General features: G+C 72.2%; 54 protein-coding genes and 1 pseudogene (2 of these 55 only partly in view). 26 read left to right on the top strand and 29 right to left on the bottom strand.

The window, feature by feature from the left end; genetic code table 11:
• Both SM418_RS04995 and SM418_RS05000 read right to left on the bottom strand, forming a co-directional pair.
• Nucleotides 1–541: the start of a polynucleotide kinase-phosphatase gene (locus tag SM418_RS04995; protein WP_371939366.1), read on the bottom strand. Its footprint begins 2,003 nt before the window's first position; the window shows 541 of its 2,544 coding nt (coding positions 1–541); it begins with the start codon at nucleotides 539–541; its stop codon lies beyond the left edge, outside the window.
• Nucleotides 538–1,959 carry a 3' terminal RNA ribose 2'-O-methyltransferase Hen1 gene (locus tag SM418_RS05000; protein WP_371939367.1) on the bottom strand — a complete coding sequence of 474 codons (1,422 nt, stop codon included), beginning with the start codon at nucleotides 1,957–1,959 and terminating at the stop codon, nucleotides 538–540. Before SM418_RS05000 ends, SM418_RS04995 begins: the two co-directional genes overlap by 4 nt.
• Before the next feature lie 143 nt (nucleotides 1,960–2,102).
• On the opposite strand from SM418_RS05000, the gene SM418_RS05005 reads away from it, so the two are divergent.
• Nucleotides 2,103–2,909, top strand: a complete 807-nt coding sequence (locus tag SM418_RS05005; protein WP_371939368.1) for a TIGR02452 family protein — start codon at nucleotides 2,103–2,105, stop codon at nucleotides 2,907–2,909.
• On the opposite strand, the gene SM418_RS05010 is transcribed toward SM418_RS05005, so the two are convergent.
• Nucleotides 2,906–3,676, bottom strand: a complete 771-nt coding sequence (locus tag SM418_RS05010) for a TetR/AcrR family transcriptional regulator (RefSeq protein WP_371939369.1) — start codon at nucleotides 3,674–3,676, stop codon at nucleotides 2,906–2,908. The genes SM418_RS05005 and SM418_RS05010 overlap by 4 nt on opposite strands.
• 170 nt (nucleotides 3,677–3,846) lie before the next feature.
• On the opposite strand from SM418_RS05010, the gene SM418_RS05015 reads away from it, so the two are divergent.
• Complete coding sequence (locus SM418_RS05015) at nucleotides 3,847–5,553, top strand: MFS transporter (RefSeq protein WP_371939370.1); 1,707 nt, start codon at nucleotides 3,847–3,849, stop codon at nucleotides 5,551–5,553.
• Between the two features lie 86 nt (nucleotides 5,554–5,639).
• On the opposite strand, the gene SM418_RS05020 is transcribed toward SM418_RS05015, so the two are convergent.
• Complete coding sequence (locus SM418_RS05020; protein WP_371939371.1) at nucleotides 5,640–6,566, bottom strand: LLM class F420-dependent oxidoreductase; 927 nt, start codon at nucleotides 6,564–6,566, stop codon at nucleotides 5,640–5,642.
• Between the two features lie 43 nt (nucleotides 6,567–6,609).
• Nucleotides 6,610–7,383, bottom strand: coding sequence for a hypothetical protein (locus SM418_RS05025; protein ID WP_371939372.1), 774 nt, complete (start codon nucleotides 7,381–7,383; stop codon nucleotides 6,610–6,612).
• A gap of 205 nt (nucleotides 7,384–7,588) precedes the next feature.
• On the opposite strand from SM418_RS05025, the gene SM418_RS05030 reads away from it, so the two are divergent.
• Nucleotides 7,589–8,617 carry a glycoside hydrolase domain-containing protein gene (locus tag SM418_RS05030; protein WP_371939373.1) on the top strand — a complete coding sequence of 343 codons (1,029 nt, stop codon included), beginning with the start codon at nucleotides 7,589–7,591 and terminating at the stop codon, nucleotides 8,615–8,617.
• Nucleotides 8,618–8,647: 30 nt separating this feature from the next.
• On the opposite strand, the gene SM418_RS05035 is transcribed toward SM418_RS05030, so the two are convergent.
• Genes SM418_RS05035 through SM418_RS05045 form a run of 3 tightly spaced genes read right to left on the bottom strand, consistent with a single transcriptional unit; the run spans nucleotide 8,648 to nucleotide 13,223 of the window.
• On the bottom strand, nucleotides 8,648–9,826 hold the full coding sequence (locus SM418_RS05035) for a GNAT family N-acetyltransferase (protein WP_371939374.1): 1,179 nt from the start codon (nucleotides 9,824–9,826) through the stop codon (nucleotides 8,648–8,650).
• Between the two features lie 33 nt (nucleotides 9,827–9,859).
• On the bottom strand, nucleotides 9,860–11,197 hold the full coding sequence (locus tag SM418_RS05040) for a class I SAM-dependent RNA methyltransferase (protein WP_371939375.1): 1,338 nt from the start codon (nucleotides 11,195–11,197) through the stop codon (nucleotides 9,860–9,862).
• Entirely contained in the window at nucleotides 11,190–13,223 is a 2,034-nt protein-coding gene (locus SM418_RS05045) for an APC family permease (RefSeq protein ID WP_371939376.1), read from the bottom strand. The genes SM418_RS05040 and SM418_RS05045 overlap by 8 nt, the downstream gene beginning before the upstream one ends.
• A 343-nt stretch (nucleotides 13,224–13,566) precedes the next feature.
• On the opposite strand from SM418_RS05045, the gene SM418_RS05050 reads away from it, so the two are divergent.
• Complete coding sequence (locus SM418_RS05050) at nucleotides 13,567–14,232, top strand: potassium channel family protein (protein ID WP_371939377.1); 666 nt, start codon at nucleotides 13,567–13,569, stop codon at nucleotides 14,230–14,232.
• Entirely contained in the window at nucleotides 14,232–14,891 is a 660-nt protein-coding gene (locus SM418_RS05055) for a potassium channel family protein (protein ID WP_371939378.1), read from the top strand. The genes SM418_RS05050 and SM418_RS05055 overlap by 1 nt, the downstream gene beginning before the upstream one ends.
• A 46-nt stretch (nucleotides 14,892–14,937) precedes the next feature.
• Here SM418_RS05055 and SM418_RS05060 read toward each other — a convergent pair whose 3' ends face one another.
• From SM418_RS05060 to SM418_RS05075, 4 genes are all read right to left on the bottom strand, one after another.
• Nucleotides 14,938–15,615, bottom strand: a complete 678-nt coding sequence (locus SM418_RS05060) for a DUF3159 domain-containing protein (protein WP_371939379.1) — start codon at nucleotides 15,613–15,615, stop codon at nucleotides 14,938–14,940.
• A 44-nt stretch (nucleotides 15,616–15,659) separates the two neighbouring features.
• On the bottom strand, nucleotides 15,660–16,082 hold the full coding sequence (locus SM418_RS05065; RefSeq protein WP_443098357.1) for an OB-fold nucleic acid binding domain-containing protein: 423 nt from the start codon (nucleotides 16,080–16,082) through the stop codon (nucleotides 15,660–15,662).
• A 183-nt stretch (nucleotides 16,083–16,265) separates the two neighbouring features.
• Nucleotides 16,266–17,624, bottom strand: a complete 1,359-nt coding sequence (locus SM418_RS05070) for an FtsX-like permease family protein (RefSeq protein ID WP_371939380.1) — start codon at nucleotides 17,622–17,624, stop codon at nucleotides 16,266–16,268.
• Nucleotide 17,625: 1 nt separating this feature from the next.
• The gene (locus tag SM418_RS05075) at nucleotides 17,626–18,420 is read right to left on the bottom strand and encodes an ABC transporter ATP-binding protein (protein WP_371939381.1); all 795 of its coding nucleotides are present in this window, start codon (nucleotides 18,418–18,420) and stop codon (nucleotides 17,626–17,628) included.
• A gap of 221 nt (nucleotides 18,421–18,641) precedes the next feature.
• Here SM418_RS05075 and SM418_RS05080 point away from each other — a divergent pair, with 221 nt between their 5' ends.
• Nucleotides 18,642–19,340 carry a PIG-L deacetylase family protein gene (locus SM418_RS05080; RefSeq protein ID WP_371939382.1) on the top strand — a complete coding sequence of 233 codons (699 nt, stop codon included), beginning with the start codon at nucleotides 18,642–18,644 and terminating at the stop codon, nucleotides 19,338–19,340.
• 7 nt (nucleotides 19,341–19,347) lie between these two features.
• Here SM418_RS05080 and SM418_RS05085 read toward each other — a convergent pair whose 3' ends face one another.
• From SM418_RS05085 to dut, 3 genes are all read right to left on the bottom strand, one after another.
• Nucleotides 19,348–19,443: a 50S ribosomal protein L37 gene (locus SM418_RS05085; protein WP_371939383.1), complete on the bottom strand. Its 96-nt coding sequence runs from the start codon at nucleotides 19,441–19,443 to the stop codon at nucleotides 19,348–19,350.
• A 111-nt stretch (nucleotides 19,444–19,554) separates the two neighbouring features.
• A complete protein-coding gene (locus SM418_RS05090) occupies nucleotides 19,555–20,364 on the bottom strand; it encodes a DUF3710 domain-containing protein (protein ID WP_371939384.1) in 810 nt (269 codons plus the stop codon).
• A gap of 3 nt (nucleotides 20,365–20,367) precedes the next feature.
• Entirely contained in the window at nucleotides 20,368–20,859 is a 492-nt protein-coding gene (gene dut, locus SM418_RS05095) for a dUTP diphosphatase (RefSeq protein ID WP_371939385.1), read from the bottom strand.
• A gap of 229 nt (nucleotides 20,860–21,088) precedes the next feature.
• Here dut and SM418_RS05100 point away from each other — a divergent pair, with 229 nt between their 5' ends.
• The 9 genes from SM418_RS05100 to SM418_RS05140 all read left to right on the top strand — a co-directional run bounded on the left by SM418_RS05100 (nucleotide 21,089) and on the right by SM418_RS05140 (nucleotide 26,547).
• A complete protein-coding gene (locus tag SM418_RS05100; protein ID WP_371939386.1) occupies nucleotides 21,089–21,787 on the top strand; it encodes a hypothetical protein in 699 nt (232 codons plus the stop codon).
• Entirely contained in the window at nucleotides 21,784–22,314 is a 531-nt protein-coding gene (locus SM418_RS05105; protein ID WP_371939387.1) for a MauE/DoxX family redox-associated membrane protein, read from the top strand. The genes SM418_RS05100 and SM418_RS05105 overlap by 4 nt, the downstream gene beginning before the upstream one ends.
• Nucleotides 22,311–22,775: a hypothetical protein gene (locus SM418_RS05110; protein WP_371939388.1), complete on the top strand. Its 465-nt coding sequence runs from the start codon at nucleotides 22,311–22,313 to the stop codon at nucleotides 22,773–22,775. The genes SM418_RS05105 and SM418_RS05110 overlap by 4 nt, the downstream gene beginning before the upstream one ends.
• Nucleotides 22,772–23,323 (top strand): hypothetical protein, encoded by a 552-nt coding sequence (locus tag SM418_RS05115; protein WP_371939390.1) that lies wholly within the window; start codon nucleotides 22,772–22,774, stop codon nucleotides 23,321–23,323. Before SM418_RS05110 ends, SM418_RS05115 begins: the two co-directional genes overlap by 4 nt.
• Nucleotides 23,311–23,478, top strand: a complete 168-nt coding sequence (locus SM418_RS05120) for a hypothetical protein (protein ID WP_371939391.1) — start codon at nucleotides 23,311–23,313, stop codon at nucleotides 23,476–23,478. Before SM418_RS05115 ends, SM418_RS05120 begins: the two co-directional genes overlap by 13 nt.
• Before the next feature lie 18 nt (nucleotides 23,479–23,496).
• A complete protein-coding gene (locus tag SM418_RS05125; RefSeq protein ID WP_371939392.1) occupies nucleotides 23,497–24,051 on the top strand; it encodes a hypothetical protein in 555 nt (184 codons plus the stop codon).
• Nucleotides 24,052–24,326: 275 nt separating this feature from the next.
• Entirely contained in the window at nucleotides 24,327–24,443 is a 117-nt protein-coding gene (locus tag SM418_RS05130; protein ID WP_371966045.1) for a DUF6412 domain-containing protein, read from the top strand.
• 51 nt (nucleotides 24,444–24,494) lie between these two features.
• Nucleotides 24,495–25,184 (top strand): YidC/Oxa1 family membrane protein insertase, encoded by a 690-nt coding sequence (locus SM418_RS05135; protein ID WP_371939394.1) that lies wholly within the window; start codon nucleotides 24,495–24,497, stop codon nucleotides 25,182–25,184.
• 76 nt (nucleotides 25,185–25,260) lie between these two features.
• Nucleotides 25,261–26,547 (top strand): cytochrome P450, encoded by a 1,287-nt coding sequence (locus SM418_RS05140; protein WP_371939395.1) that lies wholly within the window; start codon nucleotides 25,261–25,263, stop codon nucleotides 26,545–26,547.
• Between the two features lie 34 nt (nucleotides 26,548–26,581).
• Here the strand turns inward: SM418_RS05140 and valS are convergent, their stop codons facing one another.
• Nucleotides 26,582–29,107 carry a valine--tRNA ligase gene (valS, locus tag SM418_RS05145; RefSeq protein ID WP_371939396.1) on the bottom strand — a complete coding sequence of 842 codons (2,526 nt, stop codon included), beginning with the start codon at nucleotides 29,105–29,107 and terminating at the stop codon, nucleotides 26,582–26,584.
• Nucleotides 29,108–29,234: 127 nt separating this feature from the next.
• Between valS and SM418_RS05150 the strand changes: the two genes are divergently transcribed.
• Both SM418_RS05150 and SM418_RS05155 read left to right on the top strand, forming a co-directional pair.
• Nucleotides 29,235–29,522, top strand: coding sequence for a DUF4235 domain-containing protein (locus SM418_RS05150; protein ID WP_371939397.1), 288 nt, complete (start codon nucleotides 29,235–29,237; stop codon nucleotides 29,520–29,522).
• A gap of 88 nt (nucleotides 29,523–29,610) precedes the next feature.
• The gene (locus SM418_RS05155; protein WP_371939398.1) at nucleotides 29,611–30,192 is read left to right on the top strand and encodes a maleylpyruvate isomerase family mycothiol-dependent enzyme; all 582 of its coding nucleotides are present in this window, start codon (nucleotides 29,611–29,613) and stop codon (nucleotides 30,190–30,192) included.
• Here SM418_RS05155 and SM418_RS05160 read toward each other — a convergent pair.
• A complete protein-coding gene (locus SM418_RS05160) occupies nucleotides 30,189–31,007 on the bottom strand; it encodes a hypothetical protein (protein WP_371939399.1) in 819 nt (272 codons plus the stop codon). The two genes, SM418_RS05155 and SM418_RS05160, sit on opposite strands and share 4 nt — an antisense overlap.
• A gap of 17 nt (nucleotides 31,008–31,024) precedes the next feature.
• Entirely contained in the window at nucleotides 31,025–31,321 is a 297-nt protein-coding gene (locus SM418_RS05165) for a DUF4193 domain-containing protein (protein ID WP_067488409.1), read from the bottom strand.
• Nucleotides 31,322–31,869: 548 nt separating this feature from the next.
• Between SM418_RS05165 and SM418_RS05170 the strand changes: the two genes are divergently transcribed.
• On the top strand, nucleotides 31,870–33,531 hold the full coding sequence (locus SM418_RS05170) for a serine/threonine-protein kinase (RefSeq protein WP_371939400.1): 1,662 nt from the start codon (nucleotides 31,870–31,872) through the stop codon (nucleotides 33,529–33,531).
• Nucleotides 33,532–33,615: 84 nt separating this feature from the next.
• Here the strand turns inward: SM418_RS05170 and SM418_RS05175 are convergent, their stop codons facing one another.
• On the bottom strand, nucleotides 33,616–34,926 hold the full coding sequence (locus SM418_RS05175; protein WP_371939402.1) for a sensor histidine kinase: 1,311 nt from the start codon (nucleotides 34,924–34,926) through the stop codon (nucleotides 33,616–33,618).
• 32 nt (nucleotides 34,927–34,958) lie between these two features.
• Nucleotides 34,959–35,612: a response regulator transcription factor gene (locus SM418_RS05180; protein WP_371939403.1), complete on the bottom strand. Its 654-nt coding sequence runs from the start codon at nucleotides 35,610–35,612 to the stop codon at nucleotides 34,959–34,961.
• Between the two features lie 210 nt (nucleotides 35,613–35,822).
• Here SM418_RS05180 and SM418_RS05185 point away from each other — a divergent pair, with 210 nt between their 5' ends.
• A complete protein-coding gene (locus SM418_RS05185; protein ID WP_371939404.1) occupies nucleotides 35,823–35,999 on the top strand; it encodes a hypothetical protein in 177 nt (58 codons plus the stop codon).
• A gap of 57 nt (nucleotides 36,000–36,056) precedes the next feature.
• Here the strand turns inward: SM418_RS05185 and SM418_RS05190 are convergent, their stop codons facing one another.
• Genes SM418_RS05190 through SM418_RS05200 form a run of 3 tightly spaced genes read right to left on the bottom strand, consistent with a single transcriptional unit; the run spans nucleotide 36,057 to nucleotide 39,081 of the window.
• The gene (locus SM418_RS05190) at nucleotides 36,057–36,866 is read right to left on the bottom strand and encodes an inositol monophosphatase family protein (RefSeq protein ID WP_371939405.1); all 810 of its coding nucleotides are present in this window, start codon (nucleotides 36,864–36,866) and stop codon (nucleotides 36,057–36,059) included.
• On the bottom strand, nucleotides 36,863–37,771 hold the full coding sequence (locus SM418_RS05195) for a ferrochelatase (protein WP_371939406.1): 909 nt from the start codon (nucleotides 37,769–37,771) through the stop codon (nucleotides 36,863–36,865). Before SM418_RS05195 ends, SM418_RS05190 begins: the two co-directional genes overlap by 4 nt.
• 41 nt (nucleotides 37,772–37,812) lie before the next feature.
• Nucleotides 37,813–39,081: a lytic transglycosylase domain-containing protein gene (locus SM418_RS05200; protein WP_371939407.1), complete on the bottom strand. Its 1,269-nt coding sequence runs from the start codon at nucleotides 39,079–39,081 to the stop codon at nucleotides 37,813–37,815.
• Between the two features lie 148 nt (nucleotides 39,082–39,229).
• On the opposite strand from SM418_RS05200, the gene SM418_RS05205 reads away from it, so the two are divergent.
• On the top strand, nucleotides 39,230–40,540 hold the full coding sequence (locus SM418_RS05205; RefSeq protein WP_371939408.1) for a D-arabinono-1,4-lactone oxidase: 1,311 nt from the start codon (nucleotides 39,230–39,232) through the stop codon (nucleotides 40,538–40,540).
• Nucleotides 40,541–40,573: 33 nt separating this feature from the next.
• On the opposite strand, the gene SM418_RS05210 is transcribed toward SM418_RS05205, so the two are convergent.
• Nucleotides 40,574–41,500: a hypothetical protein gene (locus tag SM418_RS05210; RefSeq protein WP_371939409.1), complete on the bottom strand. Its 927-nt coding sequence runs from the start codon at nucleotides 41,498–41,500 to the stop codon at nucleotides 40,574–40,576.
• Nucleotides 41,501–41,907: 407 nt separating this feature from the next.
• Here SM418_RS05210 and sepH point away from each other — a divergent pair, with 407 nt between their 5' ends.
• The gene (gene sepH, locus SM418_RS05215; RefSeq protein WP_371939410.1) at nucleotides 41,908–43,812 is read left to right on the top strand and encodes a septation protein SepH; all 1,905 of its coding nucleotides are present in this window, start codon (nucleotides 41,908–41,910) and stop codon (nucleotides 43,810–43,812) included.
• Here the strand turns inward: sepH and SM418_RS05220 are convergent.
• Together SM418_RS05220 and SM418_RS05225 are read right to left on the bottom strand one after the other, a co-directional pair.
• Complete coding sequence (locus SM418_RS05220) at nucleotides 43,784–45,223, bottom strand: PH domain-containing protein (protein ID WP_371939411.1); 1,440 nt, start codon at nucleotides 45,221–45,223, stop codon at nucleotides 43,784–43,786. The genes sepH and SM418_RS05220 overlap by 29 nt on opposite strands.
• Nucleotides 45,220–45,780: a PH domain-containing protein gene (locus SM418_RS05225; protein WP_371939412.1), complete on the bottom strand. Its 561-nt coding sequence runs from the start codon at nucleotides 45,778–45,780 to the stop codon at nucleotides 45,220–45,222. The genes SM418_RS05220 and SM418_RS05225 overlap by 4 nt, the downstream gene beginning before the upstream one ends.
• Before the next feature lie 253 nt (nucleotides 45,781–46,033).
• Here SM418_RS05225 and SM418_RS05230 point away from each other — a divergent pair, with 253 nt between their 5' ends.
• The gene (locus tag SM418_RS05230; RefSeq protein WP_371939413.1) at nucleotides 46,034–47,026 is read left to right on the top strand and encodes an ATP-binding cassette domain-containing protein; all 993 of its coding nucleotides are present in this window, start codon (nucleotides 46,034–46,036) and stop codon (nucleotides 47,024–47,026) included.
• Nucleotides 47,023–47,832: an ABC transporter permease gene (locus tag SM418_RS05235; protein WP_371939414.1), complete on the top strand. Its 810-nt coding sequence runs from the start codon at nucleotides 47,023–47,025 to the stop codon at nucleotides 47,830–47,832. Before SM418_RS05230 ends, SM418_RS05235 begins: the two co-directional genes overlap by 4 nt.
• Before the next feature lie 201 nt (nucleotides 47,833–48,033).
• On the opposite strand, the gene SM418_RS05240 is transcribed toward SM418_RS05235, so the two are convergent.
• From SM418_RS05240 to SM418_RS05250, 3 genes and pseudogenes are all read right to left on the bottom strand, one after another.
• A complete protein-coding gene (locus SM418_RS05240) occupies nucleotides 48,034–48,381 on the bottom strand; it encodes a BTAD domain-containing putative transcriptional regulator (protein ID WP_371939416.1) in 348 nt (115 codons plus the stop codon).
• A 39-nt stretch (nucleotides 48,382–48,420) separates the two neighbouring features.
• A pseudogene (locus tag SM418_RS05245) lies at nucleotides 48,421–48,537 on the bottom strand (hypothetical protein); the annotation flags it as partial.
• 163 nt (nucleotides 48,538–48,700) lie between these two features.
• Entirely contained in the window at nucleotides 48,701–50,074 is a 1,374-nt protein-coding gene (locus SM418_RS05250; RefSeq protein ID WP_371939418.1) for an NAD(P)/FAD-dependent oxidoreductase, read from the bottom strand.
• 388 nt (nucleotides 50,075–50,462) lie between these two features.
• Between SM418_RS05250 and SM418_RS05255 the strand changes: the two genes are divergently transcribed.
• The 3 genes from SM418_RS05255 to SM418_RS05265 all read left to right on the top strand — a co-directional run.
• On the top strand, nucleotides 50,463–51,074 hold the full coding sequence (locus SM418_RS05255) for a YbhB/YbcL family Raf kinase inhibitor-like protein (RefSeq protein WP_371939419.1): 612 nt from the start codon (nucleotides 50,463–50,465) through the stop codon (nucleotides 51,072–51,074).
• A 267-nt stretch (nucleotides 51,075–51,341) separates the two neighbouring features.
• Nucleotides 51,342–53,144, top strand: coding sequence for a hypothetical protein (locus tag SM418_RS05260; protein ID WP_371939420.1), 1,803 nt, complete (start codon nucleotides 51,342–51,344; stop codon nucleotides 53,142–53,144).
• A gap of 131 nt (nucleotides 53,145–53,275) precedes the next feature.
• Nucleotides 53,276–55,275, top strand: partial view of a SulP family inorganic anion transporter gene (locus SM418_RS05265; RefSeq protein ID WP_371939670.1) — the 5' portion only. 241 nt of this gene lie beyond the right edge of the window; 2,000 of the gene's 2,241 nt are visible here — the first part of the coding sequence; its start codon is at nucleotides 53,276–53,278; the stop codon falls past the right edge of the window.

The raw sequence follows: 55,275 nt of genomic DNA on the forward strand, positions 1-55,275 counted from the left end.
GGCCGGTCAGCTCACGCCTGTCGTTCCACGCCTTCTCGTAGGCGATGGTCGCGGCGTCGATCTCCTCGGCGCCGGTCAGCACGTGGTGGCGGCGGAACGCGCGGGTCAGCTCCCGCATCCCGCGCCGCAGCTCGCGCCGCTGGCGCGGGATCACGTGCGGCGGGAGGTTCCGGTCGGGGCGGGTCGCGTTCCGCTCGGCGGCGAGCCCCTCGGGGACGTCCAGGACGATCGCGACGGACATGACGTCGTGGTCCTTGGCGATCCGCAGCAGCGCCTGCCACGCCTTGGCCTGCACGTTCGTCGCGTCCACGACGGTCAGCAGTCCGCGCCGCAGCCGCTTGGCCACGATGTAGTGGAGCAGGTCGAACGCGTCGCCGGTCGCGGACTGGTCGTTCTCGTCGTCCGACACGACGCCGCGGCAGAAGTCGGACGAGACGACCTGCGTCGGCGCGAAGTGCCTGCGCGCGAAGTGGGACTTGCCCGATCCGGTCACGCCGACCAGGACGACGAGCCCCATCTCCGGTACCCGGATCTCGGTCATCGGGTGAACACCCCCATCTGGGTGGGCGCGCCGACCTCGGGGTCGTCGTCGCCGACGGGCAGGTGGCGGACGCGGTAGCCGTGCGCGGCGGCGACCCGGTCCGCCCAGGCGCGGAACTCGGCCCGCGTCCATTCGAAACGGTGGTCGGAGTGGCGCATCGCGTCCGGCGCGAGCCCCTCGTAGCGGACGTTGTGCTCGGCGTTCGGGGTCGTCACGATGACCACGCGGGGCGCGGCGTGCCCGAACACCACGCGCTCGACCGCGCCGAGGCGCGGCGGATCGATGTGCTCGATGACCTCCATCAGCACGGCCGCCTCGTAGCCGCCGAACCGTTCGTCCGCGTAGGTCAGCGCGCCCTGGAACACGTCGCGGACGCGGTCGCCCTCGCGGCGCGGCCGCCCGTCCCAGCGGAGCCGCCGCCAGGCGTGGCTCAGTGCGCGATGCGACACGTCCGTCCCGGAGATCTCGCTGAAGAAGTCGTCCTTGGCGAGCAGCGACAGCAGTTTCCCCGAGCCGCAGCCAAGGTCGATGACGCGCCGGGCGTTCTCGTCGCGCAACGCCTGCATGACCGACCGCAGGCGGTGTTCGGCAAGCGAAACGGTCTTCTCCTTCTGTGGCTCGTCCTCGGTAGGCGTCGGCTCCTCCTCGACCTGCACGGGGTCGAGTTCCTCTTCGGGAGCGTCCTCGGTATCGGCGAGGCGGCCGAGAGCGGTCCGGACGAGACCACGCCGGTTGGCCAGGTAGCGGCGCGTGATGGCGCCGCGGTCGGGGTGCGCGGCGAGCCAGCCCTCCCCGGCCCGGATGAGCTTGTCGACCTCGTCCGGAGCCAGCCAGTAGTGCTTGGCGTCGTCCAGGACGGGCAGCAGCACGTACAGCTGGTTGAGCGCGTCGGCCAGCCGCAGTGTCCCGGTCAGCGTGAGCGTGACGTACCGGGAGTCGCCCCATTCGGCGAACTCCGGATCGAGCGAAACCGGCACAGCAAACACATCCCAGCCCAGCGGGGCGAAGAATCGTTCGGCCTGCCCTGGCCCGCCCCTACACGGAAGAGCCGGCAGGACGATTTCAAGCGGGATAGCCGACTCGGCAAGTTCGGGACGCAGATCGCACCGTCCGCGCATGGCGGTACGGAAGACGTTCGCCATCGCCGACGCCAGCAGCGACGACGCCGCGTAGGGGCGGTCGTTCACGTACTGGCCGAGTGAGAAGTCCGGCGTGCCTCTACCGCGGGTGCGCACGAGCTTGACCGGGTCGACGTCCAGTAGCAGGGCCGCCGTGCAGCGACGCTCGTCCGCGTCGGGGTAGAAGACGTGCGCGGTGCCGAAGGACTGCTCGAATCGCTGCACCCGGTCCGGATGCTTGTGCAGGAGGAATCCCAGGTCGGTCGCCTGGTCCATGGTCGTCGTGATCGTCAGAAGCACGCCCCAAGTGTGGCGGACCGCAGCGAATACCCCACATCCTTTTTTTTCAGGAAGAAGGTCCAGCAAATCATCTGAAAATGGTTTGCGGACGGGTTTGCGGAAGCAGCACAATCCGAGGCGACATGAGCAGACATCCACGACGGATGACCGCGCAGGAGACCGTGGCCATCCTCGAACGCGGCGCCTACACGGCGCCCTCCGGCCGCACCGTCAGGGTCGCGGACCGACTCGCGCGCACCGTCGAAGGCACCGTCCTCTACCGGCCGGACGAACTGGACGCACTCCTCAGGCGACTGCCCGCCGAGGCTCCCGCCGAGACGCGCATCGAGGTGACCGGCGAGACGACGCTCGCCGCCGCCCACCGCCTGTGCGGCGATGGAACGATCCCGTTCGCGCTCAACTTCGCGTCCGCGAAGAACCCGGGCGGAGGCTTCCTCAACGGAGCGCACGCCCAGGAGGAGGGGCTGGCGCGCTCCTCCGGCCTGTACACGTCGCTGCGGTCGGCCAGGGAGTTCTACGACTTCCACCGCGCCCAGGGCGACCTCCTCTACAGCGACCACATGATCTACTCGCCGGGCGTGCCGGTGTTCCGGGACGACGCCGGGCGGCTGCTGGAGGAGCCGTACGACGTCGCGTTCCTGACGTCCCCGGCCCCGAACCGCGGCGCGATCCGGGACCCCGCCAAGGCCGACCGGATCCCCGCCACACTGCGGCTGCGCGCCCGCAAGGTCCTCGCCGTGGCGCAGGCCCACGGGCACGCGCGGCTGGTGCTGGGCGCGTGGGGCTGCGGCGTGTTCCGCAACGACCCGGCGGAGGTCGCGGAGGCGTTCGCCGAGCCGCTGCGTCCCGGCGGCGAGTTCGCCGGACGGTTCGAGCACGTCGTCTTCGCGGTGTGGGACACCGCCCAGGGCTCTCCCAGGCAGGCCGCGTTCTCGGAGGCTTTCGCCTAACCGGGACGTTCCTCGTCCTCGACGTAGGAGGCGATGCCCCGGACGAGGAGGTCGAGCCCGAACTCGAACCGCCCGTCGTCGTCGGGGTCGGTCAGCTCCTCGACCATCCCGGTGAGGACCGGGTACCGGTCCGCCGGCAGGGCCGAGAAGTACTCCTTGAACTGCCCGAAGTACTCCTCGAAGAACGCGTGCGGGTCCTCACCGGCGGGCGCCTTCGCGTAGTAGACCGTTCCCTCGATCGCGTCGGCGTCGAGGAACATGCCGAGCGTGTCCACGGCCATGCCGGCGATCTTCTTCGGCACACCACCCGCTCGCATGAGCGCGAGCTGCGCCTCCGCGACGTCCAGCAGGTGGGGGCCGGTGGGGACGAGCCCCATCGACACCATCGCGATGTCGCGGTGCGAGGTGTAGACGCGGCGGATCTCGCGCGCCAGCCCCTTCAGCTGCTCCTGCCAGCGCGCCGGGTCGGGGAAGGGCAGCCTGATCTCGGCCGCGACCCGGTCGAGCATCAGCTCGCGCAGCTCGTCCTTGCCCGAGACGTGGGCGTAGAGGGAGGCGGGTCCGGTGCCCAGTTCCTGGGCGACGCGGCGCATGGTCACGGCCTCCAGGCCCTCGGCGTCCAGGACGCGCAGCGCCGTCTCGATGACGGCGTCCTGGGTGAGCGGCTGCCTCGGCGGCGCGGCCTTGCGCGGCCGGCGGCCGGGCGGGGTCGGCAGCTCGGGCGCCGGCGGGCCGGACGGCGGCCCGTCCGGGCGTGCGGTGGCCACGTCGAGACCTCCCAATCTCGCGATACATCTTGACTATCGCAAAACGCGATATATCTTCTCTCCTGTAGAGAGAAGTTCAGCGGACACGAACATCGTACTTGACACGAACGACGTTCGGCATTAGAACAGCGTTCGTACTGACGAACAGCGTTCGACAACCGGAGATCACCATGACCGAGACTTTGACGACCCCGGGGCGGGACACCGCCGACGCGGGCTATCGCCGGCGCTGGATCGCCCTGTTCGTGATCCTCGCCGGCGAGATCATGGACATGCTGGACGCGCTGATCACCAACATCGCGGCCCCGACGATCCGGGCCGAGCTGGGCGGATCGGCCGCCACCATCCAGTGGCTCGCCGCCGCCTACACGCTGTCCATGGCGGTCGGGCTCATCACCGGCGGACGCCTCGGCGACCTCTACGGGCGCAAGCGGATGTTCCTCATCGGCGCGGCCGGCTTCACGATCGGCTCCCTGCTGTGCGGCGTCGCCGTCTCCCCCGGCATGCTCATCGGCGCCCGCGCCGTGCAGGGCCTGTTCGGCGCGCTGATGCTGCCGCAGGGCATCGGCATGATCAAGCAGATGTTCTCCACGAAGGAGATGGGCGCCGCGTTCGCCATGTTCGGGCCGGTGATGGGCCTGTCGTCGGTCGGCGGGCCGGTGCTGGCCGGCTGGCTGATCGACGCCGACCTGTTCGGCACCGGCTGGCGGATGATCTTCCTGATCAACCTGCCGCTCGGCGCCGCCGCCGTGCTGGCCGGGCTGAAGTTCCTGCCCGCCGGGCGCGCCGAGCACGCGTCCCGCCTCGACCTCACCGGCGCCGTCCTCGCGTCCCTCGGCGCCGGCCTGCTGATCTACCCGCTCGTCCAGGGCCGCGAGCACGACTGGCCCGTCTGGACGTTCCTGATGATGGCCGCGTCCCTCGCCGTCTGGGGCGTGTTCACCTGGTACGAGACCCGCAAGCAGCGCGCCGGCGGCGACCCGCTGATCGTCCCGAGCCTGTTCCGCAAGCGCGGCTTCACCGGCGGGCTCGTCGTCGGCGTGGTGTTCTTCTCCGGCATGGCCGGGCTCGGCCTGGTGCTGGCCCTGTTCTTCCAGCTGGGGCTCGGCTACTCACCGCTCAAGTCGGGTCTCGCGCAGATCCCCTGGTCGGTCGGCATCATCATCGGGTTCGGCGTCATGCAGGCCGTGCAGCGCTTCGGCCGCACGCTGATCCACGCGGGCGCCGTCATCATGGCCGGCGGCATCGCCGGGCTCTACGCCACGCTGCACTACGTGGGCGTCGACGTCACCCCCTGGCAGCTCGTTCCCGCCCTGACCGTGACCGGCATCGGCATGGGCCTGCTGATGGGGCCGTTCTTCGACACCGTCCTCGCGGGCGTCGAGCCGGAGGAGACCGGCTCGGCGGGCGGCACGCTCACCGCCGTCCAGCAGCTCGGCAGCGCGCTCGGCGCCGCCGTCCTCGGCACGATCTTCTTCGGACTGCTCGGCGGGCACGTGGCGTCCGCCGCCGACGACGGCGCCTCCGCGCTGCGCCGCGACCTGGCGGCCGCGTCCGTGCCCGCCGCGCACCAGGACCGCCTCGTGGACGCCCTGCGCGACTGCGGCCACGACAGCGCCACCGCCAAGGACGCCTCCGCCGTCCCCGCGTCCTGCCACCGGCTTCAGGACGACGTCAAGGCCGCCATCGCCGCCGCGCCGCAGTCGGCGCCCGCCGTCCAGAAGGCCGTCGCGGACGCCGGCGAGCACTCGGCCAAGGTCGGCTTCAGCGACGCCATGAAGATCACGCTGTGGGTCGAGGTCGGGCTGCTCGGCCTGACATTCCTGGCGACGTTCCTGCTCCCCATGCACGCGCGTCCGGAGGAGGAGGCCGCCTGACCCGACGGGAAGGCCCGCTGCGGAAGGACGTCCTCCCGCAGCGGGCCCTTGCCGGTCTGACACCTTGCCGTGTCACACCTGCCGTCTCACACCTTGCCGAGGACCTCCGCGGCCAGCAGCTCCAGGTGGTCCAGGTCGTGCATGTCGAGAACCTGCAGGTAGATGCGCTCGGCGCCCAGCTCGCCGAACCGGCCGATCTTGTCGACCAGCTCGCCGGGGGTCCCGGCGAGGCCGTTCTCGCGCAGCTCCGGCACCTGCCGCCCGATGGCGTCGGCGCGGCGCTTCACCTCGGCCTCGTCCCGGCCGCAGCAGACGACCTGGGCGGCGGAGTGGACGAGCGGCTTCGTCCGGCCCGCCTCGGCGCACGCCGCCCGGACCCGGTCGAACGCCTCTCCGGTCTCCTTCACCTGGTGGAAAGGAACGTTGTACTCGTCGGCGTAGCGGGCCGCGAGCCGCGGCGTCCGCTTCGCCCCGGCCCCGCCGATGATGATCGGCGGGCCGCCCGCCTGCGCCGGCTTCGGAAGCGCGGGCGACTCGGCCAGCGTGTAGTGGTCGCCGCTGAACGAGTAGGTCTCGCCCGCCGGCGTCCCCCACAGCCCGGTGAGGATCGCGAGCTGCTCCTCGAGCCGCTCGAACCGCTCCCCGAGGCTCGGGAACGGGATGCCGTAGGCGGTGTGCTCCTGCTCGAACCAGCCCGTGCCGAGCCCGAGGTCCACGCGTCCGCCGCTCATCTGGTCGACCTGCGCGACCGAGATGGCGAGGGGCCCCGGATACCGGAACGTCGCCGCCGTCACCAGCGTGCCGAGCCTGATCCGGCTGGTCTCCCGGGCGATAGCGCCCAGCGTGATCCACGAGTCGGTCGGGCCCGGCTCGCCCGTCACGTCGCCCATCTTGACGAAGTGGTCGGAGCGGAAGAACGCGTCGAAGCCGAGGTCCTCGGCGGCCTTGGCGACCGCGAGTTGTGTTTCGTAGCTCGCCCCCTGCTGGGGCTCAGTGAAGATCCGAAGACGCATGACTCCATCCTCGTACGCGCCCGGCCGCGTTCGCGCCACCGGGTCAGCGCCGCCTGGTGCTCTCCGCGGCCGGCCCGAGGGTGCGGGCCTCAAGCACATGCGGAATCTGCGCGCCCCTGCGAGCCGTCACCGGAGCCGTCTTCACCAGCGCCAGGTCCGCGGTCCGCGCCGCGCGCACGGCCGGGAACCCGCGGGTGACGCGCCCCATGCCCCACGTCACCGTGCCGCGCATGCCGATCGCCTCCCCCGGTTCGGCATGCCTGGTGACCTTCGCACGGATCACGCCCGCGACCTTCTCCCCCTTCTTGAGCAGGCCGAGACGGCACACGACCTTCCGTCCGGCCGACCCGCAGTGCTTCTTGGCGGACACGAAAGCGAGCTCCTTCGGCAGCGTCGTCCTGAACACCGCCTGACCCGACTTCTCCGGCCCCTTGGCGGCCATAGTGAACGCCCACGCGTAGGTGCGTCCGGGAACGACGTCCTGCCGCGGACTCTTCGTACGCAGCACCACCCCGAGCAGGCCAGGCTTGGCATGCGCCTTCGGCTTCAGCTTCGGCTTGGCATGCGCCTTCGGCTTCGCGTGCGCCTTCGGCTTGGCGTGCGTCCTGGGCTTGGGATCGGCATGCGCCTTCGGCTTGGCATGCGCCTTCTTCGGCTTGGTGTGGGACCTGGGTCTGGGGGCGGGCTTGGAGGCGCCTCCCTTGTTCCCCTTGTGCCCGGTCGGACCGGGGTCGTCGGCGTGCGCCGCCATCGGCGCCGCCAGCAGCGGCGCGGCGGCCAGCGGCACCAGGACTCGCCACTTCAGTGTCCAGACCATGATGAGACCCCCTGTGACCTGCGAATTCCTTGCGGACACCTCCGTTCTAGCGACCACCGGAGCCGCCACCTAGCGCCCCGGCGGCGTGTCGTCACAGACGGCGACAGTCACATCACGCTGAAGTGCGAACCTGTCCAACTTGCTGCGCCGTAGGGGGCAGAAGCTGTTGAATCGGCCAAAACCGATCCCCGATCCAGGAGTTGAGATGGCTGTCTTCGGCGTCGACTACGCGTGGGGGCGCCCCGGCGTCGCAGCGCTGAAGCGAGCCGGGGTGAAGTTCGCGTGCCGCTACCTGTCGCACGACACGACCGGCAAGAACCTGACCCGCGCGGAGGCCGACGACCTGTCCGACGCGGGCATCTGGGTGGTGGTCGTCTGGGAGTCCACCGCGCAGCGCCCGCTGGCGGGACGGTCCGCCGGCGTGGCGGACGCCAGGGACGCGGCCGCGCAGGCGGACGCCTGCGGCATGCCGGACGACCGTCCCATCTACTTCGCCGCCGACTGGGACGCCACCGCCTCCCAGCAGGACGAGATCAACGCCTACCTGGACGGCGCCGCGAGCGTCATCGGCCGCGACCGCGTCGGCCTCTACGCCGGCTACGGCCCGACGAAGCGCGCCTTCGACGCCGGGAAGATCACCTACGGCTGGCAGACGTACGCCTGGTCCGGCGGGCGCTGGGACGCCCGCGCGCAGCTCCAGCAGTACTCCAACGACCACACCATCAACGGCGTCGGCGTCGACTACGACCGCGGCGTGAAGAGCGACTACGGGCAGTGGCGCGTCGGCGTCTCGCCCGAAGGAGAGGACGACATGCCCGACTACGTGTCCGTCGGCACCGATGCCGAGCAGCAGCTCTCCCCCGGCAAGTGGACGAACGTCTCCTGGGACCACGAGTTCGCCGACAGCGAGCACCAGCACAACGACCCGGGCGGCCCGAGTCTGCTCACCGGCTCCGCCCGCTACAGCCTGACCGTGGCCGCGACCGTCGCCGGCGTCCCGGCCGGCACCCTCATCCAGGCCCGCGCCATCGAGGTCCTGATCGAGGACACGAGCCAGTACGAGGTCGGGCCCGTCCAGGACTTCCTCTCGGTCGGGGACACCACGAACCTGGTGTACGGCCTGCCGGCCGACACCGTCCGCTCCGGGCACCGGGTGCGCTTCCAGCTCCTCCAGCACGGCACCGCCCCGGCGACCGTCAAGGACGGCAGCGCGAAGGTCTTCTTCTGGCGATGATCGAGAGATGGCAGGCCCCGCGCCCGACGATCAGAATTCGTCGTTGATGTACGGGGCCAGGGGGACGGCCATGGCGGCGGTCAGGCGTGCCGCGGCGCCCGGGGTGTGTTCGGTGATCGCGCCGATCCGGGTGAGGGTGGCCGGGGTGGCGCCGCCGAGGTAGGTGGCGGCCAGGTCGGCGGCGGCCAGGGCCAGGTCCGGGGGGTCCGTCGTCGGGTCGCAGGCCGGGGTCGCGCCCGTGGTGAGCCGCCAGCGGCCCGAGTTGGCGGGGATACGGGTGTCCTCGATCTCCAGGACGAAGGTGTCCTCGGTGGCCCAGGTGCGGGCGTGGAGCGCGGCCGGGACGTCGATCAGGCGGAGCCAGAGGGCGCCGTAGTTCTCCTTGACGGTGACCTGGTCGGGGTCGGTGGCCATGTGCGGGAGCAGGTCGTCCACGGGACGGCTCGGTGCGTGGACGCGGGACGTCAGGTCGATCGACGCCAGGTAGCGCCAGAGCGCGGCCTCGACCTGCGGGGTTTCGGCGACGAGGTCGACGAGCCTGATCGTCTGGTTCCCGCTGGAGCGGTAGACGGCGTAGCCGGCGGGATGGACGACGACGCGCGGATCGGTGAAGCCTGCGGCCTCCACGTCGACCGGCCGCAGGATGGAGCGCGTCCACCATTCGGGGTCGCGGACAAGGCCGCCCGGCCGGGCGGAGAGCGCACGGATGTGGATCGGGTCGAGGACCCCGGGCGCGGACGCGACGTCGACCAGGCGGAGGGGACGCTCGTCGGCCGCGGTGCGGAGGCCCAGCGGACGGGACGTGTCGGCCTCCAGGCCGATCGCGCGGGTGGCGAGGCCGAAGCCGTACCGGCCGTAGATGGCCCCCTCGGACGCCCAGAGCGCGGCCACGGGGCGGCCGGCGGCGACGGCGTCGGCGAGCATGCGGTCCATCAGGGCCGTCAGGATGCCCTTGCGGCGGTGAGTCGGCAGCACACCGACGAACGAGACCGCCGAGCAGTCGAGGAACGCGCCCGGCACCGCGAGCCGCATCGGGAGCACCGCGAGCTGGCCGGCCAGGTCGTCGCCGTCGTAAGCGCCGATGCGCTCGGAGCGGCGGAGCTTCCAGGAGTCGCGTTCGTAGTCATCGATGCGGACGTGGAACACCATGCCGGCCAGGTCGACCATGCGCTCGACTTCGGATTGCGGAACGTCCCTGATCTCGACCATGCGTCCACGGTATGCCGGGGCCGCAACCGGTTTTCAGCCGCGGACCAGGGTCGCCAGGCACTCCACATGCTGGGTCATCGGGAATGCGTCGAATGCCCGGAAGGTCTCCAGGGTCCAGCCGCGCTCGCCGAAGTAGGCGAGGTCACGGGCCAGGGTCGCCGGGTCGCAGGACACGTAGGCGATCTTGCGGTCGGCGAGGCGGGTGATGTGCTCGACGACCTCCCGGCCGGCGCCGGTGCGGGGCGGGTCGAGGACGACGACGTCGGCGCGGCGGACGCGGGAGCCGCCGTGGTGGCCGGTGCCGCGCTTGTTCTGCGTGCGGGACGAGCTGGACGCGCGGCCGAACTCCAGGTCGGCGACCACCTCCTCGACCGGGCCGCGCTCGATCGACACGTTCGGCAGATCGCGCAGGTTGTAGCGGGCGTCCCGGACGGCCTGGCCGTCCGACTCGACGCCGACGACGAGGCCCTCCGGGCCGATCCGGTCGGCGAGGACGCCGGTGAACAGGCCGACGCCGCAGTACAGGTCGAGGGCGATGTCGCCGGGCTTCGGCTCAAGGGCGTCCAGCACCGCGTCGGCGAGGAGCTGCGCGGCGCCCGGGTGGACCTGCCAGAAACCGCTGCCGCTGACCTGGAACAGCCGCCCGGACACCTCTTCGCGGACGTACGGCAGGCCGGCGCCCGGCTCCGGCTTGCCGCGGACGAGCCGGACCGGCACGTCCAGCCGCGGCACCCGGATCTTGCGGCGGTCGCGGCCGCGCAGGACGACGAGGCGGTCACCGGTGGTGGCGGAGACGATGCCCTCGACGCCGGACGCGCCCGGCCAGCGCTTGCGCTCGATGCCCATCAGCTCCACGCCCGGGTGGGCGATCAGGCATTCGTCGACGGGCTCGATGTCGTGGGAGCGGTGCCTCCGCAGCCCGACGGCGCCGGACGCGACGGAGAACTGGACGCGGGTGCGCCAGCCGAGGCCGGGCGGCGGCGTCACCTCGGAGTCGACCGGGTAGGGGACCTCCTCGACGGTCACCGTGCGGGTGATCCCGGCGAGGCGCTGGAGCTGCTCCTCCACCACGGCCGCCTTGAGCTTTCGCTGGGCGGGCAGCGAGGCGTGCTGCCAGTCGCAGCCGCCGCAGCGTCCGGGCCCGGCGAACGGGCAGGGGGCCGGCACGCGGTCCGGGGACGCCTCGATGATCTCCACGGCGTCGGCGCGGAGGAAGTTCTTGGTCCGATCGGTGACGCGGGCTCTCACCCGTTCGCCCGGCAGGGCGTGCCGGACGAAGACCACGCGGCCCTCGTGACGGGCGACGCAGAAACCGCCGTTGGCGACGTTGCCGACCTCCAGTTCGAGGACGTCGGGTTCGAGTTCAGTCACGATCCGAAACACTACCGCCACCCGAGCGCGGCCCGGTCCGCGGCGGACGCCGGGACGAGCCGGGGCCGGGCGGCTCGACCCGCCCCTTCAGCCGGTCGGACGACTGGAGCTGCCAGGCGACGCTCGTCACCATGACGCCCGGCTGGAACAGCAGCCGCCCCTTCAGCCGCAGCGCGCTCTGGTTGTGCAGCAGCTGCTCCCACCAGTGGCCGACGACGTACTCGGGGATGAACACGGTGACGACGTCGCGGGGGCTGCGCCGCCGGACGTTCTTGACGTAGGCGAGGACGGGCCGGGTGATCTCCCGGTACGGCGAGTCGAGGATCTTCAGCGGGACGGGGATGTCGAGGGCGTCCCACTCGTCCTGGAGACGCCGGGACTCCTCGGCGTCCACCGCGACGGTCACCGCCTCCAGCGTGGACGGGCGGGTGGCGCGGGCGTAGGCGAGCGCCCGCAGCGTCGGCTTGTGGATCTTGGAGACGAGCACGATGCCGTGGTTGCGGGCGGGCAGCGCGACGTCCTCGCCGGAGGGCACGAGCTCCGCGGAGACCCGGTCGTAGTGCCGCCGGATGGCCTTCATCAGCAGGTACAGCAGCGGCATCGCGATGCACACGATGTAGGCGCCGAGCGCGAACTTGGTGATCAGCACCACGATGAGGACGATGCCGGTGAGCGTGGCGCCGAACGCGTTGATGCCGCGGGAGGTCTTCATCCGGCGGCGCTGCGCCGCGTCCTGCTCGGTGGCGAGCAGCCGGTTCCAGTGCCGGACCATGCCGACCTGGCTGACGGTGAAGGACACGAAGACGCCGACGGTGTAGAGCGGGATCAGCCGGCTGACGGACGCGTCGTAGGCGTAGATCAGCAGCCCGGCCATCGTGGCGAGGATGATGATGCCGTTGCTGTAGGCGAGCCGGTCGCCGCGGGTGTGCAGCTGGCGCGGCAGGTAGCGGTTCTGCGCGAGCACCGACCCGAGCACCGGGAACCCGTTGAACGCGGTGTTGGCGGCGAGGAAAAGGATCAGCGCGGTCATCGCGGTGACCAGCGCGAAGCCGGGGGTGAAGTTGCTGAACACGGTGTGCGCCACCTGCGCGATCACCGGGTCGGCGTCGGTGACGGCCTTGCCGGTGGACGGGTCGATCAGGTGGCTGCCCTGGTCGGGCTCGGCGAACTTGGCTTCGGTGATGTAGGCGAAGGCGGTCACTCCGCCGAACAGCGTCATCGCGACGAGCCCGAGCGCCAGCAGGGTCTTGGCGGCGTTCTCGCCCTTGGGCTTGCGGAACGCGGGCACCCCGTTGCTGATCGCCTCGACCCCGGTCAGCGCGGCACAGCCGGACGAGAACGCCCGCAGCAGCAGGAAGACCAGGGCGAACCCGGCGAGGTCGGTCTCGTCTCCGCGGACCTCGAAGTGCGCGGTCTCGGCCTGCAGGTCGGTGCCCGCGACCAGCCTGACCAGGCCCCAGCCCAGCATGCTGAAGACCGCGAACATGAACAGGTAGGTGGGGATCGCGAAGGCGACGCCCGCCTCCTTGAGGCCGCGCAGGTTCGCGAGGGTGAGCACGACGACCATGCCAATGGCGACGCCGACCTCGTGCGGCTGCATGAACTTCAGCAGCGCGCCGAGGTTCTCCACGCCGGACGACACCGACACCGCCACGGTGAGGACGTAGTCGACCAGCAGCGCGCTCGCCACGACGACGCCCCAGTTGCCGCCGAGGTTGGTGGTGGCGACCTCGAAGTCGCCGCCGCCGCTCTGGTAGGCCCGGACGTTCTGCCGGTAGGACGCGACCACGGTGAGCAGGATCACCACCACGGCCGCGGCCACCCAGGGGGTGTAGTGGTACATCACGAGGCCGCCCGCGCCGAGCGCGAGCAGGATCTCCTGGGGGGCGTAGGCCACCGAGGACAGCGCGTCGCTGGCGAAGACCGGCAGCGCGATCCGCTTCTTCAGCAACTGCTCGTGCTGCTGGGCGCTGCTCAGCGCGCGGCCCAGCAGGAGCCGCTTCGTCAGGTCCGGAACCTTTGACACGAAACGAGAGCCTAGCCGCCGGGGATGACACGGTTTCCCGCCCTGTCACTTCCCGCCCCGCCGCCCATGTCACTTCCCGCCCCGCCGCCCATGTCACTTCCCGCCCCGCCGCCCATGTCACTTCCCGCCCCGCCGCCCATGTCACTTCCCGCGGTGCCGCCCTCCGGGGGCCGGTTGGGTAGTACTCGTCTGGGGGGATGTGTAGGTTTGCAGCCCGGCAGGGTTCATTGACGGAAAAGGGTCCTCGGGTACGGCACGGCGCCGGCGGCGCAGCGAACGGATGCCGTGCACGGCGACGGGGGGTACCGGGGGAGCGTCCCCCTGGACGGAAAAGGGAACGGCCGTGCATATCGTGATCATGGGATGCGGGCGGGTCGGTTCGACGCTCGCCCACATCCTGGAGGACAAGGGCCATTCTGTGGCCATCATCGACCAGAGCCCGGAGGCCTTCCGCCGGCTGCGCAGCGGGTTCCGAGGCCGTCGCATCACCGGGTTCGGGTTCGACCGCGATGTGATAGCCGAGGCGGGCATCGAGCGCGCGTCCGCGTTCGTGGCCGTCAGCAGCGGCGACAACTCCAACATCATCTCCGCCCGGGTGGCGCGCGAGACGTTCGGCGTCGACAACGTGGTGGCCCGGATCTACGACCCGCGCCGGGCCGAGGTCTACCAGCGCCTCGGCATCCCGACGGTCGCGACAGTCCGGTGGACGGCCGACCAGATCCTGCGCCGGCTGCTGCCGGAGGGCGCCGAGCCGCTGTGGCGGGACCCGACCGGCGCGGTCGTCCTCGCCGAGCTCGACTCCGGGCACCTGTGGGTCGGCGCGAAGGTCGGCGCCCTGGAGGAGCACGCGAACACCCGGGTCGCGTTCCTGTCGCGGATGGGCGAGGCCCTCGTCCCCGAGCGGGACACGGTGATCCAGGACGGCGACATCGTGCACATCATGGCGAACGCCGACGATCTGGAGCGTGTCAACGCCGCCGTCGCGGCGCGGAACGGGGAGGACTCCTGATGCGGGTCGCGATCGCCGGGGCGGGCGCGGTGGGCCGCTCCATCGCCCAGGAGCTGCTGGAGAACGGGCACGAGGTGCTCCTGATCGACAAGAGCCCGAAGGCCATCAAGGTCGAGATGGTGCCGCGCGCGGAGTGGCTGCTCGCCGACGCGTGCGAGATATCGGCGCTGGACGACGCGGCGCTGGAGCGCTGCCAGGTCGTGGTCGCCTCGTCCGGCGACGACAAGGTCAACCTGGTGGTGTCGCTGCTGGCCAAGACCGAGTACGGGGTGCCGCGCGTGGTCGCGCGGATCAACCACCCGAACAACGAGTGGCTGTTCAACGAGTCGTGGGGGGTGGACGTGGCCGTGTCGACGCCGCGGCTGCTGTCGGCGCTCGTCGAGGAGGCGGTCAGCGTCGGCGACCTCGTCCGGCTGATGACGTTCCGGCAGGGCGAGGCGAACCTGGTCGAGCTGACGCTGCCCGAGGACGCGCCGCTCGGCGGGCAGCGGGTCGGGTCGGTGGACTGGCCGCGCGACACCGCGCTGGTGGCGATCCTGCGGGAGGGGCGGGTGCTGGTCCCCTCGTCCGACGACACCCTGGAGCCGGGCGACGAGCTGATGTTCGTGGCCAGCCAAGACGTGGAGGACGAGCTCGCGACGCTGCTGGGCGGACGCTAGCGGCGACGTCCCCCTAGGCGCGGGGGGAGCCCGCCTGGCCGGACGGTCAGGCGGGTTCTTCGCGTTCGATGGGGGTGCGGCCCCGGGTGAGCAGCCACACCATCGCCGCCAGCGCGGCGACCTGGAGCGGCCAGCCCATCACGATCTTGGCGGGGCCGAGCAGGCCGCTCTGGTCGCCGTCGGCGAGGTAGATCGGGTACTGGACGGCGACGCGCACCACGCACGGCAGCACCAGCAGCCAGGTGAGCCGGGAGCACAGCCGCACGATGCCGGGGTCGGCGCGCCACGCGGTCGGGTCGCCGGTGACCGAGCCGATGATGAAGCCGACGACCGGCCAGCGCACCACGATCGAGAAGATCATCGCGACGCCGTAGCCGGCGTTGAGCAGGATGCCGGGCAGGAAGGCGTTCTCGGCCTTGCCGGAGCGCAGCGCGAAGAACGCCGCGATCGCGATGCCGACGAGGCTGTTCAGCACGAACTGCGGGTTGGAGCGCTGCGCGAGCCGCACGATCAGCAGCACCAGCGCCGCGCCGACGCCGGCCGCGACGGCGACCTTGACGTCCTTCGCCGCGACGTAGGTGGCGGTGAAGGCGATCGTGGGGACGGCGGCCTCCAGCATGCCGCGGACGCCGCCGAGCGCCTTGGTGAGCTGGGCGCGGACGGCCGCCTCGACGGTGTCGTGGGCGGCGGTCTCCCGCTCGGTGCCCGCTGTCGTCTCGCTCACGCTGTCACTTCGCCCATCTGCTCTCCCGGCGCCCGGGGGCCTGCTCACGAACCGCCGCGCAGCTCGTACCGCGGATTGAACATCACCTTGCGCCCGTCCTGCACGCTGACCAGCCCCTCGGCGCGCAGCCGGCGCCCCGGGTCGATGCCGGCGATCTTACGGCGGCCGAGCCAGACCAGGTTGATCACGTCGGTGCCGTCGTAGAGCTCGGCCTCCAGCGCGGGCGCGCCGCCCCGCGGACGCAGCGTCACGGTACGTAGCGTACCCGCCACGCAGTGCCGCTTGCGCGCGGCGCAGTCGGTGATCGGCGTCGCGCCCTCGTCACCGGTGGTCTTCTGCAGTTCCTCGGCCTCGAGCTCGGCCCTTCCGGCCGCCATGCGCCGCAGCATGCGCCGCAGGCCGCCCTTGCCGTTCCCGCGTCCCCCGGGGTCCGTGTGGGGGGGCGTGCCGGCCGAAACCTCGTCCATACCTCGAAGCGTATGACATCAACGGACGAATCGACCCCCTCGGTCCCGTAGGCGTTCCGGGACGGCCGGCCCGTCCCGCGGCTCCCCCGCGCAGTTCCCTCCGCGCGGTCCCCGGGCCATGCCCAGGTGGGACGGCCGGTGAGCGCTCATCCGGGCCGGATGAGCGCTCACCGGTGGCCGCGATCAGCGGAGCGCGGCCTCCACGGCCGGGACGCGGATCGTGCGGCGGGTCGCCCCGTAGGCCGTCACGCCGGTCAGGACGGCGGCGAGCGCGGCGACCGCGAGGTAGGTCCGGACGTCGCCGTCGGGGACGAGCGAGTCGCGCCGGGCGAGCCCGAACGGCACGATCGTGAAGACCGACGCGACCGTTCCGACGAGCACGCCGGTGACGGTCAGCACCGCCGACTCCACCGCCACCGCGCCGAGCACCTGCCCCGGGGTGGCGCCGGCGAGCCGGGTCTGGCCGAACTCGCGGCGCCGGTGCGCGGTCGCCGCGATCAGCGTGTTGACCAGCATGATCGCGGTGAACAGCACCACCATGCCGATGACGACGAAGTTGAGCGTCTCGATGCTCTTCTGCTCGGTCGTCTTGACGAGCCCGGCCGCATCCATCGCCGCGTTCTCGGTGGCCTGCAGGAACAGCGTGCCGACGGCCGTCGCGACGAACAGGATGATCGGCGTGACCGCGGACGCGAGCGCGCCCGTCCGGCGGCGCATCGTGGCCGCCGCGAGGTCTCCGGCCGTCCCGCCGAGCGCCCGCACCGGCCCCGCCACGAGGGCCGTCACCCGGCGCATGATCGCCGGCGCCAGCAGCGCCAGCCCGATCCCGGCGAAGATGTCGGCCTGCCCGGACGTCGCCATCGCGTCGCTGCCCTTGCCGTCCATCACCGTGACGGTGACGACGGCCTCGGTCACGGCGAGCAGCAGGAACACCACGGCGAACACGATCCGCTTCTTGCTCGTCCGCGCGTCGTCGGTGCCGGCGGCCGTCATCGACTCCGCCACCCGGACGCGGACCGCGCGGCGCGCGGTGATCAGCGCGGCGGCGACCGCGGACACCAGCGTGACCCCGATCCCCATCGACACCGCGACCGGCCCGAAGTGGTAGCCGATCTCCGCGGGGACCTGGCCGGTGTCGTGCAGCAGCCCGAGCAGGGCCCGGCCGGCCGGGATGGCGGGGACGATCCCGAGCGCCGCCGCCGCGACGGCCAGGACGGCCGCCTCGCCGACGATCATCCGGCCGAGCTGCGCGGGGGTCGCGCCGACGCTCTTCAGCAGCGCCATCTCCGCCGCCCGCTGCCGCACGGACAGGGTCAGCGTCGAGGCGACCGCGAAGACCACCAGCAGCAGCCCCCAGCCGCCGACGACGGTCGCCATCGTGGTGAGCGTCTCCCGGTCCTCCCCGGTCGCGCCGCTCCCCTCCGCCGTGTCCAGCATCGAGGCGAACGCCATGATCATGGTGGAGCCGAGGAACATCGCGAGGAAGCTCGCCGTGAACGCGCTCGCGCGCCTGCGCAGCGAACGCAGAGCCAGTTCGAACATGTCACGCCCCCGCCGTCGCGCGCTGGCGCTCGACCTCGTCGGCCAGGCGCGTCATCCGCTCCGCGACGGTCTCGGCCGTCGGCGCGGCCTGGTGGCCGACGATCCGGCCGTCCGCCAGGTACAGGACGGAGTCGGCGAACGACGCGGCGACCGGGTCGTGGGTGACCATCACCACGGTCTGCCCGAACGTCCGCACCGACCCGCGCAGCAGTTCCAGCACGGCGCGGGCGCTGCGGGTGTCGAGCGCGCCGGTCGGCTCGTCCGCGAAGACCACCCGGGGCCGGGTGACCAGCGCCCGCGCGATCGCGACCCGCTGCTGCTGGCCGCCGGAGAGCTCCGCCGGCAGGTGGTCGAGCCGGTCGCCGAGGCCCACCCGCCCCAGGACGTCCCGCGCCAGCGCCCGGTCCACCTTGCGTCCCGCGAGCTTCAGCGGCAGCACCGTGTTCTGCATGACGTCCAGCGTCGGGAGAAGGTTGAACTGCTGGAACACGAAACCGATCCGCTCCCTCCGGAACCTGGTCAGCGCGGCCTCGCCGCCGCCGGACAGTTCGGCGCCGTCCACGAAGACCCGCCCCTCGGTGGGACGGTCCAGGCCCGCCGCGCACTGCAGCAGCGTGCTCTTCCCCGACCCGGACGGGCCCATCACCGCGGTGAACGACCCGGCCGGCAGCGACAGCGACACCCCGTCCAGCGCCACCACCCGGTTGCCCTCGACGCCGTAGATCTTGCGCACTCCGTCGAGCCGGAGCGCTTCACCGGACTCCCTGGTCTCGGCGGGCCTCACATGTCCGAACATCGGTCCTCACCTTCGCCCCGCGCCCCCTCGCGGGGCGCCTCGGGAACGAAGTTACGGACGGCGGGCGCGGCCGGGGATGGGTCCAGCCCTCCGATCGGGGTAGGTGAAACTCCACCATCGCCGGAGGACCCTCCGCAGCTGCCGTCCCTCGTCACCACGCCGAACCCGTGGCTCCGCCGCCTGCAAGTGTCGCCCCGCCCCGGAGCGGCGAGGATGGGGGGATGGAAGCGGTACCGGAGGACTGGGAACGGGCGCTGGCGATCGTGGCGCATCCGGACGACCTGGAGTACGGGTGTTCGACGGCGATCGCCAAATGGGCCGGGCAGGGCAAGACGGTGACGGAGGTGCTCGCCACCCGCGGCGAGGCCGGGATCGACTCGATGGACCCGGACGAGGTCCGCCGGATCCGCAGCGCCGAGCAGACCGAGGCCGCGCGGAGGGTCGGCGTCGACACCGTCGAGTTCCTGGACCTGCCGGACGGGATGCTGGAGTACGGGCTGCCGCTGCGGCGCGCGCTCGCGGGCGCGATCCGGTGGCACCGGCCCGAGGTGGTGCTGTCGGTCAGTTTCCGGGAGACCTTCCCCGGCGGCGGGTTCAACATGGCCGACCACCGGGTGCTCGGGCTCGCGGTCGCGGACGCGGTCAGGGACGCGGCCAACCGGTGGGTGTTCCGCGACCTCGACCTCGAACCGTGGCAGGGCGTCCGGTTCGCACTGTTCAGCGGATCACCGCAGGCCGCGCACTACGTGGACGTCACCGGTCACCTGCGGGCCGGGATCGACTCGCTGCTCGCCCACCACGTGTACTTCTCGAACCTGGGCACGGAGTTCGACGCGGCGGAGTTCCTCACCGGCCTCGCCGAACCGGCGGGACGGGCCGTCGGCGTCGAGCACGCGATCACGTTCGAGATGATCGGGTGACGGCCGGTCAGCGGCGCGCGTTGGGCCGCTTGCCCTTGTTGTGCTTGCTGCGCTTGCGGGCCCGGCGTTTGCGCGTCTTCTTCGACATGTCCCGATTGACCACCCGCGGGGGCGGTCAGGGCAAGGGACCGGACGTGCGGCCGGACACGAAAAACCGCCCGGCCGCACGTCCGAAAAGGCGCGCGGCGCGGGCGGGCTCGTCGGGCCGCCGCCGCTAGCGGACCTCGGTGATCTCGGGGCCGCGCTCGAACGGGTCGAAGGTCTCCACGGCCTCCTCCTCGTCCTGACCGGCCTCGCTGAACTCCTTGGGGATCTGGAGCTCCAGCAGGTCGCGGGGCGGCATCGGGGCGTCGCCGCGGACCACGACCACGCCGCGCAGCACGTCCTCCAGGACCTGCCACTGCTCCTCGTTCTCGATCGCGGCGCCCTGTACCACGGCCTGCAGGAACCAGCGGGGGCCGTCCACGCCGAGGAAGCGGATGATCTGCGGCGCCCAGCCCTGCTCGACGAACTCGGCCGGGATCTGCTCGCGGACCTCCTCCGGCATCTCCGCGAGGACCTCCTCGGTCAGCGCCGCCGGGACCATCGCCAGCAGCTCGGGACCGAACGGCCCCTCGCCCTCCTGGGTCTGGCCCTGCGCCTCCTCCTGGATGTCCTTGGCGGTCTCGCGGCGCACGTCGTCCCAGATGCCGCTGCGCTTCGGCGCCGCGAACACCTGGAGCTGCATGGCGCTCTCCTCGTACTGCACCAGCACGGCGACGGGCCGGCCGTCCAGCGGGTTGCCCTCCTCGTCCACCTGGGTGGCCTCGAAGTTCACCTGGAAGCCCAGACCCGGCGCGACCGGGACCTGGAGGGACCCGAAATCAAGCCGCTGCAGCTCGGGGAAGGAGTCCTCGGAGTCCCACGGGCCGCCCTCGGCCGGCTCCGCCTCGGCGGGAGCCTCCTCGGCGGTCTCCGCCGGCTCCTCGGTAGCCTCGGGACCCTTCTCGGGCTCCTCGGCCTGCCGGCGACGTCCAAAAGCCACGACTCACGCTCCTTCTCGACTGTGCTCATTGTTCCCGGCCGCACGCGCGGCGCCGAATCCGCCCGTGGAGCCGAATCCGCCGGTTCCGCGCGCCGCCCCGGGAAGGTCGGTGACCTCGTGGAACACGGCCCGCTCCACCCGCTGCACGACCATCTGCGCGATGCGGTCTCCGCGCCGCAACCTCACCGTGGCGCGGGGGTCGGTGTTCAGCAGGGTCACCTTGATCTCACCCCGATAGCCGGCATCGACCGTACCGGGCGCGTTGACAATCGTCACTCCCAACTTAGCGCCCAACCCGGACCGGGGGTGAACGAAAGCGGCGTAGCCGTCCGGCAGCGCGATCGCGATCCCCGTGGGGACGACGGCGCGCTCGCCCGGCGGCAGCTCGACGTCCACGGCCGCGACGAGATCGGCGCCCGCGTCGCCCGCGTGCGCGTACGCGGGCAGGGGCAGCTCGGGATCCAGCCGCTGGATCAGCACATCGACCTTGCTCACGGAACCCCTCAACGCGTACCTGCCGGAGAACCACCCGACTTTATCCACGGCGCCGTGCGCGGCCGCCGCTGAAACGCCGCCGCCGCGCGAGTCCGGCAGTTGACCCTACCCCTTCCCGGGCGTGACCACTTCCGGAAGGTTTGACCACGAAGAGGCGGATTACGCGTAGCGTCACTTCTGTTACCCGCGGTGCTTCTGTGGGGGTTGCGTCCCGCAGGAAGGGGGCGGCATGGGCCCACCGGAACGCAAGGTCACCCACCGGTCGCTGGACGGCGTACGGGTCCGCCTCACCGGCGCCCACGATCTCGGGCGCCCGTGCACGTCCGTCGCGCGGATCGCCGACCGGGGGCGGCTCCACGAGATCTCCGGCGGGACCCGCGCGGACGCCCTCGCCTGGGCCGAGGACATCGGCGTCGACCGCTTCGAGCAGGAGTTCCGCATCCAGAGCGGGCGGCTGCGGGTAGGCCGGACGGCGACCCGCGACCGCGACACCGGGCAGAGCGACCCCGTCCTCGCCGCCGTGTGGGAGGGACGCCGGCACGCGGTGTTCACCCACCTCTACCACGGGCGACCCGCGGACGCCGTGGCATTCTTCGACACCGTCCGGCTGACCGAGCACGAGGACGGGGTCACCGCCGTCCCGCGCGGCCGGGCCCGCCGCCCCGAACCGGCCGAGATGGTCAAGGAGATCCCGGGCCTCGGCCTCCTGGAGATCACCCCGCTCAACACGCGGACGCGCAAGCGCCTGCCGTCGTGGCGCGGCGCGTCGGTCGCTGGCGGCGAGCTGTTCCAGGACACCGTGGAGGGCCAGGGCCCCTATTTCCTGCTGGCGCTGAAGTCGCTGCTGGTGACCGTCCTGCCGGAGGAGGACCGGGTGCGCGAGGTCCCGCGGCGGCTCGCCGGGCTGGCGGTCGAGGCGATCCGGTGACCGGGCTGCTCGCCGGGATCGCCGCGGTCACGGTCCCGCTCGTCCTGCTGGCCTCGGTGTACGGCCAGGTCCGGCGTCCCGGCGCGCTGGCCGCCGCGCTGCGGGCCCACCGCGTGTTCCCGCGCCGGCTCGCCGGCGCCCTGGCCGCCACGGTGATCGTCGCGGAGGCCGCGGCCGGTGCGGGCGGCGCGGCATCGCTGTTGCTCTGGCTGGACGGGCCCATGCGGGCGGTATCCGGGGCGGCGGCCGTCCTGCTGGCCCTTTACGCGCTCTACGGGACGTACGTGTCCCGCACCAGGCAGGGCGTCCCGTGCGGGTGCGCGGGCGACGGCACGCCGATGACCGGCTGGGTCGCCGGGCGGGCCGCCGCGCTCTCCGCACTCGCCCTCGCCGGCGCGCTGCACGGCCTTCCGGCCGGTTCGACCGCCTACGAGATGTTCATCGCCGTCGCGGCGGGGCTGGGGTTCGCGGTGATCCTCTGGACGCTCCCCCGCGCACTGTTCATGGAGAGGAGGACGGCCGGATGAGCTTCCAGAACAGCGCGCTGCTGCTGTCGTGGGTCGCGATCCTGCTGCTCGCCCTGGTCGTCGCCGGGCTCGTCCGGCAGGTCCACGCGCTGAGCCAGGGCGCGCCCCGGCAGGCGGGGCTCGGCCCCGCGCCGGGCACGCCCGCGCCCGCCTTCGACCGTCTCGGAGCCGGCCTGCTGCTCTTCCTGGACCGTGACTGCGGCGTCTGCACCGACGTGCTGGCCGCCGCCGGCGCACTGGACCGGCCGCTGCACGCGATCTTCGCGGGGCCGCCGCCGGACGGCGGAGCGCCGTCCCGCGCGACCGTGCTGACCGGCGAGCAGGACGGCCTGTTCGCCGACTACCGCGTCCCGGCCACCCCGTTCGCCGTGCTCGTCGACGCGGACGGACGGGTGCGGGCCGCGGAGCCCGTGGGCTCACCCGAAGCCCTCCATGACCTGACTTTGGAGGCGGCACGATGATCGAGCTCGAGGACGTCCCGCCGCTGCGGGGGCCGCGTCCCGCCGGGGCCCGGCGCATCAGGCGGCGTCCCCTCCCCCCGGACGAGCCGAGGTTCCGGCCGGTGCGGCGCAGCGTCCTGACCGGCCTCGCCGCCGCCGGCGCCACCGCCGGGCTGAAGGCCCTCGGCGTCTTCCCGCCCGCCCGGGACGCGCTCGCCTCCGGCTTCCAGCTGGTCGGCTACTACGACATCTATCCCCGCTGCCCCTCCTACGCGGCCAACCACAACTGCTCCCCCGGCTGCGGGCCGAGCTACGTGTGCAGCTGGTGCTGCCGGACGAGCGGCAAGTACAAGGGCTTCCACAAGTCGGGCGTCTCCGACCCGGGCCGGTACAAGCTGCGTCCGAACCAGTGCTACGGCGGCTACGACGGGTGGCTCTGGGCCTATTCCAAGAGCTGCGGCAACTGCAAGAAAGGCGTCACCTGGCGCTGCCACGACGGCTGGAAGAAGTCCAAGAAGGGCAACTGGTACAAGACCATCTGCCGTAAGGCGATGGCGTGCAAGAACTGACCGCCGGGCGGCTGCGGCGGGGCCTGGCCGACCCGCTCCTCCCCGTCTCCGCCCTCGCCCTCCTCGCGCTCGCGGCCGCCGCCCTGGACGCCACCGTCCTGTGCTGGTCGTCGATCGGCGCCCTCGCCGGCTTCTCCCTGTCGGGCAGCGTCTGAACGCGTAACAGCGAATCCGTGCTGTTCTCGCCAGGTTGGCGGGCTCCCGTACGGCAGGGCGAGGTCCTGGCCGTCTTCACCCTCGGGCTCCTGCTCGGAGGCACCCTGAGCGCCACGGTGATCTGGCTGCTGTCCGGCCTGTCCGCGCCGCTCCCGGCCTGGGCCCGGACGTCCGCCATCCTGGCCGTGGCCGCCCTGGGCGCCGCCCGCGAGTTCGGCCTGATCCGCCTGCCCCTCCCGCAGAACGCCCGCCAGATCCCCCCGGAAGTCCTCCAGACCCACCTTCGCCGGGGCACGCTCCAATTCGGCTTCGAACTGGGCACCGGCGTCCGCACCTACGTCCCCGCCACGGCTCCCTACGTCCTCGCCCTGGCCCTCCTCCTCGCCGGCCTGCCGCTGCGAACCACCCTCCTCAGCGGCGCAGCCTTCGCCCTAGGTCGCACTCTCAGCGCCGCCCTCACCTACCTGGCCCGAGACGAAGACCGCGACGCGGCGATAGCCGCCCGAATGCCCGCCTTAAAGACCACTACGGCCGCCGTATCCCTATCCGCCCTGGCCTTCTTGCTCCTATGACGCTTCGCGGGCCGCCAGAGCCGTGTCCCCGAGGCTCGGGCCAAACGGGTGGGCAGGTGAGAGACTGAGGCCGTTCGTCGCTCGGGAAGGTCGGTTCATGCTCTGGTCGCTGGTGGTCGCCGCGTTGTTGCGGGGGCTCGCCGTGGCCGAGTGGGCGGGGACGGCACCGGGGCAGTCGGTGCTGGTGACTCTGGGCACACTGACCGTGGCGGGGCTGCTGGTGCTGGCGGCTGTTCGGTGCGGCGCGGCGGGGCCGGCAGGCGGCGCTGGCGCGGGTGCGGACGACCCTGCGGGAACGGACGATGCGCACGGCGTTCCTGCCGCAGCGCGACCCGGACGCGGCGGGACGGCCTCGTCCGAGAGCGCCCGGAACGGAGATCGCGGCCGCCTGAGTGCGGCCGAGACGACGCTTTCGATCTCCTCTCGTTCCGGAAGGTTCCCTCATGTTCGATGTTCCCGTCTCGATCGCCCATGCCCTCGTCTCGGGGCTCGCGGACGTCCTGGAGCCGGTCGCCGGCGGGCCGGCCACCGCGCTGGCGATCGTGCTCTTCACCGCGGCCGTACGGCTGGCCCTCGTCCCGCTGGCCGTCGCGGCGGCCAGGGGCGAGCGGAAACGCGCCCGGATGATGCCAAAGGTCCAGGCGCTGCAGGAGAAGTACGCGAAGAACCCCGAGCGGCTGCGGCGGGAGACGGCCGCACTGTACGAGACGGAGGGGATCACGCCGGTCACCGGTTGCCTGCCGATGTTCGCGCAGATCCCGTTCTTCATGGTCATGTACCGCCTGTTCGCCTCCGCGACCGTGGCGGGGCACCAGAACGCGCTGCTCGCGCACACGCTGCTCGCGGCGCCGCTGGGGCAGAACTGGATCGGGGTCCTCGGCGGTGGCCTGCTCTCGCCGGCGTCGCTGGTGTTCGTCGGGCTGTTCGTCCTGCTGGGCTCGGTGGCCGTGTGGTCGTCGCGGCGCGTCGCCGTCGGGGGGCCGATGGGCGCGGTGGCTCGGGTGCTGCCGTTCGGGACGATCGTCTTCGCGGCGTTCGTGCCGCTCGCGGCGGGGTTGTACCTGCTGACGTCCGGTGCGTGGACGGCCGTCGAGCGGGCCGTGCTGCAGCGCGGGATCGCGGCGGCCCGCTGATTCCCCTTGACGGCGTCGCCGATGTCTCGGTTCGATAGAAACCGAACCAGATTCTGGATACGAGGACGGTGCCGCAGTGACGACGACAGTGCCGGAGACCGGCAAGCCGAGCGTGTCGGACCTGGCCTTCTGGGCCCTGCCGCCGGAGCGCCGGATGGCCGAGTTCACCGAACTGCGGCAGCTGGAGCATCCAAGGTTCTTCCAGGAACTGAAGCTCCCGTTCGTCAAGCAGGGCCCCGGCTTCTACGCGCTGGCCAGGCACGCCGACGTCGTCGAGGCCAGCCGCACGCCGCAGGTCTTCAGCAGCGAGCCGTGCTCCAACAGCATCGCCGACATGCCGGGCTACCTGGCCCGCTACTTCGGCTCGATGATCAACATGGACGACCCGCGGCACGCCAAGATCCGCAAGATCGTGTCGCGGGCGTTCACCCCGCGCCTCCTGGAGAAGATGGAGGCCGACCTCCAGTCCGCCGCGACCAGGATCGTGGACGACCTGATCGCCAAGGGCTCGGTGGACTTCGTCAGCGACGTCGCCGCGCGGCTCCCCCTCCAGGTCATCTGCGACATGATGGGCATCCCCGAGCCCGTCCGGCCGATGGTGTACGACCGGACGAACACCATCCTCGGCCTCGGCGACCCCGAGTTCAGCGGCGGCAGGGACTACTCCCGCGACGGCATCACCCGCCTCGGCGCGCTGTACGGGCTCCTCAAGGTGATGGTCGCCGGGTACGAGCTGAACCACCTGGCGATGAAGCTGGCCCGCAAGCGGCGCAAGAACCCCGGCGACGACCTGGTGTCCGCACTGATCTCGGCCGAGGTGGACGGGGAGCGGCTGACCGACCAGGAGATCGGCTCCTTCTTCATCCTGCTCGTGGTCGCCGGGAACGAGACGACGCGGAACGCGATGTCGCACGGCCTCAAGCTGTTCACCGACAACCCCGAGCAGCGCGCCCTGCTGCTGGAGGACTTCGACGCGCGCATGCCGGGCGCCGTGGAGGAGATCGTCCGGATGTCGACGCCGGTCATCCAGTTCCGCCGGACGCTCACCCGCGACCACGTGATGAACGGCCACCAGTACCGGCAGGGCGACAAGGTCCTGCTGTTCTACAACTCCGCCAACCGGGACGAGACGGTCTTCGAGAACCCGGACGTCTTCGACATCACACGCTCCCCCAACCCGCACGTCGGGTTCGGCGGCCCCGGACCGCACTTCTGCCTCGGCGCCAACCTGGCCCGGCGGGAGATCACCGTGATGTTCCGCGAGCTGTTCACGCGCGTCCCCGACATCCGCGCCACCGGGGAGCCCGACCGGCTCTTCTCCAGCTTCATCAACGGCATCAAGCACCTGCCCTGCACGTTCTGAGCAGGGCAGGCGCTGCGGGCGCCGGGCGGACGCGTCAGCTGGTCGGCGCCAGCACGACGTCGACGGTCAGGTCGGCGGGCGCGTCCTCCAGCGTGAGCTCGGCGATGCGGCCCGCCGCGGCCAGATCCGGCCGTGCGATGTGCGTCACCTCCGCGCCCCGGACGACGGCGCGGGACACGTCGGCGCGCATCGACGCCCTGGCCTCGGACTTCGCCTTGCGGACCTGGCGGAGCGCCTCGCCCGTCGCCGCGAGGACGGCCGGGTCGCCGCCGCCCGGAAGTTCGGCGGACGACGGCCAGGACGCCGTGTGCACCGACCCGTGCCGCCACCACGACCAGACCTCCTCGGTCACGAACGGCAGGACGGGCGCGAACAGCCGCAGCAGCACCGACAGCGCCGTGCGCAGCGCGGCCCGCGCCGACTGCGCCGCCGGGCCGTCCCCGTACGCGCGGGCCTTGACCAGTTCCAGGTAGTCGTCGCAGAACTCCCAGAAGAACCGCTCCGTACGCTCCAGGGCCCGCGTGTAGTCGTAGCCCTCGTACGCCTCGGTCGCGTCCCGGACGACCTCGGACAGCGCCGCCAGCATCGCCCTGTCGAGCGGCTCGGTCACCGAGGCGTCCACCGCGACCTCGCCGAGGCCGAGCACGAACTTGGACGCGTTGAGGATCTTGATGGCGAGGCGCCGGCCGACCTTGATCTGGCCGGTGTCGAACGCGGTGTCGGTGCCGGGGCGTCCGCTCGCCGCCCAGTAGCGGACCGCGTCGGAGCCGTACTCGCGCAGCAGGTCGATCGGCGTGACGACGTTGCCCTTCGACTTCGACATCTTCTTGCGGTCGGGGTCGAGGATCCAGCCGGACAGCGCGGTGCCCTTCCACGGCAGCGAGCCGTGCTCCAGATGCGCGCGGACGATCGTCGAGAACAGCCAGGTCCGGATGATGTCGTGCCCCTGCGGGCGCAGGTCGTAGGGGAACACGCGGCCGAACATGTCGGCGTCGCGCTCCCAGCCGCCCGCGATCTGCGGGGTCAGCGACGAGGTGGCCCACGTGTCCATCACGTCGGGGTCGCCGGCGAAGCCGCCCGGCTTGCCGCGCTGGTCCTCGGTGAAGCCCGGCGGGACGTCGGACGACGGGTCGACCGGCAGCGCGTCCTCCGCCGGGACGATCGGCTCGTCGTAGCGCGGCTCGCCGGAGTCGTCCAGCGGGTACCAGACGGGGATCGGCACCCCGAAGAACCGCTGCCGCGAGATCAGCCAGTCGCCGTTGAGACCCTCGACCCAGTTCTCGTAGCGGGCCCGCATGTAGCCGGGATGCCACTCCAGCTCGCGGCCGCGCGCGAGCATCTCGGTGCGCAGATCCGCGTCGCGCCCGCCGTTGCGGATGTACCACTGCCGGGTCGTGACGATCTCCAGGGGCTTGCTGCCCCGCTCGTAGAACTTCACCGGACGGCTGATCCCGCGGGGCTCGCCGTCCAGGTCGCCGGACTCGCGGAGCATCTCGACGACGCGCTCCTTGGCGGAGAACACCGTCCTGCCGGCCAGCTCCGCGTACGGCTCCGCCGCGACGCCCTCGGGCGGCTCGGTGACCAGCCGCCCGTCCCAGCCGATGATCGCGCGGGTGGGCAGGTCCAGTTCGCGCCACCACGTGACGTCCGTGACGTCGCCGAACGTGCAGATCATCGCGATGCCGGAGCCCTTGTCGGGCTCGGCCAGCCGGTGCGCGACGACCGGGACCCGGACGCCGAACAGCGGCGTGCGGACGGTCGCCCCGAACAGCTCCTGATACCGCTCGTCGTCGGGGTGCGCGACCAGCGCGACGCACGCGGGCAGCAGCTCGGGACGCGTCGTCTCGATGTAGACGGGCCGCTCGTCGCCGTGGAAACGGATCCGGTGGAACGCGCCGGGCTGCTCGCGGTCTTCCAGCTCGGCCTGGGCGACGGCCGTGCGGAACGTGACGTCCCACAGCGTCGGCGCCTCGGAGACGTACGCCTCGCCGCGCGCCAGGTTGCGCAGGAACGCGCGCTGTGACGCCGTCCGGGAAACGTCCCCGATGGTCGTGTAGAGGTGATTCCAGTCGACCGACAGGCCGACCTGGCGCCACATCTCCTCGAACGCCTTCTCGTCGACTTCCGTGAGGCGTTCGCACAGTTCGATGAAGTTGCGCCGCGAGATCGGCAGCTGGCGCTTCGGGACCGGTTTCGCCGGCGGCTCGAAGTCGGGGTCGTACGGGAGGGACGGATCGCACCGGACCCCGAAATGGTTCTGTACGCGCCGCTCGGTCGGCAGGCCGTTATCGTCCCAACCCATCGGGTAGAAGACCGCGCGACCGCGCATGCGGTGGAACCGCGCGACGGTGTCGGTGTGGGTATAGGAGAAGACGTGGCCGACGTGGAGGGACCCGCTCACGGTGGGCGGCGGGGTGTCGATCGAGTAGACCTCGGCGCGCGGGCGGGTGCGGTCGAACCGGTAGACGCCCCCGTCCTCCCAGGCGCGTACCCACTTGCCCTCCAGGCCGTCCAGGGAGGGCTTCGAAGGGACATGCGGAGTACGCGGCTGCTCTGTCATGGGCCAATGGTATTGACATCGGCGACGACCGCATGCCGATAACCGGCGATGCCGCGGCGATCACCTCCCCGGACGGGGGCGGGCCGTTCCGGTAGCGTCGGAGACGACAGACGACTGGAGGACGAATATGGCGGATAAAGGCGACATCGGCTGGCGGGTGATGGCCGGCGCCGCGGCGTTCGCGGGCGGGTTCGTCGCGAAGAAGACGATCACGCTGATCTGGAAGAAGAGCACCGGCAAGGAGCCCCCGACGAACCCCGAGTCGCCGGACGTCGCCCTCGCCGAGGCGGTCGGCTGGGCCGTGGTGATGGGCGTCGGCATGGAGCTGGCCCGGCTGCTGGCGACCCGGGCCGTGGCGCACCAGTACGCGAAGGGCACCGGCCAGCTGCCGTCCCACTTCAAGACCGAGGGCTGACGCTATTGGATCAGGGGTCCAGTTCACCCCGTCCGGCGCCGGTGCGTATCGTGGTCGGTCCCCGCGGTTACCGAAGGGACCGACCACGATGCGCTTCCCGTTCGAGGACGAGCTGAGGGCCGAGCGCCGCCGGCTCGTCGAGACCCTCGACGACCTGACCGACGACGAGTTCGACGCCGGCCCGACCCTGTGCTCGCAGTGGGCGCCGCGGGACGTCCTCGGCCACCTGATCGGCCTCGATTACCCCCTCGCGACCTACCTCGCACACGGATGGCACGTGAACCGGGCCAACGAGGCCGCCGCCGAACGGGCCAGGCAGATCTCCCGCGACCGGCTGATGGACTGGGCCCGGCACTGGGCCGCCGAGCCGTCCGCCTCGTCCCGGTCCGGCGCGGGGTTCCTGCTCGGCGACCTCGGCGTCCACCACCAGGACGTCCTGCGGGGGCTCGGCCGCACCCGCGAGGTCCCGGACCCGGTCGCCACGGCGATCTTCCGCGAGGGGCTGCAGCTCAGCCTGTGGCTCAACCGGCGCGTGCTCCGGCACCGCCTCGTCCCGACCGACGGCCACCGCCCGGTCGGACGCGGCCGCGAGGTCACCGGCACCCGCGAGGCGCTCGGCATGTGGCTCGCCGGCCGCGACCAGGTGGCGTCCGAACTCGGCTTCGGTTAGGGCCCGAGGCGGCGCTCGTGGTCGCCCGGGAACGGGGGCGTGGCCCCGGCGGCCTCGCGCAGGTCGTTGCGCACCTTCGTCGCCAGGGCCCTGGTCGCGGCGCGGTTGAGGGCGGCGCCCGCGGCGGCGCCGGTGAGGAACGGGCCCATGGTGCTCATGCTCCGGCCGAAGGTGCGCAGCATCCGCTTGCGCAGCGCGGCCTTGGCGGCCGTGCCGAGGGCGCTGGTGAGCGACCCGCTCTCCAGGGGGTTGATGCCGCGCTGCCGGGCCCAGGACGTGACGAACGCGGCACCGCGGGTGGTGCCGCTGCCGTGGACGCGGACGCCGTACACCTCGTGCAGTTCGGCGATCAGCTTGACCTCGACGGCCGCGACGACGAGCGTCTCGGCGGCGAGCTGGGCGGGCGCCGACAGCAGCAGCGGCGGGGCGGTGAACTGCACGGCGGCCAGCGCGCCGCCGGCCGCGCCGACGGCGGTGGTGCCGTTGCCGGCCACCTTGACGAGCCGGTCGGCGAGCGCCTCGCCCATCAACCCGTGGTGGTGGGCCTGCAACGTCTCCAGGTCGCGGATCGGAATGTGCGGCGCGACCTCGACGAGCAGGTCGGCGAGCCACCTGCCGCGCCCGATCCCCGCGGCGCCCACCTTGCGGGCGCTCTGGCCGAGCAGCCTGGCCAGTCGCCGGAGCAGGCGGCCGCGGGTCTCGCGGTCCATGTCCTCGTCGGCGGTGAGCCGTCCGATCAGCTCACCGAGCTCCGTGGAGCCGCCGCCGCGCGTCGGCTCCACCTCGTCATGACGCTTCTCGATCTCTCCCGACACCCTGCGGCCACTCCCGGTCAGGCGGCGCACTCACGGCAGATCGGCTGGCCGTTCTTCTCTCCGGCCAGCTGGCTGCGGTGGTGCACCAGGAAGCAGCGGGTGCAGGTGAACTCGTCGGCCTGCCGTGGAACCACCCGGAAGGTGAGCTCCTCGTTCGACAGGTCGGCGCCGGGCAGCTCGGCGACCTCGCCGGCGTCCAGGTCCTCGTCGATGATGCTGGCGGCCTTGTCGGCCCGCCGGGCCTGGAGCTCCTGGAGGCTGTCCTCGCTGAGATCGTCGTCGGTCTTGCGTGGGCTGTCGTAGTCGGTCGCCATCTTCTATCTCCATCCCCCTCAGTGCTTTATGCGCCCCGTCGCGCGGATCTAACGCTCAGGGGACCGTTCTTGTGCCCGATCCGGGCGGGAAATTCTGTCACGGTTGGTGACCTGCGACACACAAGGCGCGACCGTTCCCACGAGTGACAGCGGTCACCCGGATCTTTCCTCTTACTGTGTCTTCCGTCACATACCCGGCGGGTGCCGGCGGCCCGGGTTCCGGGGCCGGGACACCTGCCGGAGTTCCCGCGGCGGCGGGATCATATCGGTCCCGGCGGCCTTGCGCGCGCCGACCGGCCCGGCCCGGCGCGGCGGGACGTGTGGCGGGAGGCACGGCGGGACGGCCTCACCCGGCCGCCCGAGCCGGCGAACCAGACTGATCAGTGAAACGTCTGAACTAACGCGATATCGTGCCCGCCTGAGGTTGGGGGCGGGCCCCCTGCGGAGGTTCGGTTCACCCGGCGACCCGGTTCGGTCGGCGGGACGGGGCCCGCGGTGGGTCCGGCGCACAATGTCGCGGACATCACTGCGGGTCAATGGAGGGTCAGATGCCGGATGCCGCTCCGCTGGAGCCAGGCGATCCTAGGGCACTCGGGCAGTACGAGGTCATAGGACGGCTGGGCGCCGGAGGTCAGGGCGCCGTCTTCCTGGGCAGGGCGCCCGGAGGCGTGTACGTCGCGGTCAAGCTGCTGCACGCGCAGATGGCCAACGATCCGGCCGCGCGTGCCCGGTTCACCCGCGAGGTGGCCGCGGCGCAGAAGGTCGAGCCCTTCTGCACTGCGCGGGTGCTGGAGGCCGACGTCCAGGGCGACCAGCCGTACGTCGTCAGCGAGTTCATCGACGGGCCGTCCCTGCACGACGTCGTCGCGCACGACGGGCCGCGGAGCGCCAACGAGCTGGAGCGGCTCGCGATCGGCACGGCGACCGCGCTCGCGGCGATCCACGAGGCCGGGATCGTGCACCGCGACTTCAAGCCGAACAACGTGATGCTGGCCTCCGACGGCCCGCGCGTCGTCGACTTCGGCATCGCCCGGACGGTGAACTCGCAGGAGAGCGCGGTCACCGCGACCGGCATGGTCGTCGGCACGCCCGGCTACCTCGCCCCCGAGCAGCTGACCGGCGCGCCGCTCACCCCGGCCGTCGACATCTTCGCCTGGGGCGCGACCATGGTGTTCGCCGCCACCGGGCAGTCCCCGTTCGAGGCCGACACGCTGCCCGTCATCATCAACCGGATCCTCAACGAGGAGCCGGACCTGTCGGCGCTGCCCGCAGGCCCGCTGCGCGACCTCATCGGGCGCTGCCTGTCCAAGGACGCGGGCCTGCGCCCGCCCGCCCCGCAACTGCTGCTGAACCTGCTCGGGGCCGTCGGCGCCGCGCCCGCCGGGCAGGCGGCCGGGCAGGAGGAGCTGCTCAACCAGGGCACCCGCATCGCCTCGCAGCTTCCGCCGCCGCCCCCCGTCCCGCCGGCGCCGCAGCACCGGCCGCAGCCGCAGATCACCCCGCCGCCCATGCCCATGCACCAGGGCGCGATGGCGGGGCCGTCGACGCCTCCGCCGCAGCCGATCACGCCGCCGCCCATGCCGATGTACCAGGGGTCCCCGCCGCCCCCGCCGCCACCGCAGCAGCGGATGCAGCAGGCGATGCCGCCGGGGCCGGGTTTCGGGCCGCCGCCGAGGCAGTCCAGCTCGGCCGGGCCGATCATCGCGATCGGCTGCGGCGCGCTGGCGCTGATCGTGATCCTGGTGGTCGTGGTGGTGGTGATCATCGCCGCCAACAGCGACGACCCGGATCCGGATCCGTACCCGCTGCCGACGACGCAGACCTACACGCAGCCGACCGACATCCCGACGCCGCGCGCGACGGGCGGCCTCGTCGGGAACTTCACCGGCGACGGGAAGCAGCCGGACGCGGGCGCCGGGCACACCGACTTCGAGGTCAAGTTCTCCCTCATCTACACGACCGGCGTGGCGACGTACACCTACCCGTCCGGCGCGCAGGACAAGTGCTACACGCGGCTGTCGCTGCTGTCCTCCGAAGAGGACAAGGTGGAGTACCGGGAGACCCCGATGGCGGGGATGGACCCGAAGGAGTGCGCCGCCGGGTACGTCACTTTCATCCCGTCCTCGTCCGGTACTTCCATGCGGTGGGAGTGGCGGCAGAACCAGAGCGACACGACCGCCGGCGCGTACGGGACCGTGTCGAAGGCCTGACCCGCGGGCGAGTGATCCGTAGCGGACAGAACGCCCTGACCGGTCTCCATGGCCGGTCAGGGCGTTCCGCGTTCCGGGGGTCCGTCAGCCCGGCGGGAGCCGGACGGTGACGATCAGCCCGCCGCCGGGACGGGGCGCGGCGTAGACGGCGCCGCGGTGCGCCAGCACCACCGAGCGGACGATCGACAGGCCGAGGCCCGCGCCCTTGGACGACTCGACGCGGTCGGCGTTCAGCCGCCGGAACGGCTCGAACAGCCGCTCCACCTCATACGCGGGCACGACCGGCCCGGTGTTCTCGACCTGGACGGTGGCGTAGCCGTCGAGCATGCCGGTGCGCAGCCACAGCTCGCCGCCCTCCTCCTCGTTGTGCTTGACCGCGTTCTCGACGAGGTTCGACACCAGGTGCTCCAGCAGCACCGGGTCGCCGAGCGCCGTCCCCTGCGTCAGCTCCGGGTGGACGGCCACGTCGTTGTCGTGCTCGCGGCGGGCCGACTGCTCCAGCACCGTCGCCGCCACCTCGGCCATGTCGACCGGAATGCGGTCGGTCAGCTCCCGCTCGCTGCGGGCGAGCAGCAGCAGGCCCTCGATGAGCCGCTCGTGCCGGGCGTTGGTGGCCAGCAGCGTCCTGCCGACGGTGCGCAGGTCGTCCGACACCTCGGGGTCGCCGAGCGCCACCTCCAGCAGCGTCCGGTTGATCGCGAGCGGGGTGCGCAGCTCGTGCGAGGCGTTGGCGACGAACCGGCGCTGCGAGTCGAACGCGTGGCCGAGCCGCTCCAGCATCGCGTCGAAGGTGTCGGCCAGCTCCTTGATCTCGTCGTCCGGGCCCTCCAGCGCTATGCGCTCGTGCAGCGTGCTCTCCGACAGCCGGCGCGCGGTCGTGGTGACCCGCTGCAGCGGGCTGAGCGCCCGGTCGGCGACGAACCAGCCCAGCACCAGCGTGATGATCCCCACCCCGCCGAGCGCGAGCAGCGACCGCCCGACCAGCTGCTTCATCGTCTGCTCGACGAACTGGCGCTGCAGTTCGGCGGACTCTTCGGGGGAGATGCCGAACCCGATCACGTTCACGTTGCCGAGGATGTTGGCCATCAGGAACGACATCACGAACAGCAGCAGCGCACCGGCCATGAAGAACAGCAGCCCGTACAGCAGGGTGAGGCGCAGCCGGACGCTCATCCGGGCCGGCACCGCCGACGGCGAGGCGCCGACGTCCGCGCGCCACATGCCCTTCGCGGCCGGGGGCGGCTGCGGCACCTGCTGCGGGCCGGGACGCCGCCACCGTCCGCCGCGCCGGGCGCCCCCGTCGCCGCCGGGGCCGGGGGCGGGCTGGGCCGCCCGTGCGCCGGTCTCCTGCGCGGCGTCCGGAGCGGCCTCGCCGGCCCCGGACCCCGCCGGCATGCCGGACTCCCCGGGACCGGGCGCGGGTGCGCTCACAGCCGGTACCCCACGCCGGGCACGGTCTCGATCACCGGCGGGTCACCGAGCTTCTTGCGGAGCGTCATCATCGTGACCCGGACGACGTTGGTGAACGGGTCGATGTGCTCGTCCCACGCCTTCTCCAGCAGGTGCTCGGAGCTGACGACGGCGCCGTCCGCGCTGAGCAGCACCTCCAGGACCGCGAACTCCTTGCGGGTCAGCTCGACCGGGCGGCCGTCCCGGGCGACCTCGCGGCGGGCCGGGTCGAGGGTGATCCCGGCGCGCTCCAGGACGGGCGGCAGCGGCGCGGCGGCGCGGCGGCCGAGGGCCCGCACCCGGGCGATCAGCTCGGCGAACGCGAACGGCTTGGCCAGGTAGTCGTCCGCGCCGATGGACAGGCCCTCGACGCGTTCGCCGAGCTCACCGGCCGCCGTCAGCATGATGATCCGCGCCGGGTAACGCTGCGCGACGAGCTGCTTGCAGACGTCGTCGCCGTGGACCTTCGGCAGGTCCCGGTCGAGCACGATCACGTCGTACTCGTTGACGCCGGCCCGCTCCAGCGCGCCCGCGCCGTCGTAGGCCACGTCCACGGCCAGCGTCTCCCTGCGCAGGCCGGTGGCGATCGCGTCGGCGAGCACCCGCTCGTCCTCGACGACTAGAACACGCACAGGGTTCCCCCTCCTGGTCGGGGCACGACCGGCCCCCGGGCCTCCAGATATGCCATGGGCCCCGTAAGACGCCCGTAAACGGGCGTTCATCTGGACGTACGCCGGGGCGTGACGTCATGGACGCAAGAATCCGCGAAAATTGCATCCGCGAACAGGTTTGCTTTCAGCTTAGGTCTGGGTAAGGCATGGAAACGATCCGGGAGGAGGCCCATGGGCGAGCTGTCACGCATGATCCAGCAGCGACTCGATGACGCGTACGCGTCGCTGCGCGTCGCCCACGCAGAGGGAGACACCTACCTGGCGGACATCCGTCAGGAGGAGATCAGCGAACTGCGCCGGATCGCGGCGAACAACGACATCGGCGTCGAACCACCCCGCTGCGACTGACCCGCATTCCAGCGCACGATCTCGCATGAGAGCCCGGGACGGCCTGCCGTCCCGGGCTCAGCCGCGAGTGGGGTCCAGCGGGGCCAGAAGGGCGTGCAGGGCCTCGAACGTCCCCGCGCCCGCCGCGATGGTCAGCTCCGGGCTCGCGGGCGCCCCGTGCAGCCCCTCGACGCGTCCGCCCGCCTCCTGGACGATCAGCGCCCCGGCGGCGACGTCCCACGCCTGGACCCCGCGCTCGTAGTACGCGTCGACCCGTCCGGCGGCGAGGGAGCACAGGTCCACGCAGCAGGAGCCGCCGCGGCGGATGTCGCGGACGTTCGGCAGCACGCCGGTGAGGACCTGCGCCTGCCGCGCGCGGCGTCCCGCGTCGTAGCCGAACCCCGTGGCGACGAGGGCCCTTCCGAGCGGCACCTCCGCGTTCACCCGGAGTTCGCGCGTGCCGGACGCGGTGTGCAGGAGGGCGCCGCCGCCGCGCACCGCCGTGTACGACTCGCCGCGGCGCGGCATCTCCACCGCGCCGGCGACGGCCCGGCCGTCCACCTCGGCGGCGATGCTGACCGCCCAGTCGGGCAGGTCATAGAGGTAGTTCACGGTGCCGTCGATGGGGTCGACCACCCACCGGACGCCGCTGCCCCCGGCGCGGGTGCCGCCCTCCTCGCCGAGGAAGGCGTCGTCGGGGCGCGCCGCCCGGATCCGCTCGATGATCAGCTGCTCGGCGGCGCGGTCCATCTGGGTGACGACGTCGGTCGGAGACGACTTGGTCTGCACGACGTCCGGGCCGTCCGCGGGACGCTTGTCGACCAGCATCCGGCCGGCCTCGCGCGCGGTCTCGGCGGCGAGCTCCAGCAGATCCTCGGCCAGGCTCATTCGGTCTCTCCCAGAAGGTGGCGGGGCAGGGCCGCGAAGCGCGGGTCGGTGCCCGGCGTGGCGGCGCGCGCGAACGCGAGTCCCAGTTCGGCGGCCTGGTCGGCCGCCTCCACGTCGAGGTCGTACTTGACCTCCATGTGGTCGGAGACGAACCCGATCGGCACGACCGCGACGGCTCGGACGCCCTCGCCGTGCAACTTCCCCAGATGGTCGGTGATCTGCGGCTCCAGCCAGGGCTGGGTCGGAGGGCCGCTCCGGCTCTGATAAACGAGGTCCCATGGCGCCCCGGGGGCCGCACTGTTCGCGACCGTCCGCGCGGCCTGCTCCAGTTCGGCGACGTACAGCTCGCGGTTGGGCTGGGACAGGGGGACGCTGTGCGCGGTAAAGACCAGGCGTGCGCCTTCTGGGAGGCGGCCCAGCGCGTCCTTGGTCGCGTCCACGAACGGTTCGATGAAGCCGGGCCGGTCGCAGTAGACGGGGAGCTTGTCGATCTCGGGGCCGTCCGGGACCTCTTCACGCGCGCGCGCGATGTCGTTGAGGTACTGGTCGTTCGTGGAGAAGCCGCTGTAGGCGGACGTCACGAACGCGGCGGCGCGCCGGATCCCGTCGGCCTTCATCTGCCGGACGGTGTCGGCGAGGTAGGGAGTCCAGTTCCGGTTGCCCCAGTAGACCGGGAGATCCATGCCGTGGGCCGCGAAGTCGGTTTCGATCGCGGACTTGAGATCCCGGCAGAGCTGGTTGATCGGGCTGACCCCGCCGAACAGGTAGTAGTGCTCCCCCACCTCTTCCAGGCGTTCCCTTGGGATGTTGCGGCCCCGGGTCACGTTCTCCAGGAACGGGATCACGTCCTCGGGCCCCTCTGGTCCCCCGAAGGACAGCAGTAGCAACGCGTCGTACGCCGTCATGCCTCCATCCAACCAGCCCGGACCGGAGGTCCGGCCTGGGGTCACTCGTACCGGGCGGCGTACGCCTTCGCGAGGCTGAGGACCTTCTGGACGTACCAGTCGGCGTGGTTGTAGTGCCAGACGGCGTTGTAGAGCTGCTTGCCGCCGCGTCCGGCGCCGTTCGCACACAGGTACTTGGCCGCGCCCGGGATGGCGTCGAAGGGGTTCGTGATGTCGGCCTTGCCGTCGCCGTCGCCGTCCACCCCGTACGCCTTCCACGTCGCGGGCATGAACTGCATCGGGCCGAGCGCACCGGCGCTGGACTGGCCCGCGTTGCGGCCGTGGTCGCTCTCCACCTGGCCGATCGCGGCGAGGACCGTCCAGGACAGGCCCGGACAGGTGGTGGCGGCCTTCTTGTACAGGTCCAGGTAGCTGGTCGAACGGCCGCCGCCGGACGACTGGTACTTCCTCTCGTGCAGGTTGACCACGCTCGTGCCGGGCCCGAGCACCTTCCCGACGGCCTTGACGACCTTGGCCGGGCTCACCCCGGGCGCGTTGACCAGGACCGCCACGTTCGGCACGAGCCCCATCTCGCCGCCGGACTTCTCGCTGACGAGCATGTCGATGCCGGGCAGGCCGAGGGCGCCGGAGCCGCCCAACGTCAGGTTCGGCATCGTCCGCCCGACCACCGGGTACTGGTAGCCCCTCGTGAGCTGCAACTGCTCGGCGGCGGCCGGCGACACGACGAACTGGTTCGCGGCCAGCGCCTCCCACAGCTCGGTCCTCTTGGCCGTCTCGGGCGGCGTCCAGGACCGGAACGCGGACGGGTCCACGGCGAGCGCGTTCACCTGGCGGCCCTGGAGCTGGACGGCGCCGCCCGCGACCGCCGCCACGTCCTTGACCCGGCTCAGCTTCGCGATCCGCTTGATCTCGGCGACGGAGATCGAGCCGCCGCCGACCGCGAGCACGTCCGGCGGCACGACCCGGCGCAGCGGCGCGACCTGGCCGCCGGTGGCCACGTTGACCGGGTCCCCGGCCCCCGCGCCCCCGGTGCTCGGCGGCGGCTCCGCGGCGGTGTCGGACGCGGCGTGTTCCGGCTTCTGCGTGGTCAGCGCCGCGTACACGCCGCCGGAGGCGTTGGCGACGGCGAGGACCGCGATGCCTCCGATGAGGAACGGCAGCGCCCGGCCGCCGCGCCGCGTCCGCGGACCCCGGTGCGGGTCGCGCCGCTTCTTCTCCGGCCTGGGTCTCGGCGGGCGGGCGGCGGGCGCCTCACCATCGCCGGACGCTCCCGCGACGGGGCCGGTGCGTGATGCTGATGGAGAAGCCACAACATTTCCCAACGAGTCTCGCTACGGACGGTTACCCAGCCGTGGTTACCGGATCGTACGTTATCGCCGGTTCCACGATCTTCCCCGGTCCTTACCCAGGGAAAAACATGAACTTTCCTCATAATCGTTTGCCCAGTAGAGTCACCCCATGTCCCCGGAGAACCCCCGAAAGTGGCAGAACTGGGCAGGAAACCAGCAGGCCACACCGCGGCGCGTCGCGACGCCGCGCACCACCGACGAGGTGGCCGCTGCGGTGCGGTCGGCCGCCGACGACGGCCTCACCGTCCGCATGACCGGCACAGGACATTCCTTCACCGGCGCCGCCGTCGCCGAGGGTCTCCTGCTGCGCCCCACGGCGCTCAACGCGGTCCGCTCAGTGGACACCGCCACCGGGCTCGTCACCGTCGAGGCGGGGCTCCCCCTGCACGTGCTGAACCGCGTGCTGGACGAGCACGGTCTCGCGCTGGCGAACATGGGCGACATCCAGGAGCAGACCGTCGCCGGTGCCCTGCAGACCGCCACGCACGGCACCGGCCGTGACTCCGCCGGGCTCGTCTCCCAGGTCGCCGCGCTCGAACTCGTCCTCGCCGACGGCAGCACCGTTTCCTGCTCGCGCGAGGAGCGCCCCGACCTGTTCGACGCCGCACGCGCGGGTGTCGGCGCCCTCGGCATCGTCACGGCCATCACCTGGCGGACCGTCCCCTCATTCCTGCTCCGCGCGCAGGAGGAGCCCATGAAGTGGGACGAGGTGCTCGCGCGCGTGGACGAGTTCGACGCCGCCAATGAGCACTTCGAGTTCTACTGGTTCCCGCACACCGACGGCTGCCTGACCAAGCGCAACAACCGCGTCGAGGGCCCCGCTCAACCGGTGTCCAAGTTCCGGTACTGGCTGGACGACCAATTCCTGTCGAACACTGTTTTCGGCGCCGTCAACAGGCTCACGCACGCGGCGCCGGCCACGACGCCCTTCGTGAACGGCATCTCCGCCAGGGCGCTCGGGGCGCGGACCTACAGCGACACGTCCTACAAAATCTTCACCAGCCCCCGGACGGTCCGCTTCAAGGAACAGGAGTACGCGATCCCGCGCGAGGAACTCGTCCCAGCGCTGCGTGAACTCCGCTCCCTCTTCGACAGGCGGGGCTGGCGGATCAGCTTCCCCATCGAGGTCCGGCTACTGCCGCAGGAGGACGCCTGGCTCTCGATGGCCCACGGGAGGCCGAGCGCGTTCATCGCCGTGCACGTCTACCATCGCGACGCGCACGAGAACTACTTCCGGGGCGTCGAGGAACTGATGACCGCGCTCGGCGGCCGTCCCCACTGGGGCAAGCTCCACACCCGCGACGCGTCCTACCTGGAGAAGGTCTATCCGCGGTTCGGTGACTTCCGCGCCCTGCGCGACGAACTGGACCCTGACCGCCGCTTCGCCAACCCGTACACGACGCAGGTCTTCGGCGACTGAACAGGTCTTTTCGACTGAGCGGATCTCCGGGGGCTAACCGGCGGGGGTCTGCGGGACGTCCGCGCCCTGGCCGCCGTCCTGCGGGGCCTCGGTCGGCGCGGACGTGTTCGGAGCCGTCGGCACGGACGTCGTGGGCGGCTCCTGCGTGGGCTGCTCGGTCGGCGCCTCCGTCGTCGGCTGGGGCGCCGACGTGCTCGTCTCCGTCGAAGGCGCCTCGTCCGTCGGCTCCTGGCTCGGGCTTCCGCCGGGCTCGGTCGGACGGTCGGACGGGCTCTGCGACGGGGGGCCGTCGGTGTCCCCGCCGCCCCCGCCCAGCACGTTGGTGACCGTCAGCCCCCGGTCGCTCCTGCCGATGGGCTGGCCGGTGGACGCCTCGATCGCCGTGATCCCGGCGATCACAACGGCGAACACCGCCGCCGACGCGACCGCGAGCTTCGCCCAGTGCGCCTTGGCCCACTCGACCGTGCTCTTCCACGCCGTCCGGCGGACGACCTCGCGCACCGCGTCCTCACCCGCCGCGCCGGCGAGCGAGCCGGCGACCGCCTCCCGCGGATCCAGGCGCGTGGCGTGCGGGTCGCCGAGCGGATCGAGCCGGGTGGCGTTCGGGTCACCGCCGAACGGCGGGTCGACCCGCGTCGCGTTCGGATCCCCGGACCACACCGCGGTCCGGGTCGGGTCGGCGCTCGTCGCCTCCTCCGCGGCCCCCTCGGCCGCCGCCCGCCGCCGCCCGGCCGCCTGCAGGTGCGTCAGTTCCCTGATCTGGTCCCGGCCCTGGTCGAGGTAGTGCTTGCCCACCGCGGCCCCGGCCGTCGAGATCACGCTCATCAGCGCCGCGCCGATGATCGTCCCGTAAACGCCCAGGTAGGACGCCCCGAAGGCGGCGACAGCCGTCGCCGCCGCACTCGCGATCAGCTGCGTCGTACTGAGATCCGGCAGCGTGCGCGGCATGATCCCGTTCACTCCCGTCCATCATCAACAAATCTCCCGAACGAAACTAACCGGAAGATCCGGGTGTTCCTGCCCAGGACGTGACACTCGCAACGCCGGCCACTGGAACCCGACCCGCCCGTCAGGCAGAGTGTGGAAAAGGATGCACAAGAATCAGGCATGGAGCCCCCTCGCCGCCCACGTCACCGGCAAGCTAGGTGAGGTGCCCTCTTCGACCTCGTGAAGAGGGCTTCGAGAGCGGCGATGTTCGGACATGCCGGGTACGGTGCTGGCAGCAGGTGTGTCCGAAAGAGAGACTCGGGAACCCGGGGGAAAGGGCACGCATGCGCCCTCGGTGGGCAGCGGGCGGCCGACCGTGAGAGCACGGTCGCGCGGTCCGGCGCCCTCCGTGCCATCAAGACAGGGCAGGAAGGACACGCATGCAGGAGCTGCGCCTCGTCGCGGTCAGCGAGGACGGTACGTACCTCGTCCTGGCAACCGCGGGCCGAGGCACCCGGTTCACCCTGCCCGTCGACGACCGGCTCCGCGCCGCGGTCCGTGGGCACTTCTCCCGCCTCGGCCAGTTCGAGATCGAAGTGGAGAGTCCCTTGCGTCCCAAGGAGATCCAGGCCCGCATCCGGTCCGGTGAGACCGCTGAGGAGATCGCCGAGTCGGCGGGCATCCCGGTCGAGCGCGTCCGCTGGTTCGAGGGACCGGTCCTGCAGGAACGCGAGTACATGGCCCAGCAGGCCCAGCGCGTCACCGTCCGCCGGCCCGGCGAGTCCACCCCGGGCCCGCCGCTCGGCGAGACCGTCGAGGAGCGCCTCGGCCGCGGCGGCGTCGACCTCGAAGAGGCCGAGTGGGACTCCTGGAAGTGCGAGGACAACACCTGGCGCGTCCGCCTGTCCTTCTTCGAGGGCGGCCGCCCGCACGCCGCGGAGTGGACCTTCGACCCGCGCCGCCGCCATGTCTCCCCACTGGACGAGGTCGCCGCGCGCCTCACGTCCGTCGAATGGGACGACGACGCGCTCTCCGACACCGTCACCCCGCTCGTCCCGCGCCGTCCCGCGATGAAGGTCGTCGGCGGCGACCGCGACGTGCGCGGCCTTCCCGCCGAACCCGAGCAGCCCGGCCCCTCCGCGCCCCTGCGCTCCGCCGAGCCCCGCGAGTACCTCGTCGAGCGCGGCCGCATGGTCGAACCGCGTCGCGCGCTCCGCGAGACGTCAGAGGCCACGCCGCTGCGCGAGGCCGCCGCGCGCCCCGGCGAGCCGCCCCGGCGCCGCGAGCACCCGCCGCAGGCGCCCGCCGCCACCCGCCCGTACGACGAGGACGACCTCGCCGCACCGGAGGTCTCCCCCGCGTACGAGGCGTCCCGGCCGCCCGCCGAACGCGACACCACGGACTTCGAGCCCGTGACGTCCGACCAGCGCGACGAACTCGACCTGGACGAGCCGCGCGCAGAGAGCGAATCCGCCGCCGCCCTGCACGACGCACCGCAGACGGTCGCTGCCGCCCGTCCCGCCGACGACGAACACGCGCTCGACAGCGAACCCGGCGAACTCCGCGAGCCCCGCGAAACTGCGCGGAGCGCGTCCACCACGGTCGACGGGCCGCAGGCGCCGGGCACCACTCGCCCGCGCGACGAGCGCGAGTCCAGCGAACCGCGCGAGACCGTGCAGACCGTGCAGACCGATTCTGGCCAAAGCGAAGCCGACCAGGAATCCGACCCGGGCCTGTCCGACGAGAGCGCGCCCGACCAGAGCGAATCCGACGCGACCGACCTTCAGGACCCACCGCGCGAGGCGGCCGAAGCCACGCATGCCGACGAAACGCCCGAAGTGCGGCAGAGCGCGAGCGCGGCCGCCGAAGTCGACGACCCGCGCCAGGAGACGAACGCCGGGCAGGCCCCCCAGGCACCCGAGCAGCGAGAAGCCGAGCGAGCCGAGCCGCGCGACGAACCCGAAGAGGACGCGCCGGCCGAGGCGGAGACCGTCCGTGCGGCGGGCGAATCCGCCGACGGCGTAGGCGACGAGGCCGAAGGGCGGTCGCTCGGCGCGTCCGAGCCGGCGGAGGCAGAGGCTCCCGAGGCGGCCAAGCCCGCGCCGGCGAGGAAGCCCCCGGCGCCACGGCAGCCCGCGCGGACACCGGCCAAGAAGAAGCCGGCCGGCCGTCCCACCATGCCGGCCGCCCAGGACATGCCGGCCACCGGCACGCCCGCCGCGGCCGCCGCGAGCAGCGAGAGCCCGGCGGCTCAGCGGCCGGCGCGGCGCCGCAAGGCCAAGGGCAAGCGCGCGTCCGTCCCGTCCTGGGACGAGATCATGTTCGGGGCGCGGCGCCCCGAGTAGGCGGCCCGTCGGCGGGCGGGACGGCCAGGAACGGCGTCACCCACTCGGGGGTGATGGCGGCGGCCAGGGCCACCGCGTCCGCTTCCCTCATGTCGGCCGAGGAGTAGCTTCCGTCGCCCGCTCCGACGGCGGCGAAGAGGGTGGCGAGGCCGAGGCGGCGCTGGAACAGGGTGCGGCGGATGCGCCACCCGACGACGGCGCTGTGCTCGACGACGACCTGGCGGCGGCGCAGCGAGCCCGAGCGGACGGTGAGGCGCTCGCCGTCGGTGGCGTGGCCGAGCTGGCGGTAGCGGTCCACGCCGAGCGGGACGGCGAGGACGGCGAGGACGGCGCACAGTCCGGCGATCCACGGCTGCCCGGCCAGGACGGCGAGCAGGGCGAAGCCGGACGGGGGCGCGACGGCGCGGACGATGCGCCGGCTCCGGGCCGCGGGCGGGTGCGCGATCAGCGGGCCGGGGATGTTGCCGACAACGCGGGCGGCCAGGGACTCGGCGACCGGGCGGGGCGCCGCAGGCAGGAGGCGGCCCCGGTGGGCGGCGTCCCCGAGGCCGGTGATGAGGGCGCCGAGGCGGGTCACCCCGGCGAGGCGTTCGAACGGGTTGTCGGCGAGTTCGACGCCGCGCAGGCGGCGGCGTTCGAGGGAGACGCTGCGGCGGGTGACCAGGCCGCGTTCGGCCACGACGGAGCCGTCCCGCTCGTGGACGGTGAAGTCCCAGTTGAAGAGCGTGAACGCGATCACCGACATGACGGGCATGGCGATCAGCACCAGGATGATCAGCGCCAGGACGAGGGCGGTGGACAGGCCGACCACGTCGTGGCCGAAGTTCTCCACCCGCTCCTGGGTGATAAGGCCCAGGTCGTCCCCGAGGTTGTAGAGGGTGCCGAGCACACTGCCCGCCACCGCGAACGGGGTCAGCAGGTAGGCGCCGCTGAGCGGGGCGTACACGTACCAGCGGCGGTGCATGCGGGCGAGGACGCGGCGGGGCGGCGATTGGGCGTCCCGGGCCAGCAGGACGCGGCGGAGCCGTTCGGCCTCGTTGCGGGAGACCGCGTTCAGTTCGCCTTCGCCGCCGTCCGCGCCCGCGTCGATGTGGACGATCGCCAGGCCGAGCAGCCTGTGCGGAAGGGACGCGCTGATGTCGACACCGCGAATGCGGTCGCGCGGGATGCTCTTGACCGACCGTCCTATGAGCGCACGCCGCAGCTCTATGCGGTCGTCGTGCAAGACGTACGTGAACGTCACCCAGTTGGCGGCGTGGAAGAGCAACCCGAACATGAGACCGACGAGAGTGAAGTAGAACGCCGTCGACATGCCGCCGACGAGGAGGCCCGTGGCCCCGGCGGCGAGGAGCGCGATGAGCTCGCGGAAAGCGCCGACGATGAACGTGAGCGGATGCAGCCGGACGTTCACGTCGCGTCGTCACGGAGGTCGTGGGCGCGGTGCGCCAGATCCTTGGCCAGGCGGGTCGCCACCTCCACGGGAAGCCCGGACACCTCGGACGAGCCGGTATGGGAGGCCGTGTTGACCTCGATGGTGGCGAGCCCCAGGATCCGTTCGATCCACCCCTGCTTGCTGTCGACGGTCTGGATGCGGCCGACGGGCACGAGGAGCCATTCGCGGCTGAACCAGCCCGTCCTGGTGTAGACGACGTCGGCGCTGACCTCCCAGCGGTGGACACGGTAACGCCAGATGGGGGCGACGGTGACCATCAGCAGACCGGCGGCGCCGATGATGTAGGGCAGCCAGCCGACACGGCCGGACACCCAGCCGGGCAGGACGTCCCAGTCAGAGTCGCCGATCCACGCGGCCACGCCCAGGGAGAGCCCGGACGCGAGCCCCCACAACAGCAGGTACTCGATCATCCAGTGCGCGATCGCGCGGGGCGAGACCCTGTGCAGGGGCGGCCGCAGCCGCGGCGGGTGCGGCTCCCCGCCGTCCTCCTGGTGACCGCGCCGCACCGTCGTCACACCGCGAGTTTAGAACGGCGGAGGCCCCCTCCAGGCGTGTTGTCCGCGGGCGGACCTTCGCGACCGGCGGCACGATCACGGCGGCGACAGCGTTCTGTCAGTGGCACGTGCGATGTTGAGAGAGCGTCTTACGCACTGGCAGGGCTTGGCAGGGGGCGCGGAAAACCGCATGCACACCATCCCGGACAACGCATATCTTGGCGGGTCCCCGTAGCGGGGTACAGACGGCCGGCAGACGAACCTAGGAGATCACATGGCCTACGCGATCCAGGCCGAGGGCTTGGAGAAGCGGTTCGGTGAGACCCGGGCGCTGGCCGGCGTCTCGCTCACCGCCGAAGCCGGAACGGTCCTCGGCGTGCTGGGGCCGAACGGCGCCGGCAAGACGACCATGACCCGGATCCTCGCCACGCTGATCGAGCCGAGCGCCGGCTCCGCTTTGGTCGGCGGGTTCGACGTGGTGCAAGACGCGCACAAGGTGCGGCAGCTCATCGGCCTGACCGGCCAGTACGCCGGGGTGGACGAGATGCTGACCGGCACCGAGAACCTCGTCCTGATCGGGCGGCTGCTCGGCATCCCGCGCAGGCAGTCCAAGGCGCGGGCCGCCGAACTGCTGGAGCGGTTCCAGCTCACCGACGCCGCCGAACGCGCGGCGAAGACGTACTCGGGCGGGATGCGCCGCCGCCTCGACCTCGCGGCGAGCCTGGTCGGGCATCCGCAGATCCTCTTCCTGGACGAGCCGACCACGGGCCTCGACCCGCGCAGCCGCAACGGCCTCTGGGACATCGTCCGCGGCCTGACCGACGACGGCGTCACCGTCCTGCTCACCACGCAGTACCTGGAGGAGGCCGACCAGCTGGCCGACGACATCATCGTCATCGACCGGGGCCAGGTCATCGCGCACGGCACGTCCGACACGCTCAAATCCCAGGTCGGCGGGCAGGTACTGGAGGTGCGCCCCGTCAGGGAGACCGACGGCGGCACCGTGGCGAAGATCGTCGGCGAGCTGGCCGCGGCCCTCCCCGAGGTGCGCGACGGCCTGATCAGCGTGCCGATCACCGACCCGCAGCTCATGCCCGCGGTGGTCCGCCGCCTCGACGACGCCGGCGTCGCGGTCGGCGAGCTGTCGCTCCGCAAGTCCAGCCTGGACGAGGTGTTCTTCGCCCTCACCGGCCACCACACCGACGACATCGACGCCGAGGCCGACGAACTGGCCCAGTCCGTCGACAAGGAAGGGGCGTCGACATGACCACCGCGTCACTCGCACCGCAGAACCTGTCCAAGCGGGTCGCCCCGGGCACGGCCGTGCGCAACACGATCACCCTGGCCTGGCGCAACCTCGTCCAGATCAAGCACAACCCGATGGAGCTGCTGGACCTGTCCATCCAGCCCATCATGTTCGTGCTGCTGTTCGCGTACGTGTTCGGACCGGCCATGAAGGGCAGCGTCGAGGCGTACCTGCCGGTCGTCATCCCCGGCATCATCGCGCAGAACGCCCTGTTCGCCGGGATGAGCACCGGTTTCGGGCTGAACACCGACATCACCAAGGGCGTGTTCGACCGGTTCCGGAGCCTGCCGATCGCGCGCAGCGCCCCGCTCGCCGGACGGATCATCGCCGACACCACCAAGCAGGCATGGTCGATGCTGATCCTGCTGCTGGTCGGCTTCGCCATCGGCTTCCGCATCGGCACGAACGTGTTCGCGGTGCTCGGCGCGTTCGTCCTCCTGCTGGCCTTCGCGATCCTGTTCTCCTGGACGTCGGTCTACATCGCGATGAAGGTCAACGAGCCGGAGAAGGTACAGATCTTCGGCTTCGTGGTGATCTTCCCGCTGAGCTTCCTCAGCACCGCGTTCATCCCGAACACCGACGGAATCCCGGGCCCGGTCGCCTTCGTCATGGACAACAGCCCGGTGACGCAGCTCGTCGAGGCGATGCGCGGACTCCTGGTCGGCGGCCCCGTCTTCGAGCACGCCTGGATAGCCCTCGCCTGGGGCGCGGGAATCTCCCTGGTCTTCGCCCCCCTGTCCCTCCGAGCTTTCAAACAGCGGGCGTGATCTTCCAGGGGGGCGACCCCCTGGAACCCCCGTCAGCGACGCAGGCGATCCTCGCGCCGTCGTTCGGTCTGTCTTGCCTGTGCGGGCGTGCGTGGCGTCGCTGCGGTCGCCTGCGTCGGCGGGCATGCCCGTGCTCCGGCGGTTGAGGTCCGGTCCGAGAGGGGTAGTTGTGACTCGTCCAAGTGCGCGTGGGACGCGGGGTCAGTGGAGGGCGAAGTCTGTGCGGAGGTCGGGGAAGGTCTTGGTCCGGCCGCGGTCGTAGGCGGTGGTGAAGGCCTCTTCGCCCAGGGCCGTGCGGGTCGCGGACTCTGTGGCGGTCACATCGGGCAGGGAGAGGTCGCGGGCGGCGGGTGCGCCGGAGAAGCGCAGCCCGCCGGCGTCGGCGAGCGCCGGGCCGTGCCACAGCGCGAGCGCCGCACCGAGCCCGCCCGACCGTCCGGCCGGGGAGGCGGCGCGCCGCGCCTCCCGCACCCGGGCCTCGAAATCGTGGGCGTCCACGGCCCCGGCGGGCAGCGCGAGCCGGTACGCGCCGGGCCGCGTCTCGATCATGTCCGGGCCGATCGCGGCGCGCAGCCGGCGGACGAGGGACTGCAGCGCGTTGGCCGCGCCGCCCGGCCCGCCGTCCTCCCACAGGGAGTCGATGATCCGCTCGGCCGGGAGCAGCGCGCCGGGGTCGAGCGCGAGCAGCGTCAGCAGCGCCCGCAGGCGGGCCCGCCGACGGCGACGGGCCCGCCGTCGTCCGCCGCCACCTCCAGCGGCCCAAGGATCCCGATCCGCACCCGCCGATTCTCCCGCGCCCGCCGCGGACGCGGGACGCCCCGGCGGTCGCGGGAACCGCCGGGGCGCCGTCAGGAGCGGGCGTGCCGGGTCAGGCCGCGGTCTCCTTCGCCGCGGCCTTGACCCTGGCGTCGTCGAGCGCGGCGAGCTGGAAGTCGGCGCGCGGCTGCTCCACGGTCGCGAGCGAGACGGTCTCGCGCTTGAGGAACAGCGCGAGCGTCCAGTCGGCGATGACGCGCAGCTTGCGGTTGAAGGTCGGGACCTTCGCGCCGTGGTAGCTGCGGTGCATGAACCACGCGGGCCAGCCCTTCACCTTGAAGCCGTAGGTCTGGGCGACGCCCTTGTGCAGGCCGAGTCCGGCGACGGCGCCGATGTTGGCGTGCACGTACGGCTTGAGCGTCTTGCCGCGCAGCGACCGGACGATGTTGTCGCCGAGGACCTTGGCCTGCCGGGCGGCGTGCTGGGCGTTCGGCGGGCAGAACATGCCCTCCTGGGTCAGGTCCGGGATGGCGGCGTTGTCGCCGGCGGTGAACGCCCGCACCAGACCCTCGATGGTGAGGTACTCGGTGCCCTTCACGCGGCCCCGCTCGTCCAGCGGCAGGTCCCCGTGCCGGACGACGGGCGACGGCTTCACGCCCGCGTTCCACACGAGCGTCCCGGCCGGGAAGCTGCTGCCGTCCGACAGCTCGATCTGCCCGTCGACGGCCGACTCCAGGTAGGTGTTCATCTTCACGGCGATGCCGCGGCCGCGCAGCTGCTCGGCGGTCCACTTGCCCATGTCGGGGCCGACCTCGGGCAGGATGCGGTCGGCGGCCTCGACGAGCATGAACCGCAGGTCCTGCGGCGTGACCTTGCGCATGTACTTGGTCGCGTCGCGGGTCATGTCCTCGAGCTCGGCGACCGCCTCGACGCCGGCGAACCCGCCGCCGACGAACACGAAGGTCAGCGCCTTGCGGCGCAGCTCGACGTCGTCGGTCGACTCGGCGATCTCCAGCTGCTCCAGCACGTGGTTGCGCAGGTGGATGGCCTCGCCGACGGTCTTGAGGCTGATGCCGTGCTCGGCGAGCCCGGGGATCGGCAGCAGCCGCGGTACCGCCCCGGCGGCCATGACCAGGTAGTCATAGGAGATCCGCTCCGGCGGCCCGGACAGCGGCTGGAGGATCGCCCAGCCCTCGTCGTGGTTCAGCTCGGTGACCCGCGCCTTGCGCACGGTGCACTTGGGCAGCACGCGGCGGAGCGGGACGACGACGTGCCGCGGGGAGATGTTCCCGGCGGCGGCCTCGGGCAGGAACGGCTGGTACGTCATGTACGAGTTCGGGTCCACGATGGTGACCTTGACCTCGCCGCGCCTGAGCTCACGCTTGAGCTTCTTCTGCAGACGCAGCGCGGTGTACATGCCCACATAGCCGCCACCCACGATGAGGATGTGGGGAGCGCCAGAGGTCTCCTCGGCGGTCCTGGCCATTGCGGCCCTCCAATGTCACGGTCGGCTTGTGAAGACATTCACAAGCTAGCCGATGGAACGTGTCTGACACCAATCGATAACCAGGAAAGAACGCGAGAACTTCCCGTACGGGCAAACGAAGGGGCTAACTCGGGTGTGAAACCCGCCACTCCTTCGCAAAATATCGGGTGGAGCGGAGCAAAGTACGCATGACGCAGGTCACGCCGGCCCTCCGCGGACGGCCGCGCGAACGGCACGACGAACCGCCCGGCGCACCCCCGGAAAGCCCTATGGTGGGGCGGACGAGGAAGGGGGCGCCGGCGGCGGGACGCGCGCGGCCGAGAAGCGGGACCGGGATGACGACCGGACCGGCGGTGCGCGGCGTACGATCTCGCCCGGGAGCGTATCGATGATGAGCAGAGACCGGTCGATGACGAGCGCGGACCGGCGTCCGGTGCTGGCAGCGGCGGGCGCCCTCGCCTTCGCCCTCACCACGGCCCTGAGCGGCTGCGGGTTGATCGGGCAGCCGCAGAACGAGAGCGCCGAGCTGTCGGAATGGTTCACGGTGACCAGCCCGGTCTTCCGCGATGGCGGCGACTTGCCCCCGCGCTACGGCTGCACGACGTACTCTGGCGGGCAGGGGAAGACCCCGCCGCTCCGTTGGTCGGCGCCGGCCGGGACCAAGTCGTTCGCGATCGTCATGGACGACCCGGACGCCGCCGACGGCGCCTATGTCCACTGGGTGATCGCCGGCATCGACGGGACGGTGAACGAGATCGTCGAGGACGCCCGGCTGGACAGGACCGTCGAAGGGTTGACCACAGGCAAGAAGGCGGGCTACGCGCCACCGTGCCCGCCCAAGGGAGAACGGCATCGGTACCGGTTCACCATCTACGCGCTGGACGATCCGGCACCGTTCCAGAACGGCGCCGCACTGAAGGACTCGCTCCCCGCCATCGCCGAGCACACCGTCGGCCGAGGGCGGATCATCGGGAACTTCGGCGGCGAGCAGGCGCGTTGACCGTGGAGCCTGAGTGCACAGGGTCAGGGCGGACCCCTCGGGGGCTGGAGCTGACTGGGGTGTGCGGGTCGGCCGGATCGGCCGATCGGTATGCGCCGTGTGAGGGCAAATGTGCGCGAAGGGTGTGACAACGGTCATAGCGGTCAGACAGAATCGGGTTGAGCCGCGGCGGCGGGAACTCGTGATGGTCCGGACGCTTGCGACAATCGGGACGGACCCGCGGTCCGCGCCGGCGACTCTCGCTGGGCCAAGGCATTGGGTGGTGGCATGACTTCTTACATCGTGGTCTTCGGCCTCATTGTGGTCGTGGTCCTGGTGGTCGTCCTCGTGGCCTTGGGCATGCGGGCCTCCAGAGCGGGTCGCGACGACGACGACTGGATGGACGACGAGCCGCAGCAGCCGCGCGGCCGCCGGGGAGTCCCGCCGCAGGAGCAGATGGGCGGCCAGGACGACTACGGCCCCGGCTACGGCGACGGGTACGACGAGGGCTACGACGGCGGCTACGACCGCGCGCCCGATCCGGTGCCCGACCGCCGCGTCGCCGGCGGGCCGCTCGCCGCGCCCACCGCCGCGCCGTCCCCGCCGCCCCCCGCCCCGAGCGGCCAGCCCTCCGACGAGATGGAGGACGACGACTACTGGGCCACGATCACCTTCGACAAGCCCAAGTTCCCCTGGCAGCACGACCGCGGACACGAGGGCGAGCGCCCGGAGCCCGACTTCGCCGGCGACCCGATGCACGGGCAGGCCCCGCCGCCCGAGCAGCCGCCGGTCGAGCAGCCCCAGCTGACCCAGCCGGTCTCGCTGGGCGCCGACGGCACCGTCCTCAACGGGCTCGGCGGCCACGGAGGCGTGCAGGGCGGCTTGCAGGGCGGCGGCACCGGCCCGCAACAGCTGCCCGCCCCAGGCGGGTTCCAGGGCGGGCCGTTCGGCAACGACCCCGGCTCGACGGCGCTCGACCCGATCCCCACCGACCTCGGCGCCCCGCAGCCGCCCTACGGCGGTCCGGGCGTGCCCGACCAGCAGGTGTACGGCGGGCAGGAGCCGCAGCCCGCGTACGGGGCCGCCGACTACGGCCCCGGCGACCCGTCCTACGGCGGCCAGGACCAGTACGGCGTTCCCGAGCAGCCCCAGTACGGCTCCCGCGAGCCGTCCTACGGCGACTACAACGCCGACCCGCTGGGCGGGCGCCCGGCCGCCGGGCCGCCCCCCGCCCGGCCGGAATTCGACATGCCGCTCGGCCCGTCCGGTACCGGCGGCCCGCGCGGCGGCGACCCGCGGGTGTCCGACCCGCTCGGGCTGCCCCTCGGGCGTCCCGACGAGCCGGCTCCGCCCGCTCCCCCGGCGCCCGCGGCACCGGCGCCGGCCGCGCACGGCGGCTCCGGCGGAGGCACCGACACCGACGGCCACAAGCTCCCGACGGTGGACGAGCTGCTCCAGCGCATCCAGTCCGACCGGCAGCGCGCCGGGGGCCCGGCGACCTCGTCCGACCCGGGCGGCCCCTACGGCGGCGGCTCGTTGAACGACCCGCTCGGCGACCCGCTCGGCACCGGCTCCTACGGGACTAACCCGCCCTCGATGGGCACGAACCCCAGCAGCACGAACCCCGGGAGCACGGGCAACACCGGCCCGTGGCCGTCCGGCGGGCAGGGCGGCGCGTACGACCCGGGGCCCGGGGCCGGCTCGGGCTATGACCCCGGCCTCGGCGGGCAGCCCGGCTACGGGCAGGGCCCGCAGAGCGACGGCTACCCGTCGGCGCCCGCCTACGGCGAGTCCACGCGCTACGAGGACCCGCTCGGCGGCGGTGGCGGCAGCGAGCCGTACGGCGGTTCGGGCGGCGTCTACGGCGACTTCAGCGGCAGCAGCTACAACGGCGGCAACGACCCGCTCGCGGCGCCGCACGACCCGGGCGCACAGGGCGGCTACGCCGACCCGAACTCCACCCAGGCGTACGACCCCGGCTACTACGGCGGCTCCCCGCAGCAGGGCGGGTACCAGGGCGGCCAGCAGAACGACGGCAACCCGTACGGCAACCGCCAGCCCGCCGACGACTGGGAGAACTACCGCCGCTGAGCACAGCACGACCGCACGAGGGCCGCCGGATACGTCATCCGGCGGCCCTCGTCTCTTCCATCGCGCGTGTGCGCACGTGAAGCCGCGCGAATCGTGCTTATATACAGTGTGTGACTTCAAAGCCACGCAACGTGTCCATTTTGCGGCGAGATCTGCTCGCCTCGTTCGTCGTCTTCCTCGTCGCGGTACCGCTGTCCCTCGGCATCGCGGTCGCGTCCGGCGCCCCGGTCGCCGCCGGGCTGATCGCCGCGGTCGCCGGCGGGATCGTCGCCGGGTCGCTCGGCGGCTCCCCGCTCCAGGTCAGCGGTCCCGCCGCCGGGCTCACCGTGCTCGTGGCCGAACTCGTCCAGACCTACGGGTGGCGCACCACCTGCACGATCACCATGCTCGGCGGGCTGGTGCAGCTCCTCCTCGGCGCCGGGCGGGTCGCGCGGGCCGCCCTCGCCGTCTCCCCCGCCGTCGTGCACGGGATGCTCGCCGGGGTCGGCGTCGTCATCGTGCTCGCGCAGGTGCACGTCGTCCTCGGCGGCAGCCCCCAGCAGTCGGCGATCGCCAACCTGCGGGAACTGCCCGGCCAGCTCGCCCGCCCCGACCTGCCTTCGGCGCTGCTCGGCGGGCTGACCGTGCTCGTCCTGCTCTGCTGGGCCAAGCTGCCGCGCGGCGGGCGGCTGCGGCTGGTCCCCGGTCCGCTGCCCGCCGTCGCCCTCGCCACCGCCGCCGCCTGGGGCCTCGCCCTGGCGGTGCCGCGCGTCGACCTGCCGGACTCGCCGCTCGGCGGCTGGAGCGCCCCGGCCCTGCCGCAGGGCTCGCCGATCGGGATCGCCGGGGCGGTCGTCTCCATCGCGCTCGTGGCCGCCGTCGAGTCCCTGCTGTGCAGCGTGGCGGTCGACCGCATGCGGCCGGCCGGGACCCCGCCCGCCGACCTCGACCGGGAGCTGCGCGCGCAGGGCGCCGCGAACACCGCGTCCGGCCTGCTCGGCGGGCTGCCGGTGGCGGGCGTGATCGTCCGCAGCACGGCCAACGTGGACGCCGGCGGCCGCACCCGGCTGTCCCCCGTCCTGCACGGCGTCTGGGTGCTCGGCCTCGCGCTGGCCTGCGCGCCGCTCATCGAGCAGGTCCCGCTGTCGGCCCTCGCCGCGCTGCTGATCGTGCTCGGCGCCCGGCTGGCCGACCTCGCCCGCGTCCGCGACCTGCGGCACCACCGGGAGGCGCCCGCCTACTTCGGCACCCTCGCGGGCGTCGTCCTGCTGGGGCTCGGCGAGGGCGTCCTGGTGGGCGTCGCGATCATGGCGGTGATGGCGCTGCGCAGGCTGACGCGGCTGTCGGTCCGGACGGAGGAGCTCGCGCCCCTGCCGGACGACGGGCCCGTCCCGCCCCGCCGGCATGTGGTCGTCGAGGGGACGTTCACGTTCCTCGGCGTCCCCCGGGTGACGCGGGCGCTGCAGGCCATCCCGGCCGGTTCCAGCGTCGACCTGGACCTCAACGTCGATTTCATGGACCACGCCGCGTTCGACGCGATCCACCAGTGGCGGCTCGCGCACGAGCGCCAAGGGGGGAGGGTCGACATCGACGAGGTTCACGAGGCTTGGTATGAAAGAGCCGTGACAGGCGATATGACTCAGCCGCGCAAGGCGACCCCGTCGGCCCGCTGGTGGGCGCCCTGGGGGAACCGACGGCGCCGCTCCGAGGCCGAGCTCGACGCGCCGGAGACGTCCCCGGCGGCGGTGCTGCTGAACGGCGTCCGCGAGTACCACGACAGCACGGCCCGCCTCGTCCGGCCGATCATGGCCGAGCTGGCGATGGAGCAAAAGCCCCAGCACCTTTTCATCACCTGCGTGGACTCGCGCGTCGTCCCCAACATCATCACCGCGAGCGGCCCCGGCGACCTGTTCATCAACCGCAACGTCGGGGCGCTCGTCCCCCGGCACGGTTCCCGGACGCCGGACGACTCCGTCTCCGCCACCGTCGAGTACGCCGTCAACGTGCTCGACATCCGGACGATCACGATCTGCGGCCACTCCAACTGCGGCGCGATGGCCGCGCTGCTCGCCGGCGGCACCGAGGTCGAGCACCTGACCGGGCTGTCGCGCTGGCTGCGGCACGGGAACCACAGCCTCGCCCGCTTCCTGTC

Origin of the sequence: Actinomadura chokoriensis (assembly GCF_041463665.1) — a bacterium.
Classification (GTDB): domain Bacteria; phylum Actinomycetota; class Actinomycetes; order Streptosporangiales; family Streptosporangiaceae; genus Spirillospora; species Spirillospora chokoriensis_A.

What these genes read in the sequence shown, in the direction of transcription:
- SM418_RS05190 (WP_371939405.1), bottom strand. Translation starts at nt 36,866, where the DNA reads ATGAGCCTGGCCGAGGATCTGCTGGAGCTCGCCGCCGAGACCGCGCGC.
- SM418_RS05005 (WP_371939368.1), top strand. Translation starts at nt 2,103, where the DNA reads ATGACCGCGCAGGAGACCGTGGCCATCCTCGAACGCGGCGCCTACACG.
- SM418_RS05110 (WP_371939388.1), top strand. Translation starts at nt 22,311, where the DNA reads ATGAGCTTCCAGAACAGCGCGCTGCTGCTGTCGTGGGTCGCGATCCTG.
- SM418_RS05155 (WP_371939398.1), top strand. Translation starts at nt 29,611, where the DNA reads ATGCGCTTCCCGTTCGAGGACGAGCTGAGGGCCGAGCGCCGCCGGCTC.
- SM418_RS05205 (WP_371939408.1), top strand. Translation starts at nt 39,230, where the DNA reads ATGTCCCCGGAGAACCCCCGAAAGTGGCAGAACTGGGCAGGAAACCAG.
- SM418_RS05070 (WP_371939380.1), bottom strand. Translation starts at nt 17,624, where the DNA reads ATGTTCGAACTGGCTCTGCGTTCGCTGCGCAGGCGCGCGAGCGCGTTC.
- SM418_RS05065 (WP_443098357.1), bottom strand. Translation starts at nt 16,082, where the DNA reads ATGGACGAGGTTTCGGCCGGCACGCCCCCCCACACGGACCCCGGGGGA.
- SM418_RS05175 (WP_371939402.1), bottom strand. Translation starts at nt 34,926, where the DNA reads ATGCCGGCGGGGTCCGGGGCCGGCGAGGCCGCTCCGGACGCCGCGCAG.
- SM418_RS05055 (WP_371939378.1), top strand. Translation starts at nt 14,232, where the DNA reads ATGCGGGTCGCGATCGCCGGGGCGGGCGCGGTGGGCCGCTCCATCGCC.
- SM418_RS05235 (WP_371939414.1), top strand. Translation starts at nt 47,023, where the DNA reads ATGACCACCGCGTCACTCGCACCGCAGAACCTGTCCAAGCGGGTCGCC.
- SM418_RS05075 (WP_371939381.1), bottom strand. Translation starts at nt 18,420, where the DNA reads ATGTTCGGACATGTGAGGCCCGCCGAGACCAGGGAGTCCGGTGAAGCG.
- SM418_RS05260 (WP_371939420.1), top strand. Translation starts at nt 51,342, where the DNA reads ATGACTTCTTACATCGTGGTCTTCGGCCTCATTGTGGTCGTGGTCCTG.
- SM418_RS05150 (WP_371939397.1), top strand. Translation starts at nt 29,235, where the DNA reads ATGGCGGATAAAGGCGACATCGGCTGGCGGGTGATGGCCGGCGCCGCG.
- SM418_RS05015 (WP_371939370.1), top strand. Translation starts at nt 3,847, where the DNA reads ATGACCGAGACTTTGACGACCCCGGGGCGGGACACCGCCGACGCGGGC.
- SM418_RS05080 (WP_371939382.1), top strand. Translation starts at nt 18,642, where the DNA reads ATGGAAGCGGTACCGGAGGACTGGGAACGGGCGCTGGCGATCGTGGCG.
- SM418_RS05165 (WP_067488409.1), bottom strand. Translation starts at nt 31,321, where the DNA reads ATGGCGACCGACTACGACAGCCCACGCAAGACCGACGACGATCTCAGC.
- SM418_RS05025 (WP_371939372.1), bottom strand. Translation starts at nt 7,383, where the DNA reads ATGGTCTGGACACTGAAGTGGCGAGTCCTGGTGCCGCTGGCCGCCGCG.
- SM418_RS05250 (WP_371939418.1), bottom strand. Translation starts at nt 50,074, where the DNA reads ATGGCCAGGACCGCCGAGGAGACCTCTGGCGCTCCCCACATCCTCATC.
- valS (WP_371939396.1), bottom strand. Translation starts at nt 29,107, where the DNA reads ATGACAGAGCAGCCGCGTACTCCGCATGTCCCTTCGAAGCCCTCCCTG.
- SM418_RS05030 (WP_371939373.1), top strand. Translation starts at nt 7,589, where the DNA reads ATGGCTGTCTTCGGCGTCGACTACGCGTGGGGGCGCCCCGGCGTCGCA.
- SM418_RS05185 (WP_371939404.1), top strand. Translation starts at nt 35,823, where the DNA reads ATGGGCGAGCTGTCACGCATGATCCAGCAGCGACTCGATGACGCGTAC.
- sepH (WP_371939410.1), top strand. Translation starts at nt 41,908, where the DNA reads ATGCAGGAGCTGCGCCTCGTCGCGGTCAGCGAGGACGGTACGTACCTC.
- SM418_RS05100 (WP_371939386.1), top strand. Translation starts at nt 21,089, where the DNA reads ATGGGCCCACCGGAACGCAAGGTCACCCACCGGTCGCTGGACGGCGTA.
- SM418_RS05230 (WP_371939413.1), top strand. Translation starts at nt 46,034, where the DNA reads ATGGCCTACGCGATCCAGGCCGAGGGCTTGGAGAAGCGGTTCGGTGAG.
- SM418_RS05020 (WP_371939371.1), bottom strand. Translation starts at nt 6,566, where the DNA reads ATGCGTCTTCGGATCTTCACTGAGCCCCAGCAGGGGGCGAGCTACGAA.
- SM418_RS05195 (WP_371939406.1), bottom strand. Translation starts at nt 37,771, where the DNA reads ATGACGGCGTACGACGCGTTGCTACTGCTGTCCTTCGGGGGACCAGAG.
- SM418_RS05170 (WP_371939400.1), top strand. Translation starts at nt 31,870, where the DNA reads ATGCCGGATGCCGCTCCGCTGGAGCCAGGCGATCCTAGGGCACTCGGG.
- SM418_RS05255 (WP_371939419.1), top strand. Translation starts at nt 50,463, where the DNA reads ATGATGAGCAGAGACCGGTCGATGACGAGCGCGGACCGGCGTCCGGTG.
- SM418_RS05035 (WP_371939374.1), bottom strand. Translation starts at nt 9,826, where the DNA reads ATGGTCGAGATCAGGGACGTTCCGCAATCCGAAGTCGAGCGCATGGTC.
- SM418_RS05135 (WP_371939394.1), top strand. Translation starts at nt 24,495, where the DNA reads ATGTTCGATGTTCCCGTCTCGATCGCCCATGCCCTCGTCTCGGGGCTC.
- SM418_RS05240 (WP_371939416.1), bottom strand. Translation starts at nt 48,381, where the DNA reads ATGATCGAGACGCGGCCCGGCGCGTACCGGCTCGCGCTGCCCGCCGGG.
- SM418_RS05115 (WP_371939390.1), top strand. Translation starts at nt 22,772, where the DNA reads ATGATCGAGCTCGAGGACGTCCCGCCGCTGCGGGGGCCGCGTCCCGCC.